The organism is Bacillus sp. B1-b2, from assembly GCF_009183415.1.
Classification (GTDB): domain Bacteria; phylum Bacillota; class Bacilli; order Bacillales; family Cytobacillaceae; genus Niallia.
Map to the genome: position 1 here is coordinate 57,672 of NZ_WEHU01000016.1, position 46,941 is coordinate 104,612.

Below are 46,941 nucleotides of genomic sequence, written 5' to 3' on the forward strand. Positions count from 1 at the left end.
TTCCAGTATGTACATAAAGGGAAAGATACGTTTCAAGAATTAATGCAAGTAGCCTTACCAACTACAGGTAGTCGGATGATTGGAAGTATAGCCTGGTTTATTGAGCCTATTGTGGTTGCTCATAGCTTAGCACTTGCGGGTATTAGTGCTATTAATGCGACCAAACAATATGGAGTGCTAACAGGTTTTGCCTTGCCTCTCCTTATGCTTCCTTCCTTTTTCACTCAATCTATTTCGACATCTCTCGTTCCAGCCATAAGTGAAGCGAGAGCGAATAACCATGTAAAAACAATTGATCATTTACTTCAGCAAGCATTGAAATTTACATTTTTAACTGGCGGACTTGCTATTGTGGTTCTCTATGTATTGGCAGAACCATTAATGAATGTGATGTATGGAAGTCCTAAAGGTACCTCCTTTATTTTAATGATGGCACCGTTTTTTATCTTAAATTACTACCAAGGGCCTTTACAGGCAACCTTACAAGCATTAAATTTAGCTAGAGCAGCGATGATTAATAGCTTTATTGGTGCAGCAGTTAAAACGACCTTAATTTTTGTTCTAGCTTCCCGACCTGAATTTGGTATATACGGAGTGGCGATTGCCCTAATTGTAGGTTTCGTATTAGTTACTATTTTACACTTCGCTACCATTCTCAAGGCAATTAGTTTTTCTGTAAAGATATTGGATTATGTAAAAATGATAATCATTATACTCTTTACAGGTTATCTTGGAATTACTTTAATGAAAGTACTGGCTTTTTCTTCTCTATTATCGAAAATCATCATCATCACGAGTATTGTTACTATTATTTATATCGCCCTTACTTTCCTATTACGATTAGTGTCTAGGAAAGAGCTCAGTAAAATCCCCTGGATCGGTTCTTTCTTTTCCTAAGAAAGACTAAGTAGTTTTTTCATATTATTGATTAATTTTTTTCATCTCAGATTTCTGTAAAACAGCTACAAAGGAAGCCCCCGAACTTATTTATTACTAATAGTTCGGGGGCTTCTTGTTATCTCTGATTGTTTAATTTTGTAAATCAATATAAAAATCCCCGTCTTGATAACTGCAGAAAGAGATATCTTTTATGTTTTCATATCCTCTTTCTTTTAAATTCTGCCTCAACCATAAATTCGTTTTTCCAATGGTGACTAAATTACTTTCTTGAACAATGCCATCCATAATGAGCGGAATAGTGATAGAGGAACTGCCTTTTTCTTTTTCAAAAACGGACAGTTTTCCTGATGTTTCTAATATAGCGAATTCAACATCTGCTACATTACGTATATCTTTTTCTCTTAACTGCACTAACAAATCATCAAAGTTATAACGCTGTTTTTTCATAGCCACTTCGTCAATTTTTCCATTATTAATAATAATGGTTGGCTCACCCTCAATAAAATCTCTTACCTTTTTACTTTTTAAAGAAAGAAATGCTAGCAAAATTTGAATAGATAAAAGTATAAACATCGGAAAAAGTGTTGGCAAAAAGGCCGTTTTATAGTCTTCTATTGCAACTACCCCGATTTCTGCAATCATAATAAATACCACAAGATCTAGAATACTTAACTCTCCAATTTCTCTTTTTCCCATCAATCGAAAAATTAGGACAATCAAAAAGTAAATAACGACAGTCCTAAATAATAGGATGAAGAACTGTTCCAAATTACCTCCTCCGATCTGAAAGAATCTTTCTTAATTTGCACTAAGCTAGTGAAAAAAATACAAAAAACACGACTCGTTACTATCCGTTTTTTTACAAAAAGAAAGCATCTTCATGTTCTTTTCGCTCGTACTTAAATTTTGATTCTAATTTTACAACCACTGAATATGCTTGTACTAGAATAGTTTTATTCATTTTAGGATGAAAAGAAAGGAGATGTTTCCAATCGAAGAAAGTAAGCAAGCTGGCACAGCAGTCTTATATGGTTTAATCGCTATATTTATGATGCTGATAACAAGTAGTTTATTCTTTTCTTTATTATTACGTTTTACTTCTGTACAAGAGTCTTCCTTGCAATACATTATTACGGGGGTTTCTTTTATTACCTTATTTGCAGGAGGATTTATTTCTGGAGGAAAAGGAAAGCAAAAGGGATGGTTTCTTGGTGGAATAACAGGTCTTATTTACTCTGTAGTCATCTTTTTATTTGCTTTTTTAGGTACAGATCAGCTTTTTTCCATGGAGCAAACCATCTATCATGTGTGTTATACATTAATTTGTATGATGGGTGGGATTTTGGGAGTTAATTTATCAAAAGGCAGTGACAGATAACTGACCACATAAAATAAAGCAACCCAATGCTTAGCATCCATCTTGATAAACACTCATTTCCAAGCACGAAAAAGGGCATCCTCTATTTTAGAGACTGCCCTTTTTTCTATCATTTATTCTTCTGTTTTTTCAAGTGTAGTACTTGAAACAGGAGCTGAAGATTCTAATACTTCGCGAATTGCATTGCGGTCAAAAGTTAAACGAGTGTTATCTTTTGATTTTAGAACAATCGTACCCTCATCTATTGCATCAATAGTTGCATGAAGACCACCGATCGTGACAACCTTGTCCCCTTTTTTCAAGCTACTCTGCATATCACGTACAGACTTTTGACGCTTTTGCTGTGGACGAATTAGCAAGAAATAGAATAATACAAACATTAAAATAAATGGTAGTAAACTCATAATTTGTGCCATTTACATTTTCCCCCCTTTCTATATCTATCAGAAGTTTTTAGCGTTCGGTTTATTAAATCCATAACGTTCGAAAAACTCTTCTTTAAAATCTCCTAATCGATCATTTCTGATCGCATTTCGGACATTCTCCATTAAGTTTAACAGAAAATAAAGATTATGGTAAGATGTAAGCCTTATTCCGAATGTTTCGTCACATTTAATAAGATGACGAATGTATGCACGACTGTAATTTTTACACGTATAGCAATCACATTCTGGATCTAACGGACCGAAATCTCTAGCAAATTTTGCATTTTTTACAACAAGACGACCTTCACTTGTCATAACTGTACCGTTTCTAGCTATCCTAGTAGGTAACACGCAGTCAAACATGTCTATTCCGCGAATAGCCCCATCAATTAAAGAATCTGGAGATCCTACTCCCATTAAATAACGCGGCTTGTTATCAGGCATTAATGGCGTTGTAAATTCAAGAACACGATTCATAACATCTTTCGGCTCTCCAACGGATAAACCTCCAACTGCATAACCAGGAAAATCTAAGCTAACAAGATCTCTAGCACTTTGCTTACGTAATTCCTCGTATTCTCCCCCTTGAATGATACCAAATAGACCTTGATCTTCTGGACGACCATGTGCTTTTAAACAACGCTCTGCCCATCGAGAAGTTCTTTCTACTGACTTTTTCATATAATCGTATTCAGCTGGATATGGAGGACACTCATCAAATGCCATCATAATATCAGATCCTAGAGCATTCTGAATTTCCATTGCCTTCTCTGGGGAAAGAAACAACTTATCTCCATTCAAATGATTACGGAAATGAACTCCTTCTTCTTCTATCTTTCTAAAATCACTTAAACTAAAAACCTGGAATCCACCAGAGTCTGTTAGGATTGCTTTATCCCAGTTCATAAATTTATGCAGACCGCCAGCTTCTTTTATAATTTCATGTCCTGGTCTTAACCATAAATGATAGGTATTACTTAGTATAATATTAGCTCCCATCATTTTCAAATCTTCAGGAGCCATTGTCTTAACAGTTGCCAATGTTCCTACTGGCATAAAAGTAGGTGTTTCAAATGAGCCATGAGGTGTATGTACAATTCCTAATCTTGCCCCAGTCTGCTTACATGTTTTAATAAATTCATATCTTATTGCAGTCAACTTCTTTATCTCCTTTTATAGAAAAACACTAATAAATAAGTAATTAATCTTTGTTTTTCAGTCAAATCTTATTTAATCATTCTTACTTTTAACGAATAAACATTGCATCTCCAAAGCTAAAGAAACGATATTTTTCCTTCACAGCCGTTTCATATGCATGAAGAATATGTTCTCTACCAGCAAGTGCACTCACTAACATGATTAGTGTTGACTTTGGTAAATGAAAATTAGTAATCATTCCATCTATTCCTTTAAACTCATATCCAGGATAGATAAAGATGCTTGTCCAACCACTGCTTTCCACAAATGTACCATTATTTTCAGTAGCAATTGTTTCAAGGGTTCTTGTTGATGTAGTTCCCACAGATAATATACGCCCACCGTTAGCTTTCACTTTATTTAGAAGTTCAGCTGTCCCAGCTGTTAGCTGATAAAATTCGGCATGCATCTCATGCTTATCTATCTCATTTACACTAACTGGTCTAAATGTACCTAGACCAACATGTAAAGTTAAAAATGCAATATGAACTCCTTTTTCTTTTAAAGCATCTAATAACTCATTTGTAAAATGTAGACCTGCCGTTGGAGCAGCAGCTGAGCCTCTTTCCTTCGCATAAACAGTTTGATAACGGTCTTGATCGTCGAGCTTTTCCTTAATATAAGGTGGAAGGGGCATTTCCCCAAGGCTATCAAGAATTTCATAAAATATTCCATCATATTGAAACTCTAGGATTCTACCTCCATGCTCTAGCTCTTCTACACAAATTGCCTTTAACGTTCCTTCGCCAAAGGAAATGACTGTTCCTAACTTTACTCTTTTTGCTGGCTTCACAAGTGTTTCCCATCGATCATCTTCTTGTTGTTTTAACAATAGAACTTCAATGTGAGCACCTGTGTCTTCCTTCACTCCATAGAGTCTTGCAGGCAAGACTCTTGTGTCATTAAGAACAAGACAGTCGCCAGGATGAATATATTCTAAAATATCTTTAAAACTACGATGCTCTAGTTCACCAGTTTCCTTATTAATCACCATTAATTTACTACTTGTTCTGTCTTCTAATGGTGTTTGCGCAATTAATTCTTCTGGTAAATGAAAATCAAATAAATCTACCTTCACACTTGTCACCTAACTCTTTCCATTTATATCTTTAAAAACCATTTTATAGTTTCAAAAAAGTATAACCATTTTTGAGCGAACAGCTCCCTATCCTAAAAATGATGTTGGAAAGGAAAAAACTATCTTCTCAATATTACAATCATATTCGCCTAAAGAAGGGCATTATTCATTACAAAGTTACTCCTCTTGCCATTCCTGCAGATTCAAATGATCATAGACTAAAGAAGTTACCATTCGTCCTCTTGGTGTTCGCTGAAGAAAACCAATTTGTAATAAATAAGGCTCATAAACATCTTCAATCGTATGTGCTTCTTCTCCAATAGTTGCTGCAATGGTTTCTAATCCAACAGGACCACCTTTGAATTTTTGAATCATGCCTAGTAATAATTTATGATCAATATGATCTAGTCCTAAACGATCGACTTGAAGAAGCTCTAAAGATGATGAAGCTAATTCCTCTGTAATTAACCCATTTCCTTTTACTTGAGCAAAATCACGAACTCGTCTTAGAAGGCGGTTAGCGATCCTTGGAGTACCCCTTGAACGCCTAGCTATTTCTATTGCAGCTTGTTCTTGTATGCCAACCTGAAGGACCTCTGCTGTTCTTGTAACAATATCTTTTAACTGCTCTTCATTATAATACTCTAATCTACTTAATACACCAAATCGATCTCTTAACGGTGCTGAGACAGAACCTGCCCTTGTTGTAGCTCCAACTAAAGTAAACGGAGGTAAATCTAGTCTCACCGAACGCGCACTAGGTCCTTTCCCAATCACTATATCTAAGCAATAGTCTTCCATTGCAGGATATAAAACTTCTTCTATCGCTCTTGGAAGTCGATGAATTTCATCTATAAATAATACATCGCCTGGCTCTAGCGCAGTTAAAATGGCAGCTAAATCTCCGGGTCTCTCGATGGCAGGTCCAGCAGTAGTACGAACATTTACACCCATTTCATTGGCTATAATGACAGCTAGTGTTGTTTTACCAAGTCCAGGTGGTCCATATAATAATACATGGTCCAGTGCTTCTTCTCTGAATTTTGCGGCATCAATAAATACTTTTAAGTTTTCTTTCACCTTATCTTGACCAATATAATCACCTAAATACAAGGGACGTAAGCTTTTCTCAAAAGAAACATCTTGCGAATCAGCTTCACCAGAAATAATACGTTCCTCCAAAATACTTCACTCCTTTCTATCAAGAAATCTCTTCTTATTAGGAGGTCATCTAAGTGACTTATTTAAGAAGCAACTTTAATGCAAGTTTAATATAACCATCTGTATTAAGTTCTTCTTTCTTGAGTTGTGGAACAACCCTTTTTAGTTCTCTCTCGGAATATCCTAGTGCTGTTAACGCTAATACAGCCTCATCTAATGCTGATTCAGTTTGAGCTTTTTCTATATGCTCTTCCACTGTAAATATAGTTGGAAATGCTTCTGGCATAAAATCAGCAAGCTTCCCTTTTAAATCTAAAATCATTTGTCTGGCTGTCTTCTTTCCTACTCCTGGGAACTTCACTAGAAATGCTTCGTCTTCATTTTCAATCGCTGTAATAACTTGACTTGGCTCTCCAGATGCTAGTATAGCTAATGCTCCCTTTGGTCCTATTCCAGAAACATTTAAAAGCTTCGTAAATAGTTCTCTTTCCTCACGCACCTTAAATCCATATAAACTAATATTATCTTCTCGTACATAATGATAAATATAAATGGTCAATTCTTTTCCTGTATAGGAAGAAAACGAAAATGGATTAGGCGTTTTTATTTGATAACCAATATGTTGGTGATCTAAAACGATGTATTCCGGACTAATAAATGCTACTGTTCCTTTTATATATTCGTACACTGAATTCTCTCCCTCATATATCCTAAAACTTATTTTATCATAGAATTTAATTTAACAGCTATTATAGTTGATTTTCTAAATATTCTATCAAAAAAGTTCCATGCAGCTTAACTTAAGACTAGTTTTTTTACTAAGCAATAATAAAAACCCAGTATAGAGAAAAGCCTGAAGTGGCTTCCTTCTACACTAGGTTATTCTTAGTTAAGTGATTCCAAGTTAGTAAAGCTTTTATACGTTTCTAATACTTTTACATATCGATCCTTCGATTTAATCGGAATTCCCTTTTCTAAATTTTCTTGTTGTTTAGACTCCAATTTCTTTAAATCTAATTGAAAGAAAGATTGTATAATGTTTTCTTTATCTGGTTTACCGTTAAATATAGTTAATACGCCTTGATCAGTAATCCCAAAATATCCATTAGTCTTAAGAAGTGGAGAAATATCATCTACCTTTTGTGTAAAGGTTAATTCCTTACTTGTCATATCTACAAGCTGCCACTTATCATATTTAGACCAGAAATCTTCCATTGACCACACTGTTTCTTCTACATATTCTTCACTTACTTCTCCATCCAAATAGATTCTTTTTAATACAACCTCTATTTTTTTGGGATTATTCTCACTTGCTTCTACTGTAATTCCAGTTATAGGAATAACCGTGAGAAATAGGATAAGAAGAACAGTCGAACATAAAAGGAATCTGGTTTTCATACTAACCACCTCTTTGAATTACTTAAAACTAGCATCTAATATTTCCAAGGAAATATTACAGTTTCTTCTACTTTTCTTGACTATCTATTATTCTCACCATTATTTCTTTTTTCATTCGCCTGATTATAGATATTTATTTTAAGCATTTTCTACCTGATAATTTTTCAGTCTATTAATTAGCTGATTTCTAAAAGAAACCGTAGGGACCCAATTCATTAGCTCCTTAGCCTTTCTTATAGAGACTCTACTCCCACAGTCTCTTATGGGCAATTCTATGCTTCCTATTTTTTTATAAGCTTCTACGAATTGTACTATTTCATTCCTTGTAATAGTTTCTTGAGAGCATATATTTATGATTTCATTATCTGCATGATCAAGACTTAATATCATAGCCTTAACAGCATCTCGAACATGAATAAAATTCATTTCCTTTTCACCATTCTGAGAAGAAACAAACTTGTTTTCTTGTTGATAGCTAGATAGTAGAAAATCTTGTTCCTTCCATGAAAAATGATCTCCAAAAAGACAAGAAAATCTTAAAATACTATATGTTAAGCCATATAGAACATGGTAATTTTGTATATACCTTTCTTCCATTTTTTTTGATAAGCCTTCAAAGAGGATTGGATTTAACGTTGTTTCTTCTGTAATCTGTTCTTTATCTTGATCTCCATAAACAGAGATAGTAGAAGGAAAGATGATTTTTTTTACATTTGCCTTTACACATGCTTCTAATATAGTAGTGGTCCATTCCATATTCTCTTCTGATTCATGAAAGGATTCCTTTATACTGTTTGTCGAAATAGCTGTATTCATGAGATGGATAACATTATCAATGGGATAATTAGAAAATATTGATTCAATATCTTCTTTACTTTTCACCTTATATGTTTGACAACCGAATAATGGATGTTTCGATTCTTCTTGGTATCCGATAACAAATGGAATTTCTTTTCGATTCAATTCTTTTATTAAACAGGTTGTTATCTCATTATTACTTTTACATAGAATTAATACATTCATTATTATCCCTCCAGGAGCATTCCATTACATTTATGTATAAAAGATTTTATTGGGTTATATGATAGTTGTTCTTTATAACGAATATTTATTTCATTATAAAGTATTATTTTAAAAATGAAAAGTAATTCTCGAAAATTTTTTCATTATAAAGAACAAATGAATATTCATAACAAATATTCGTGTTTTATTAAGAATGATTATTCAAAAAAGCTAACTTTACTGAGTATTCATTACTCAGTAAAGCTAGCTTTTAAAGGCACTGTTTATCTTAATGAATCTATCTGTTGTTCCATTTTTTCCAAACTGTTCGTTATAGTACGTTGCGGTTGACCATTTTTTATCGATTTGTTTATATCTTCAATATCTGTAAAGATCCCTCTATCTGTAATAACGGATATATCCTTGTTCTTAAATGTATCAGCTAAAGAATTCTGTACATCTTTTTTCGTTTTATCTATATTTTCTTTATTTGTTACTTCTAATGCGAGTATTACCTTATTTCCATATACTATTGACTGTGCATCTTGGACGTCTTTATTATCCTTTGCTATGGACACAGCCTTTTGGGCCATTTCTGAATCAACAGAATTTTGATCTTGATTTTCATTTTGATTTTGATTATCTTTGGCAGTATCACTACGATAATTAACATTACGGATATTAATTTTATTCGTATTTTCATTACCAAGTGTGTGATCCATCATTTCTGTCATTGGACCGTCGTTATCGCCAGCATGATTGGTTTCATGCTGCTCATTTGAATAATAACCTATAGGTTTTGTTGCCTCTAATCGATTGTTATCTGCTGTTTCATTTTGATTCACACCACATCCAGCTAAAACAATAGCCCCACATATTAGGACAGGACCAAGGATATACTTAGATTTATTCAAAAGCCATCTCTCCTTTACTTCAGAATGATATGCTCGTATCTATCTTTTGCTTTTTTATCAATATCATTCTGTTAAGTAAAGGTAACTTTGACAAACATATTTTATTCCTTAATTAGACGTTTGACTTTATCATAAAATTTCTTGCGTTTTTTATACTGATCTAGTGTTAAATGGATAACCTGCTGAAGTGACTCTGGATTTCTTCCATCCCATTGTCTAAAAAAACGATTCCATTCACGTAAGATATCTGTTGGAAATAGTAAATAAGATAGGAATGTTTCTTCTTGTAAAAGTTCCGAGAAAATAGGCATCCTTTCTAGTTCCTCAAAAGACCAATCCATATGTGGCAATATCCGATTTGCATATTGAAGATAATCGATAACCGCAGGTCCAATGCTAATCAAATCAAAATCAATGAGAAAAAGCTGTCCATTTACATCCCGAAGAAAATTATGATGTGCTACATCACCGTGTAAAACAACTTTTGGTTTCGATTGAAAGAATTCACTACTATTTTGACCATTATTTAAAGATTGTTCTGCAAAAGATACTATTTCTTTAACGATAAATGGATCAATATATTTTTCAATAAGCTCTTTATTCCTTAGAAACTGATCTTTCCTCATCTGCCATTTATCCATAATACGAAATGGTGGTAAGATATATTGATATATATTAACCAGATGCTCTGTAACAGAATAAAAATGGGTTAACAGTAACAAAGCTTCTTTCCTATGCTTTTCATTTTTATATGTAAAGGCTGTCCGATTGGGATATAGGTATTGTATACAACCATATATCATATTATCGATAATGATGGGTTCATCATGTACATAGAATTGATAGGTTTGAATAAAGCCCTCTTGTTCGAGCGCTTTTGTAAAGGTTTCTTGTACTTTTAATTTTCGATAGCTAGAATAACCCTTTAATATAAACCAGAAATCATTTGATTTTATTAAGAATACATTTTTCCTTATACGGCGAATATCGTTAATTTTTATGGAGAATTTCTTTTCTAATAAAGAGAGGAGACGATAATAGAAAGTATCGTCCCCTCTATAAAATCCTTTATAAGTCACTGCTTTCGTCCTCTTGATATCTTGGCATACCAAATGGAGTTCCTTGATTATAACCATAAGGGTTCATAAATGGTGGTTGCCCTACATTTGTGTTGAAAGGCGGTGCATAAACAGGAGCATTACCTCCTGGCCCCATCATTGGTGGCATTTCACCTGAAAATGGTTGTTGCATACTAGCTTCGAATGGTGTATTGCCTCCAACTCCTTGTGGATAGGGTGAAGTCATAGAACCTGCTTCGAAAGGATTCATTGCATAAGGATCCTGCATTGGCATATTATTCATTTCTGGACTCATTCCTGGTTGCATTCCCATTGGCATTTCTGAATTGAATCCTCCTGCCATTGGGTAGCCACCCATCTCTGGGTTCATTCCTGGCTGCATTCCCATTGGCATTCCTTGATTGAATCCTCCTGCCATTGGGTAGCCTCCCATTTCTGGGTTCATTCCTGGCTGCATTCCCATCGGCATTCCTTGATTGAATCCTCCTGCCATTGGATAGCCTCCCATTTCTGGGCTCATTCCTGGCTGCATTCCCATCGGCATTCCTTGATTAAATCCTCCTGCCATTGGGTAGCCTCCCATTTCTGGGCTCATTCCTGGTTGCATTCCCATCGGCATTCCTTGATTGAATCCTCCTGCCATTGGATAGCCTCCCATTTCTGGGCTCATTCCTGGCTGCATTCCCATCGGCATTCCTTGATTAAATCCTCCTGCCATTGGGTAGCCTCCCATTTCTGGGTTCATTCCTGGTTGCATTCCCATCGGCATTCCCTGGCTCAATTCGCCATGTGTTGGAAAACCTCCCATTTCTGGACTCATCCCAGGATAAAAGTTGCCTTCCACTTGAAATGATGATGGTTGAGTATACATTGGTTGTTGCTGAGATGGCCCATTACATCCACAATCTTCCTTAAATGGCATTTGATAAGATTGTTGAGGTGCCATATTTTGCATATAGTTTACTCCCATTACTTGGGAAGATGATTCTACTTGATAATTAGGAATTGGCATTTGACCATGTTGCACTAAAGGTTGTTGATAGTAATCAGCAGGTACTTGTTGGTTCATATGATGTTGGCTATGGCCCGCATGATGCCCCTGGTAAGAAGAGGAGGATTCCTCCCAATGCATATGATTAGTATGTTCTACGCCTGGTAGAGAACCATAGGATGGTGGCATTTGTTCTACTGGCGAAGTTTGTGGATAAACACCTGGTGGGAAACCTGATCCAGGCATCATTGGTGATACCTCATAGCAATAAGGTTGATAAGGGATAATAGGCGGACAAGGATCTTGGTGTACTGGCTCCATAACTGGTTCTTGAACTGGCGGAATAACAACTGGTGCTGGTGCTGGAGGAGTAATGTTTGTTTCCTCCATTTCTACGTCTACATCAATGTTTGTCATGTTCATTGTATAGTAATTATGAACATCTATTTCTGGAATAATAGGCTTAGGCATTTTTGGCGTATATGGTTTTTCCTTTGGCATTTCTTTTTTCGGCATCTCTTTTTTGGGCATTTCTTTCATTGGCGTAGCTATTGGCTGTTCTTTCACAATCGGTTGTTGTGTTGTTTTTGGCATTTCTTTTATTGTTCCCATCTTAGGAGCTTCTTTTTTTATACTACCTCCTGTAGTTGGGACTTTAATTTTCATACCTGGCATAATCATATCTGTATTACTGAGTTGGGAATTTAACATCTTTAACTCTTCAAAATCGACTCCATATTTCTTAGCGATTTTCCAAAGAGTATCCCCTTTCTGTACAATATGGATCTTCACTATAGATTCCCTCCTATGCATATGTCCATATAGTCTATGTTCACGATGCAAAATGGTTATCATTCTACAGAAAAATCTATGCGGTTTTTTTTCTTTTTATGTGCTAAATAATCTTAAACCTTTTGTAACGATGGGAAATTCCTATATAATTTATTATTATTTCTTTCAAAGAAGGTTTGGTAAAATAGAAGTAGAAAGATTTACTTAATCATTCTAAGGAATACTATTGTTTCATTGCTAGAAAGGAGCGATTAGATGACAGAAACAAAAAAATTGCTTGGAGAAGATAGAAGAAATTATATTTTATCCCTGCTAAAGGAAAATAGCCGACCTTTTACCGGTACGGAGCTATCTAAACTTACGAATGTAAGTAGACAAATTATTGTTGGTGATATTACTTTACTCAAGGCAAAAAACGAGCCTATTCTTGCTACAAGCCAAGGATATCTTTATATACAAGATTCGAAGCCTTCTATATATGAAAAGGTGATTGCTTGTATTCATACTCCTGAAAAAACAGAAGAAGAATTAACGATTTTAGTTGATCATGGTGTAACAGTAAAGGATGTAAAAATTGAACATCCGGTTTATGGTGACTTAACAGCCTCCATTCTTGTTTCCAGTCGCAGTGAAGTAAAGCAATTTATGAAAAAAGTAAACAGTACAAAAGCCTCCTATTTATTAGAACTCACGTCTGGCATTCATTTACATACCATTTCAGCACCTACCAGAGAAGCATTATTAGAAGCTGAAGAAGCATTAAGAAAGGCTGATTTCTTAATAGAGGATTGATGAACGAATTATTAGGAGGGTAAATACATTTATGTTGGCTGATTTGTTTTTTAATCATAATGAACAATTAAACGCTAAGTTCACAAGATACTTTTCTTTCTCTTCGGAAGATGTTTGGAACATGCTCACTGATAATAAGAAATTACAGAGCTGGTTTCAGGAGCTAGAAATAGTAGAGCATAAAAAAGATGGTTTAATCCTGTTCGATATGCAAGACGGAACCTTTGAAGAAATGAAAATCCTTGAATACAAACATTTAGAAACACTGGCCTTTACCTGGGGAGAGGATTCAGTGGAGTTTCAAATAAAAAAGGAGCCTAATGGGTGCACCTTAATTTTACTTGAAACCATTAATACAATTTCTCCACATACTCCTAAAGATCTTGCTGGTTGGCATGTTTGTTTAGATGTTATCCAAACAATATTAGCTGGAGAAGAAGTGAAGGATAGAAAACAAACCTGGGAGATTTTATATAATCAATATATAGAAGTTATAGAATCCATTAAGCAATAAGCGAGTATGTCTGATCCTTCATGCTAAAGAGTATTACTATTTGTTGGAGCTTATAGGAACTCACTGAATTCAGTTTACTCTTTGTTTTTCGAGGATTACTGGTCACTTTCCACGGGGTTCATCTGCGAGTGCCAAAGCAGTAAAGCCCCATGGAAAGCGAACCACTGTAACGAAAATCATCTACCTACTCAAAGATGGTTAAATATACTCCTCACAATCTCCTACTACATTATTTAGGACTTTATCGAAAGATTGAGAAAGTCACTATCGACTTTCTCTTTTTCATTCTTATTGTTCAACTTTATAGTAAGGATAGCTTCCTAAGATTTTCACTTCACATCCCAATGCTTCTAATTCTAGAACTGCACCAGGTATAAGAACATCATCCATTTTCTGATCTAAATCAATAAGGAAGAAATAATTCCCAAGGCCTGTTTTAGTTGGCCTAGATTCAATTTTCACTAAATTGAGCTTTCTCCATGCAAATGCCGATAGTACTTGATGTAATGCACCTGATTGATCTGATGGTAAAGTAACCATTAAGCTTGTTTTGTGCCCTGCTAATACACTTTTTGTTACATCATATGTTACTTTTTCTTTCGATAATATGATAAATCTCGTATGATTGTTTATGGAATCATGTATGTTAGTTCTTACTATCGTTAACCCATATTCTTTTGCCGTTAATTCATTCCCTATAGCTACTCCTTGAATTTGTGGGTTTTCTTTTATAAATTTAGCTGCAGCTGCAGTTGATGTCATATTCTCGTATTTGATATTATTTAATTCTGTATGTAGAAATTTATGACATTGAGCGATAGCATGTGAATGACTATACACCATTTCTGCATCTTTCCAGCTTTCTAAATTATTGGGATGTACCATAAGATGTTGTTTAATAGGGACGGTAATCTCCCCTTGTATAGGTAAATTCACTTCATGAATTAAGTAATCTAAGGTTATGTTTACAGATCCTTCTAATGTATTTTCAACTGGAACTAAAGCAACATCTACTTTTCCTTCAATAACTGCATCAAGGCAGTTGGGGATGGTTAGAAATGGAATTGACTCTGCTCCTGGGAATTGATGGTTCACTGCAATATTAGTAAATGTTGCTTTAGGTCCTAAATAGCCAACTTTCAACTGTTTCTCCTCCAAAAACTTTGATTATTCTGATTTTATTCGCCGCAAAAATTTTTTCAGTATTTATATATATAAAAATTATAACGATAAAGAAAAATTTCTTTAATAGATGACCATTTACACTACAAATCCATGCTTTTCACAGAGTTTAGTGTTAAACCTCTATCTACTACTCAATTACTAGTAGAGCCTCCGTCATTAACTTTCTATCATTGTAATAAATGTCCTATAAGTTATTACTCCATACTTATACAAATTATGATAGTTTTTCATATAATGGAAGAGGCTGATTTCCGCTTACTAGGTTAGCTTTCCACGAGGCGAATGCCGTAGAAGTCTCACCACTTTCGCTCCAATCAACCTACAAAATATTCTTTATCCACCAGAGCTTAATACTTCTACTTTTTCTACAAATTCCAGCTTTCTTAGGCTTTCGAGTAGGCTGTCTATGGTGATTTCCATATCTACTGTATTGAGTGACAAAGTTACATTTGCTCTCCCTTGAAGTGGAATGGTTTGATGTATCGTTAATACATTACATCCACCATTTGCAACAACACTGAGAAGCTCGGAAAGTGTCCCTGAACGATCTTCTATATAAAAAAATAGTGTAATAATCCTTTCTTTGACAACGGTGTGAAAAGGAAAGATGGTATCACGGTATTTGTAAAAAGCACTTCTGCTTAAATCTACCTTTTGAACGGCATCATGAACAGATTCAGCTTTCCCTCTCTCTAACAACTCTTTTGCATCCAATGTTTTTCTCATAGCTTCAGGCAAAACATCTTCTCTAACCAGAAAAAATTTGTGATCTTTATTTTGTTGTTTCATATTCTCACCTCTTAAGGCATAAGTGAAACGATTCCCTATGTATGCTTCTTTTATTATGTTACCTTTTTAAAAAAGCAAATACTATTTGCATAAGCATATAGTATTTGCTTTATTTCTATTAGTCAATAAACTCAAACTCATATTCCATAAGCTTAACAATGTCTCCGTCTTTCGCTCCACGTTGACGTAAAGCTTCATCAATACCCATTCCGCGCATTTGACGAGCAAATCTTTGTACAGATTCATCACGAGAGAAATTAGTCATATTAAATAGCTTTTCAATACCCTCACCAGATAGTACAAAGCTGCCATCAGGATCTCTAGTAATATAGAATTGACGTTCGTCTGCTTCATGTTTATAAAGCACACGATGCACTCCTGCCTCTTCTTCTACTTCTTCAAGTGGGAATTCTGGTGTGTGCTCTAGCTTATCAGCAATCGCAAATAATAATTCACGTAAACCAGAACGAGTTATAGCAGAGATAGGGAATATTGGATAATCTTCTTCCAATTTCTCTTTAAAGATATTTAAATTTTCTTCTGCGTCCGGCATATCCATTTTATTGGCTACAATAATTTGAGGTCTTTCTAACAAGCGCATATTATATTCCTGTAACTCTTTATTAATAGTTATATAATCTTCAAAAGGATCTCTTCCTTCTATAGAAGCCATATCAATGACATGAACAATAACCCTTGTACGTTCAATATGACGAAGGAACTGATGACCTAAACCAACACCAGAGTGTGCTCCTTCAATTAATCCTGGAAGATCTGCCATAACAAAGCTTCTGCTATCTTCTGTTTCTACCATTCCTAGATTAGGCGCAATCGTTGTGAAATGGTAATCTGCTATCTTTGGTTTTGCAGCAGAAACTACAGATAATAATGTTGATTTTCCTACACTTGGGAATCCAACTAATCCAACGTCCGCTAGAACTTTTAATTCCAATGTGATGTCACGTTCTATACCTGGTTCACCGTTCTCAGATAGCTCTGGTGCAGGATTGGAAGGACTTGCAAATCTTGAGTTCCCTCTACCTCCACGACCACCTTTTGCAATAACAGCTTGTTGTCCATGCTCTGTAAGATCCGCTATTACTTCGTTCGTATTAGCATCTGAAACAATGGTACCTGGTGGAACTTTTACAATCATGTCTTTAGCATTTCTTCCATGCTGGTTTTTAGACATTCCGTGCTCTCCGCGTGGTGCTTTGAAATGACGTTGATAACGGAAATCCATAAGTGTGCGAAGGCCTTCTTCTACTTCAAAGATTACATCTGCACCTCTCCCACCATCACCGCCTGCTGGTCCACCTTTTGGTACATATTTTTCACGACGAAATGCAACCATTCCATTTCCACCATCGCCGCCTTTAACATAAATCTTGACTTGATCGACAAACATATAACTTCTTCCTCCTATAGCCTACTTCATTCTTCTCTTACACCGTTCTGATGAAAATGTTGGCTACTGATTTCTTCTTGTACTTTAATCACGATGACTCCATTAGAAGCTCAAAAACTAACTCCTGTTCATTCACTTCTAACTGGTCAATCTTTATTTGATTAGAATAAGATTTCTCTAAGAATTCGGTTAAGGAATCTATATTCTCTATTATTCCGCTAAAATCAAAAACAAAACGAATACTATCTAATTTTGAATCGATAGATAGAAACAAATGATTATCAGCAAATGGTTTTACATTTTGGTTTAGTAACTCAAAGAACTTTATTGTCCAATTAGTTAGTGCTGCATCTTCGACTCCCTGACACTTTACCTCTGCCAACACTTCATATTCTACCTGGAAATAATAGTTTTCCCAATTACTCACCAATATTTTCGTTGCAAATTCAGGAATATCTAAATTAGAAAGCTTAGCTTCCTGTTTTGATTCCATTATAATTTCATTAATAATCTCTTTTACTCTATCTGTTTTATTTAAGTCCAAGTTACCTTTTAACAATTGAATTTTATTCAGCCAATCATGCCGTACATGCCTTAAAAACTCTATAGTGTTCCAGTCTTTATTCATTTTTGTACTCCTACAAGGGTTATTAAGTGTCAGAAGACTGCTTTAAGTAAGTATATCAAAAAATGAATCATCAAGTAAAAAATTGTTGTTCTTTTTTAATAATTATTCAGCACTTAGACAAAAAGCAACAAAAGTTAACATATCCCTCTACACCGACTTATTGCTATTTTGTCTAAGTGTTGAAACAAGGATGTAGGCGCTAAACAAATAAAATAAAGGTAAGCAATGATGGCTTGCAAATAAATAGGCTGGCCCAATTCTAGAGCCAGCCTATCTACTATTTATCTTATGCTTCTTGTGCTACTGGGTATACGCTAACTTGTTTGCGATCACGACCAAGACGCTCAAATTTAACGATTCCGTCAACTTTTGCGTATAGTGTATCATCGCCTCCACGACCAACGTTTACTCCTGGATAGATTTTTGTACCGCGTTGACGGTAAAGAATGCTTCCACCAGTTACTAATTGACCATCTGCACGTTTAGCTCCTAAACGTTTAGAAATGGAGTCACGTCCGTTCTTAGTAGAACCTACCCCTTTTTTAGATGCAAAAAACTGAAGATCTAATCTTAACATTTCGTTCCACCTCCTATTTAATTATAAGTGATAGCCACGTATTTTCCATAGTCTCTTTCAATTGTTTCTAGTGAAACAACCATCCCTTCCAGTAGAAGTTGGATTTTCTCTCTTGTCTCTTTCGGAATATTCTCCGGAATCGTACACTTAAGATATCCTCCATCTTTACCTTGCTTAATACTCGGTGTGATACCAGTAAGTGAGATAACAGCATTTATGCTTCCAAAGGAAACGGCTGTAACACCTGCACAAACGATATCATCGCCTCTATTAGCAAATAAGGCATGACCACTAATGGTGAAAGAGTCGATAAGACCTGTGTCTGATTTGTTAATCGTAATATCAATCATCTAAGGACAACCTTAAGCGTTGATTTTTTCGATAACAACTTTAGTGTAAGGTTGACGATGACCTTGTTTTTTATGATAATTTTTCTTCGCTTTGTATTTGAAAACGATGATTTTCTTTTGACGGCCTTGTTTTTCAACTTTAGCTGTAACAGTAGCTCCTTCAACAACAGGGCTTCCTACTTTTACATTTTCTCCGCCAACAAATAGAACTTTGTCAAAAGTAACAGTGTCACCAGCTTCACCGTTTAATTTCTCGATGTAGATAGCTTGACCTTCTTCAACTTTGATTTGTTTTCCACCTGTTTCAATAATTGCGTACATTCAACTGCACCTCCTTATTAGACTAAGACTCGCCAATGACAGGCGCTTTGCATATGCAAAAACTTATGTACCTGTTATGTGCGGTTGTAGAGCACGGGTGCTACAAACAACATTAAAATACTAACATGTTTCAAAACTACTGTCAATTATAATATTTATTAGATAAATTGTTTGAACGTAAGCTTTCCATATTTAATACGTTCCTACATACCTTATTTCATAAAAAGGTTTTGGAGCATGTACTTCGTTAAAAAGAATAGAGTACCCTAATACTTCTTGCAGCCTTTGTTGATGCATTTGCTCTCTTCCACAAAATATAGCTATAACATCTGGGGTGGCGGAAATTTCTATTTGTTCTATATCTTGATTTCGATATTCCCATAATTCTCTTTCTAGTTTAAAAGCAATGCTTTCCGAACTTTTCACAAGGCCTGTTCCCTCACAAGTAGGGCACTTGCAATATATCGTCTCAGAAAGAGAATTCACTGTTTTTTTTCTTGTAATTTCCAGAATGCCTAATGAAGTAAAGTTTAAAACCTTTGTCTGTCTTTCCTCTTTCTGTAGTTCCTTTCTCATGAGTTCCTTTATGATTTTTTGTTCCTCTTGATTCATATCAATAAAATCAATTAAGATCATTCCTGAAATATCTCTTAACCTAATCTGTCTAGCCACTTCCATAGCCGCTAGCTCATTTGTTTGCAACACCGTTTGTTCTAACCGATTTTTTCCTTCAAACTTTCCTGTATTCACATCAATAATCATAGCACCTTCTGCTTGATCAAAAATTAGATATGCGCCATTTTTTAACCATACGATTCTTTTTAACGCTTTTTCTACTTCTCCTTCCATCTGATAGGCGGAGAATATATCTTCTGATCCTTGATGGAGGCTAATTGCTAATTGTGGATATTTCAACTGCACTTCCTTTTGAACAGAAGATTGATCTACCACTATTTGTCCTGCTTCTAAATGATCTAGAACTTTATGTAATTCTTTTAAAAACTCATCATTTTCTTTAATAAGCATTATCTTTTTTTGTAATAGCTTCTTTTGCAATTCTGCAAATTCCGTCCTTACTATCTCTAAATCTATTGCTAATTCTTCTTTTGAACAGGTTGCTGCAGAAGTTCGAAAAATGATGCCTTCTTCCTCTTTTTTTAACTGCTGACCAATTTGTCTTATATCATTCTGTGTTTGTGCCTCTAATTTCTTTGAGACAGCCATATATCTTCCGTATGGCATATAAACAAGATGCTTACCTGCTAATTCAATAATGCCCGTTAGTTTCGGTCCTTTTGTGGCAGTAGCATCCTTTACTACTTGCACCATTATTCTTTCCCCTTGTTTAATGTAACTTGATACACTTTTCATTCTCTTATTCTCTATCGATGCATGATCTGTTACGAAAGAAGCTAGTTTTTCTTTCTGTAAGTAAGCTCCTTTTCCTTCCCCAATTTCAACAAAAACCGCATTCATGCCAGGAATGACCTTTGTTACTTGTCCAATATAAACATTTCCCACAATTGATTTACTTTGGGGTTGTTCAATATGTATCTTTTCCACCGTTTGATCTATTAAATAGGCAAATCTTTTTTCTCTTGTTCTTGTACTAACAATTACTTTTTTCACTAGTTAACATCCTTTTATTTTCTTGAATTATGTAAAATATCTATAAGAAATGCTTAAAGCAGGACTTTCACAAATCTATATTACTAAAAGTATACATTTGTGTGATCACACTGACAAATAGTTCAATAAGCAAGACCTTTAGAATGTATAACAGTATCATCGCACTTTTAAAAGGATATGCCTAAATGGTCATATCCTAACTATGTATTAAACATATGAAATGATGTCTTTTATTGTTGCAGATACTTTCTTTTCCTTAAAATAGGCATGTAAAAGCTCATTTTCATCCATGATACGCTTTTCTAATCCTTTTTTCTGAACAATTATTGGATGTTTACAGCCTCTTCGGAATTTTTCTAATACAGAAAGGATAGGTTCTTCTTCGTTTACTTCAATGGGCAATAGCTTTCGAAGCTCATTTGTTTTTCCGTAATATCTCTCTAATAAGAATCTCATAAATATATATCTTCTTTGTTTCCACTCATAATAGAGGGAGAATAATAAAAAACTAATTACAATCCAAGCATTAAGATTGGAAGGCATCATGACTAGCACAACAACCATAAAAAAAAGAACACTGAATAAAGAAAGAAATAAAGTATAAACATGTGATTTAGGAAATGATTTAATTAAGGAAAAAAGAAGAAAAATGATCTTTCCACCATCAAGTGGCCAAATAGGAAGTAGATTAAAGAGAAATATCATTCCATTAAACTGGATAAATGTTTGGAATAGAGAATCTGTTAATATATTATGCTCATACAAAAAGACACCTATCCCAATGAGCCAAAGATGTTGAAGAGGACCCGAAATAGTAACAATCGCTTCTTCTATTAAGGGTCTGTTTCCATGCTCATCCATCTCTGCCACTCCACCAAAAGGCAAAAGAGATATCTTTTTAATTCTCCATGAAAAAAATGATGCAGCCATCGCGTGTCCTAGCTCATGAATGAGAATAATCATAAATAGCATACAAAGTTCATAAAAATGGGCAGTCATTACACCTATAGCAATAACAACCCATAGTAATGGATGAATGTGAATCTGTTTAAAAACGCGAAGAAACCTATTCAATATCAATCACCTGAAGTGGATCAATAAAATCATTGTTTTCCTTTATAGCAAAATAGAATAATCCAAGTGTTCCATCACTATCATAATTAGCAGCACTTCCCACTTTTGTACCTTTTTCAATCAACTCATATAATTTCACATCTACCTCTTCTAAATTGCCATACCACGATTCGCTGTTGTCACTATGCTGAATTACCACCGTTTTACCAAATCCCTCCTTATTGCCAATAAAGGTAATTTGTCCTTCGTTAAATGCCTGCACCGTAGTATCTGTGCCTGTTTCTATGGCTATTCTCTGTCTGTTCTGATTAAATTCTTCTAATACTTTCCCTGTAGCTGATAAAGCATATTGCTGTAATTGATCGGATTCATCAGCTGTTTTCTCTTGTTCTGGCAAAAAAGCTAGTGGTTTCCCAAAGGTATTTTCATACCAATCAGCAACTACCATAAAATTAAATTCTTCTGACATTGCTTGTCTAATCGTACTTTCTACTTTCACAAGCTTTTCTGATGGGTGATTCATAAGGATGGCAACGGCTAAATATAAAACAGCTGCACCTAATATTTTTAACATAAATAGTTCTTTTCGAAACAATGGGTGAACTTTTTTCGAATGATTGTCTCCTTTTATAGGTACAGGATAATCATAAATGGCATCATTACGACTTATATCATCATCTTCCCAAAGAATTCTACTATCAATATTCTTTTCCATTCGCATTCTTTCTTTTCTTCTTTTTTCCATCTTTTTTCTAATATCATCCGAACGTGACCCCATGTTACTCCTCTCCCTTAAGTAGTACTTGTCCTCTTTACTCCCATATGTATGTTCAAAAAAGAAAAAGTATGACTTATTTCAGCAATTACGTTCTTTTTTAAGCTATTAGAATTCTTGAATGGTTTTCTTGTATATGCACTACCTCTTTAAGAGAAAATTTTAACTTAGGCGTAAAAAAAAGAAAGGGTTTTCATAAATAATCAAGAATCCTTTATTGTCTGAGATTTTTACTTAGATTAGAAAGAGGAAAGGAGTAGAAGTTATACGACCAAAAAAAGTAAGAGAGGGGAAATGTTGTGTGATAAAGAAAAGATTTATTATTACTGCTTTAGTAACTTTTTTGTTTTGTAGTAATTTCGCAACATCTGCATCAGCCAGCTTTTGGAACTTAACAGGAGATACGGAAATTCATGATCCTTCCATCATAAAGGAAGGTAATACTTGGTATACTTTTGGGACTGGTATTGGAAATGGAATAAGAGTATTGCGCTCTGATAACGGAAGTAACTGGTACCCAACTCCTGTTATCTTCCCTAGTCCCTTATCTTGGTGGAAGACATACGTACCAAACCATACGACACATCAGTGGGCACCTGATATTAGTTATTACAATGGAAGGTATTGGCTTTACTATTCTGTTTCCTCTTTTGGATCGAACACATCATTAATTGGATTATTGTCCACAGCTAGTATTTCATCAGGCAATTGGCGGGATGATGGATTAGTAGTAAGAACCACTTCAGCAAACAATTATAATGCGATTGATGGAGATTTGGTAGTAGATAAAGATGGAAATCCTTGGTTATCGTATGGTTCTTTTTGGAGCGGCATTAAATTAACTCGGTTAGATAAAAATACAATGAAACCAACAGGACAAACCTATTCTCTAGCATCTAGACCTAATAATAACGGAGCTGTTGAAGCCCCTCATATTACGTATAGAAACGGATACTATTACTTATTTGTTTCCTTTGATAACTGCTGTCAAGGAGTGAATAGTACGTATAAAATGGCTGTAGGAAGATCGACTAGTATTACTGGACCATATTATGATAAAAACGGTGTTAATATGTTAAATGGTGGCGGAACAATCTTTGATGCAGGCAACAGTCAATGGAAAGGCCCTGGACATTCTGATATATATAACAACAATGTTATTGTAAGACACTCCTATGATACATTAAATAACGGAAGACCAACTATGTTAATAAATGATCTTTATTGGGACTCAGCAGGATGGCCAACCTACTAGACTAAATAAAGTATCCACATAGAAAAAGGTATACTTTCGATTCGAATCAATGATTCTTCGAGAGTATACCTTTTTTAGCTTCTTACTATGTAAAATATAAGTTTTCAGTGGTGTTATTTAGCACCAAAAAATGTCTTAATCTTAGCAAATACACCTTTGGATTCTTCTTCAAGATGCTGTAAAGGTACTGTTTCACCTAAAATTCTTCTTGCAATGTTTCGGTACGCAATAGCTGATTTACTATTTGGATTTAATGCAATCGGCTCTCCATTATTAGAAGCCTTAATAACTGCATCATCATCTGCAACAATACCTAGTAAATCAATAGATAAGTGACTTGTTACTTCATCTATATCCAACATATCACCATTTTTCACCATATGATTTCTAATACGGTTAATAATTAGCATTGGTCGATCGATTTTTTCTTCTTTCTCTAATAAGCCAATTACTCTGTCAGCATCTCTAACAGAGGATACTTCTGGAGTAGTTACTACTATTGCTCTATCCGCTCCTGCAACTGCATTTTTATATCCTTGTTCAATTCCAGCAGGGCAATCAATAATAATATAATCATAGTCTTGCTTTAAGCGTAGAACAAGCTCTTTCATTTGATTAGGGCGTACTGCTGTTTTATCACTAGTTTGAGCAGCTGGAAGTAAGTATAGTAAATCATCAAACCTCTTATCTTTTACAAGCGCTTGATGTATTTTACATCTTTCTTCTACTACATCTACTAAATCATAAATAATTCTATTTTCTAATCCCATAACAACATCTAAGTTTCGTAAACCAATATCTGTATCAACTAAACACACTTTCTTTCCTTGTAGTGCAAGTGCTGTTCCAATATTAGCAGAAGTCGTCGTTTTTCCGACTCCTCCTTTTCCTGATGTGATAACGATTGCTTCTCCCATCTCAAATTCCTCCTCCCATATTCACCAAGTTAGGGCGCAAATGTGGTAAAACTTGTAATCTATCAATCTTTATCGCTTGATCATTTACATATGCACATTCCATTTCTCTAACTGCCTTTGTTGGTCTGTCCACTAAATCCCTGTCAATGTATTGACTAATTCGAATTTGCGTAGGCTTCATTATAGACGCAGCAACGATGGCTTTCTCATCTCCATTATACCCAGCATGAGCAATCCCCTTCAACTGTCCCATAATATAAATATTGCCACCTGCAATCACTTTACCTCCTGGATTTACATCACCTATTAAGAGTAAATCTCCAGGAACCTCTAGTATTTGTCCAGATCGGACAATACTTGTGATAGATTTTACTTCGTTCTTCTTGAGCCAATTCTCGGCTTCTTTCTTTGTTACTAAATTGCTATTAATATCTTGTACAAATAGATTTTGTTTTTCTTGAATTAAAAGCTTTATTTCCTCTTTTTGCGCTTCTGTCACATATCTATTTCCTAGCTCAACTGTTACTTTAATATCCTTTTTTTCATTATGAAGAGTTGAGCTTTCATTTAATTTCACTTGAATTTCTCTTAATAATTCATCATAGGAACAATAGTCATTTAGATGTAGGCTCAAGCCATTTTTTGTTCCTTTAATTGTTACTAGTTGCCTTTTCTTCATTTCAAGTTGTTCACCTCTGTTAGACAATCTTAAGGAATTCCTGATTTATCAATCATAATTCCTCATATAGAATAAAAATTTGCTTATTAAATGACTTATCCTAATCGGAAAATAATAGCTTCATTCACTCATATTCTTACTTTTTATTATAGAATGTTTATGCTCAGTAAACAATTCGACAAACACTTAAAAAAATCCTTTTTCATGCAAAATAGATTTACAAAAAAGGATTACAATCATATAACCGTTATTTATGGATCAAATGATTCGTTTACTAAATATCTCTGGAAAGTTTATCCAAAAACGGATTCGTACAGGCTCTTTCATATGACCTTCAGCCTGTACAAAGGTATAGCCCTACTCATGGAGATTTAATCACGAACAATTTGCGCATATTTTTCAAAAAATCGTTTATATGGGTAGGCAACAATGATGGTAAAGACCAGATTTAATACAAGCGTTGGAATTAATCTTAAATGCAAAAAGCTTGAAAAATCCATCGTTGTCAAATTAATTACTAATATAATTTGATACACAATCAATTCAATGGAAGTAACACCTAGTAAACTTACAACAGAAACAACAAAAATATTGTTATGAAATGCTTTCATAATTTTATTACATACATAAATGATACATGGAAAAGTAAAAAAATAAATTCCTAATATTTCAGTATAAACAATATCAAACAAAATTCCAAATACGAAGCCATAAATAATAGCAATATTTCTACTACCGTAAATAGAAAAGAATAGAATAGTGATAAATAAAAAGTATGGAACAATGATCCAGTTGTTTTCGTGAAAACTTCCAGGCAGTACTTCTAGAAAAACACTTTCTAGAATAAACATGAATGATATTAGGCAACCGACTAGAAATTTCCTCATTCTTCTTCCTCATCGATTGTAATTGCTTCTCGTTCTACTACCATTACATGTTCTATATCATATAAATCTGCCGCTGGTTTAATATACACTTTCTTTTGTAGTCCATTTTCATCTGGTTCCACTTTTTCTACAGTACCAATTGCTAAGCTTTTCGGGAACACTCCACCTTTACCTGAAGTGATTACTAATTGCCCTTTTTCTACTTTTAAACCATTAGGAACCTCTTCCCATGTCATAATAAGCTGCTTGGACTCTTTATCATAATCAGCAATAATCCCAAATACTTCTGAAGTCTGTTCACTATTGGTATTGGTATCTGTTTGTCCTTCTGCTTGTCCCTCTGGTGCCACTTCTGCTTCAATAAAGGCAGAAATACGATTTGTTGGGTTTTCTGAGCTTAAAAGCTGTACAGTTGCAGTGTTAGGAGCAACAGATTTCACTTTCCCTATTAAGCCTGCATAGGTAATGACAGCCATATTCTTTTTAACCCCATCTTTTTCGCCTCTATTAATCGTCACTAATTCATTCCATTGAGAAGGGTTTCGACGAATTACCGTCGCTTTCATTAAATCAAAATCACTCAAAGAGGATTTTTCATCTAGAGTTGCTTGAAGTTCCTCATTATCTTTTTGTAAAACTTGTACTTGGTACTTCAATTGTGCATTCTCTTCTAATTTTGCTTTTAACTCTTTGTTCTCTTTGTATGTATTTTGCAAGTCTCTAACATTATCAACAAAACCCACCACATAATGGGCAGGTCTTGAGAAAAGGGTTTGCACCAAGCCGGTAGTATCTTTTACAAACTTCTCCGGCCAGGTTAGGCTGCTACGCCCACTTAAGGAAAACCCTATCAATGCCACGAGAATAATAATGCTAACAAGCAAAATAATCAAGCGTTTATTCATAAAGAACTGTGGCATGATTTTACACCTCTAACAGATATTATCGTGAATCTTTCGCTTTATTCTTAAATAAGTGAATATGATCTAAAGCTTTTCCTGTTCCTAACGCTACGCAGTCTAATGGTTCTTCTGCAATAACTACTGGCATTTTTGTTTCATCACTAATAATTTTATCTAAATTACGAAGCAATGCGCCACCACCAGTTAAGACAATTCCTCTATCCATGATATCTGCTGCTAATTCAGGAGGAGTTTTCTCTAATGTTACTTTAACAGCATCTACAATAGCAGAAACTGTATCTCTTAATGCTTTAGCAATCTCATCTGCTGTAATTTTAATTGTTTTCGGAAGTCCTGTTAGTAAATCACGACCACGGATATCCATGTTCTCAATTTCTTCTGGGTTGCCTGCACTTCCAATTTCCATTTTAATGCTTTCAGATGTTCTTTCCCCTATCATTAAATTATATGTTTTACGAATATAGTTAACGATAGCATCGTCCATTTCATCTCCAGCGATACGAATGGATTGACTTGTAACAATTCCACCTAATGAAATGATAGCTACTTCTGTTGTACCTCCACCAATATCTACAACCATACTACCTGTTGGTTCCCATACTGGAAGATTGGCACCAATCGCAGCAGCAAACGGTTCTTCAATTGTATAAGCATCTCTTGCACCAGCTTGACGTGTTGCATCAATAACTGCTCTTTCTTCAACTGCTGTAATACCTGAAGGCACACAAACCATTACATATGGTTTACCGGAGAAGTATCCTTTATTTCTTGTTGCTTGTTTAATATAATATTTCATCATCGTTGCAGTTGTTTCATAATCAGCAATAACGCCATCTTTCATCGGACGAAGCGCCACTACATTTCCAGGAGTTCTCCCGATCATATTCTTTGCATCATTACCAACCGCTACGATGGATTTTGTATCTGTTTGTAACGCTACTACAGAGGGCTCTCTTAAAACAATTCCTTTACCCTTTACGTAAACTAGCGTATTAGCTGTTCCTAAATCAATTCCAAGATCTCTTGTTCCTAAACCAAACATAAATGTATCTCCCTTTCTGAAACTAAATACTATTTAAAAGTAGGTAGATTAGTTTTTTCCTCTTTTTTTCTTTTATATATACCTATATTTTGTCAACATTAGACATTATTAGCCAAAAAATCATAAATTATATTATAGCTTATATTACATAAAAAGAACAGTATCATATATAGCCCTTTTCCTTTAAGCTGACAAATTTATTTTCCCCAATAATAATATGATCTAGCATATCTATGCCGATTATTTTTCCACATTCCAGTAGTCTTTTTGTTACTTCAATATCTTCTCTACTTGGAGTAGGGTCTCCTGACGGGTGATTGTGAAGACAAATAATAGAAGCAGCTGATCTCCTAAAGGCTTCTTTAAATACCTCTCTAGGATGTACGATGCTTGCATTCAAGCTTCCAATAAATACCACCTGCTTATGCATCACCTGATTCTTCGTGTTTAAGTATAAACAAACAAAATGCTCTTGTGTTAAAAACCTCATTTCATTCATCATATAATTTGCTGCATCATCAGGAGATTTTATACAATACCTATCTCTATATTGTAGATTGGAAACTCTTCTGCCAAGTTCAATTGCTGCCAGCAACTGAATAGCCTTTGCAGTTCCAATCCCTTTAATAGATTTTAATTCATCAAGACTTGCATCTTTTAAAAGACGTAATCCATCAAAATGGATTAACAGTTTATTTGCGAGTGCTAATACTGATTCACTTTTTGAACCTGTTTGAATTAATAAGGCAATTAATTCATGATTGGCTAAACTTTCCGCACCCTGATTAACAAAGCGCTCTCTCGGACGTTCATCATGCGGAAAATCTCTCATTAACATGTTATCCATTTCTTTTTCCTCCCCTATTAAAATAAATAGGAAGAAACAAGATGGGGAAATACATGCATTAAGTAGGCAAGATAAAACCTTGTGCCTTTAATTCACGTACTGTTCGAGAAATTGGAAGTCCAACAACTGTGAAATAATCTCCATGTATTTCTTTCACTAATATTCTGCCTACTCCTTGAATTCCATACGCACCAGCCTTATCAAAAGGTTCCCCGGTGTCTAAGTAGCTGTTGATTTCTTCATCTGTTAATTCCCAAAAAAGTACGTCTGTTTTCTCAAAAAACGTAGAGCATTGACCATCTGCCACGATAGCAACACCCGTATATACAGAATGGCTAGTACCAGACAACTGTCTTATCATTTGAAATGCCTCTTCTCTTGAAGAAGGCTTGCCTAATATGGCTTCATTGGAATAAACAATAGTGTCTGCTCCAAGAATAAATTCTGTTGGTTTGTTAAGATTAACTGCTTGAGCCTTTCTCTTCGCTAAATCCATCACTACTTCTTCTGGAGATAGACTTTCAAGAAATGTTTCTTCTACATTACTAGTTCTTACTTCAAATGGTATTTGGAGATCTTCAAGGAGCTCTTTTCGTCGTGGAGAGGAAGAGGCTAATATGAGGGTTTGCTTTACCATGTTTACACCTACCTACTTAATTTCATATTGAGAGATACAAATTAATCCTACCAAAGATTACACAGATAAACAATTTAGAACAAAAAATTTTCATTAAAAGGTAAATAAACTGTAATATGACGTAATTTGTAGAAATATATCGAATAGTTTTATAGCAAAAAAAATTAATGAAGTAAAAAACTTCATCAATTTAGAGATTTTCGAAAATAATCATATATTTTTTAGTAGATTGTCTTCATCGAAAATCATTTTGAAGTACAACTGACCAAAGCTAATAGATAGAAATTAGCTATTACGAAATTATTTTTATTTCTCCAAAGTTAAGGAATGATTTCTATTCTATTAATAGACGAGCCTACTGGAGAAAAAGTTTCATTATAAACTATTATATCCTGCTAAATATGCTAATAAGTGCTTTTGAATAGCTTGTATATCGTTTGCGTTACTATTTGCCGTTAATGTTGCTGAAAGAGTGGATGCTTGAAACAATTCATTTGCCATGTTTTTTACTTTTTCATTTGGAAAAGAAGCAATCATTTTCTCAGTCAGTGTTGCATTAAGCTCTTCTACTTGTTTTACGGCAGTTTCTGAAGCATTTTTACTAAATTGTACCTCTGTAGCTAAAGTTAATGTAGCTTGGAAAAGGTTAGTAGATCCTTCTATAAATGCTTTTTCTGCTTCTGTTACATTATTCACTTCTCCACTAGCAAATACCATCTCTTTTGCGTAACTTTTATCTATTTGAGACTGCCAAGTTTTAGCATCGGTTAAATTACTTGCTATGCCTAATAGTACTACATAGTTTTCTCCTGTCTTGACAATTTCACTACTAATGTTTGCAGCCGTTAATTCTTGCTGATCCTGTTTTGCTTTTTCTTCGGTTGAAAAAATGTTATGTTGAAGAATAAACGTCTTAATTTCTTTCTTAGCAGCTGTACTTGTGCCTTTTGCTTGTTCCGAGTTAGAGCCAGTAGTTGTCCCTGTAGTAGAATGATTTGCTACTACCTGCTCTGAATTTACCATTTTAAGCAATATAAACCCAAAGCTTGTCCCAAGAACGATTGCAAAAAAAACAGCAAAGAAAATAGATGCTACCATTCCTTTTGGTACACTCTTATTACTCTCTTTATTTTCTTTTGTTTTAGCTTTCTTTCCAAAAGGAGATTTACTTTTATTTGGAGGAAAGGTATGAAAGGAGATAGATTTTTTTTCTGAATCTATCGGTTCTTCATTACTAGGCAGAATCCAGTCAAAACTCTCATCCTCTAGTGAAGATTCGCTACCAGCTGCTGTTTCTTCCTTATAAAAACTTCTATTTTCCGTTGTTTTTTTTGGATGGAGGATGGTAGACTCTTTTGCTTCTTCCTTCTCTTCTAATTCCTTATTCTGGAATGGACGGTCTTTTCCGTTGATTTTAATCGTTATGGTTTTGCGATTCTCCGGTTTTTCATTCACTCGTCCTACCCCCAATTTCTATTGTTTTGTCTATCCTATCATATTCAAAAAAAAAAATAACAAGACTTTTGTCGTCTTGTTATAGAATGATTTCGTCAAATTTAGTTTTAGTTAGACACAATCTGAGTCGGAGTTAAATCTTTATATTGTATGGCTTGTTCTGCACCATTTTCATCTGTACAAAGCTTTCTCTCCGACCCCTTTAGACAAACGGCAATAGCAACGTTATTCTGAATAGTAACATAGCTATTTTCTGATGGAGTTAGTTCCTCATCTGTGTCAGGATCACTAAATGTTCCCAAATAGCCACTTTCGACAAGTTCTAGATAGGTTATTCTTTCTTTTGCTCCATTCCCACTAGTAGTTGCCTCTTTAATATAGAAATCAGTAGCTTCCTTCATATTCCAAGCATTAGCAACAAACGCTCGATCTCGCATATCATTAATAACCTTAAGCACAGAAGGAATAGCTATTGCAGCAATGATTCCAAGAATAACAATAACTGCAAGCAACTCCATTAAGGTTAACCCTCTATTATTTAGTCTAGTTTTCAGCATTTGCTAGACCTACTTTCCTACGGTTGTTCTTCTTCTTTCTTTTCAAGCGTCCCAGTATCAAATGGATTTTTTCTATCCGATACTTCTGGTGTTTCTAATGGAGGCAAATCTCCTATTAAATCATTTAGTGTTGGATAATAGTAAATAGATAAAGATACATCAAAGTCTATTACTTGGTCACTATCGTCTACATTTGTAATTTCTTTCGGACCTGTCAAATTAAACGTATCTATTGTCATAATTCGATCTGATGACCCAAGCTTTTCAAGAAATTTTTCTAATTCGAAATAGTTGTTAGCTTCTCCTACAATAGAAATCTTCGTTTGATGAATACCACTTGGTAATACAACTTCTTCTGTTGCTTCCTCTTCTGTGTCATTTCCACTATCCTGCTTATTAGCATCCTCTATTGCCTTATCAGCAGTTGTTAACTCTTCGTCTGATACTGCTTCATCAGCATCTGTACCATTAATAGTTATTTCGATAATATTAGTGCCTGAGATAATTTCTGCTTTTTCTATTTCCAATAGAGCTTGATCTAATAGACGTTTAACAGGGACTTTTTTCTGTAATGCAACGGTATTAGTACTAGTCTTTGACCCAGTAGAGTCTATTTTAGATTCTAAGATTTTCACTTGCTGTTCTGCCATATCTAGCTCTGTTTTTTTCTGATCTACTTGATTATATAATGGCATTAAATAGAGATAGTAACTAAAGACTCCTACGAGCAATAAAAGAATAATACTTATGAATATAAACAGAAATGGTTTATTAACATTTAATCTCATGGGGAATCCTCCCCTTCTTCTTCAGCTTGTTTCTCTTTCATCTCTGCTTGAAATCTCGCTTTATTAATAACAAACGCATAGTTAGCGAAATAGCGGGGCTCTATATCTGCTTTCTTTAGAGAATCAATTGCTTCATCCATTCGCTCACTAACTTGATCTTCCAATACATCAGTAGATTTTGCCTCTGTTAAAACAGCTTCCTCTACCCAGTCTATTTCTTGTATAGAGTTAAGGTAATAAGCAGCATCTGCCTTTGTATCAAATTGAACAATAACATTAACGACTAGGCCGTCAGATAAGCTTAACTCTTGAATAAATCCTCGATCGGGAAGATTTTTTGTTAAGCCCTGTAGCAATACAACATAATCTAATGATTGACTATCAGCCCATTCTATGGCTATTTCTAAATCCTTTACAGAGCTAGAATCATTATAACTCGTAAGATTTTGAGTATACGTATTCACAAGATTAGTCGTGGATTCTAATGTACTCTCTGTAGCCTTTAGTTCTGTTTTCTTAGAAGTATACTGCCAGATAAATAATCCTGCTAATAATAACGTTAAGAATAAAACCACAAGTATCCATACTATTTTCGATTTTCTTTTTGGCTCTTTTTTAGGAAGGAGGTTTATTTCTACTAACATATCTACACCTCTTTTAATCCTAGACCAATATTAAGAAGTAAACTTGATGGAATAGGCTCATTATTTGCTGTTTGATTCACTTTCATTTCTTGCACAGAAACCTCAAAACGATCTTTCATATGTTCTACAATGGAAGGAAGCCATGGATGGTCTCCTGCTACTACTAACTTTGTTACTTGTTTATTGCCTTTATTTAAGGTATATCGATAAAAGCTCATTACTTTTTCTAGCTCTTTATAAATATCTTCTAAGCTATCCCAAACCTCTGCTTTATCACCTGTAAAGGTTAAATATTCTCTTTCAGTCGCTTCATCTGTTGAAATAGTCCAGTTTTGCTCATCTACTTCCATCATTAGATGTCTCATTAATAATGGATAATGTTCTTCAAAGATGCTGGCATTTACTGTTTTTGTATCTATTTCTACTAGCATAACTGGTTCGGTGTTTTCTACTGCATTTTGGTGGTAGTAATAGCGATATAATGCTAGTGCTGAGATATCTGCTGATACTGGATCTAGTTTTGCTTCATCTAATATATCTGCATATTGGGATACATTACTTTCTGGTGAAGCAAATAAAATGATTTGCTTTTTGTTTTTATCTTTTTCTTTTAATAGAAAATAGTCAAATACAGGATCTTCAAATGGTAAATGGATGGATGTACCGAGTTCCATATATAGGTATCCCTTGATTTCATCTTCGCTCGCATCTTCTGGAATGGAGAGTTTTCGTATGACTATGGATGAATCTGGAACTAGGAAGCGTACTTGTTTTTTGAGAATTTTCCATTCATCTATGCATTCTTCAAGGATCCATGTAAAGTTTTCTAAATCCTGAATGATGCCTTCATGTATTAATCCTGTTGGCAAATAGCGCTCTCCCCAATTTTGGACAGTGCTATCTTGGGAATTTTTTAATTCCGCGTAACGGATAACATGATCTTTTATGGTTAAGTTGACTACTTTCTTTTTGCCAAGGTTTAAATTGAGTGCCATGTTGAAAAAACTCCTTATTCTTTCTGGATGGAGGAAGGGTTGTGTCATTATTTGCATAATTGTCATATGATTCTGAACCATTTCTTCCAAGAAAAGTTCTCATAGAATCTTATAGAATTTTATAGAATCTTATAGAATAGAAATCCAATTAGTATGATGAAATTTCCCCCTCTAATTGAGTAGGTTGATTTGCGCTACAGGGGTTCGCTTTCCACGGGGCGAGCGTCGAGCCGCTTTGGCTGCGCCTGCAGGGTCTCGACTGTCTCGCTAATCCCGTAGGAGTCTCTCCCCTTTCGCTCCAATCAACCTGGGAAATATTTTGTTTATCTACATAATCCTAATTCATTTAGTGTAATTCTATTAAGGCAAGATTTTTATTATATTTTAATTCTTCTCTTCCATTTGAAATGGATGTACTATTATTCTCTCCTAGGTTTCTTAATCTATTTATAGTAGTAGATTTAGGTACCATTGGATGATTTGGTTACCGTAGTAGTAGGCTATTAGGGTTCCTAGAGCGATGTAGGGGCCGAATGGGATTGGTTTGGCTTTTTTTACTTTGCCTGTTAGTATTCCGGCTATGCCTCCTAATGTTCCTAGGAGTGTTGATAGGAAGAAGGCTACTAGTAGTAGCTTGGTTCCTAGTACGAAGCCTATGACTGCAAAGAGTTTAATGTCTCCTCCGCCCATTCCGCCTTTTGAGACTATGGCTATAACTAGTAATAATGTGAAGCCTACAGCTGCTCCTAATAGGGAGTCCCACCATGGATTCAGTGGAATCAAGAACCTTTCAATGATAAATAGTACTGAGAAAAAGAGTAGTACTTTATCAGGTATAATCATGTATTTTAAATCGGACACGGTAATAATAATAAATAGGGAAATTAGTGTCCAGGACACGAACAGCTCTGAACTCCAGCCAAGTATATGTGGACTAACTACAAATAGAACTCCTGTTAAAAGCTCGAATATAGGATAGAAGGGGGAAATCGATGCCTTGCAGCATTTTGATTTCCCCCTTAATAGTACATAGCTTAAAACTGGTATAAGCTCCATTGCAGACAATGTGTGTCCACAGCTTGAGCAATGAGATCTCGGCCTAACAATCGACTCTTTCATTGGAACCCTTAGCCCAACTACGTTGTAGAACGAGCCAAGGGTGATGCCGTATAGGAAGATTAGTAGGTAGATCATAGTTACCTCAATAGTTTATTTAGTAATTAATTAGATATTGTAGTATCACCCTCAGCAGCTTTGGTTGCTTGGTTAATACCAGTAATTGTTGCAGCTGTAAAAGTTACATTAACATTACCTTTAGTTGCTGAACCTGTTAATTGGATTTGTCCATTTACAACGTCTAAAGTGTAACCATCAGCAAGCGTAGTTTCATTATCTAGATAGTCTGCTAAATCAGTTGCATCAATATTTGTATCTTCAGTACCGTTACCAGCGATATATAATTTAGTAGCATTTATTACTTGTATACCATCTGCCTTAATAGCATCAAATCTAGACTTCTCAATAATATTAGCAATACTCGGAATCGCAATAGCCGCAATAATACCTAAAATAACAATAACTGCTAGTAACTCTATTAGTGTTAAACCTTTTTCATTTTTAATACGTTGTTTAATTAACTGACGCATATATATTCTCCTTTTTCATTGTAATTTTTTTCTCACTCGGTGAATCTAAAACTATTATACTAGATAGAAAGTAACATTTATATCATTTTTTTGTAAATTTCATTGGAAATTATTGTACATGATTAAAGATCTCAAACATTGGAACTAGGATAGCAGTCACGATTGTCCCGACAATTCCTGCTAAAAAAACAATCATGATTGGTTCTATTAATGACTTTAGCTGATCTGTTGCGGTATCTACTTCTTTTTCATAGAAATCCGCTACTTTTCCTAGCATTTCATCTAATGAACCTGTTTCTTCTCCTATTGAAATCATCTGGGTAACAAGTGGTGGGAATACCCAGTGACCTTTCATAGGGACTGTTAATGATTGACCTTGTTCTAAGGCATTTCTTGATTTAATAAGGACTTTTGCCATTACTTCATTCTCAATGATACTCTCTACTATAGAGATAGCTTGCAGAATAGGAACAGAACTAGTAAATAACGAACTAAGTGTTCTTGTCATTCTAGCAATTGCTGCTTTTTGTAGAATTTTCCCAAAAATAGGAACTCTTAATAAAAAATAGTCCATGTAGTATTTAGAAGACTTATTATTACGAATCATCACAATTGCTACCACAATTGCAATAACTATTAACGCTACTACCCACCAAAAACTCTGCATGAATTCACTTGCAGAAAGGACAAATTTTGTTATAGCTGGCAATTCGCTATCAAAATCAGCAAACATGTCAACAAAAGTTGGTACAACACTTACTAGTAAGAAAATAACAACAATAAACGCAATAATAGCAATAGCAATCGGATAGGTAAGTGCTGAAATAATTTTTTGCTTTGTATAATGCTGTTTCTCAAAATGAGTCGCAAGTCTTTCTAGTGTTTCGTCCATACTCCCAGTTGCTTCTCCTGCACGAATCATATTAACAAACATACTGGAAAAGACTTTTTTATGCTTTGCTGCAGCAGTAGATAGTGGGTTTCCGTCTTTTAGATCTTGTTCAACAGAAAGTAAAGCCTTTTTTAAAGCTTTACTTTCTGTTTGCTCTGCTAGGATAGCCGTCGCATCTACTACAGAGATTCCTGCTTTAATTAGGGTCGCAAACTGGCGTAGATAAATAACGAAATCTTGTAATTTAACTGCGCTACCAAAAGAAATTTCTTTCGTTAAAAGCGTTTCAGGAAGTTCAGTCACCTCTGTAACCTTTATCCCTTTTTCTTTTAACTGTAGCATTGCCTCTCTTTTAGATTGTGCCGTTACAATACCTTCTTTTCTACCTTTTCGGTCTCTTCCTAAATATTTATAACGAGCCATATTATTGCTCCCCTTCTTGCAAGTAAGGAAGTGCAGCCTCTTTAAGAATGGAGCCTGCTTGTACTAATTCCCTTACATTGCTTTCCAACGTATGCATACCTGCTGCTTTTGACGTTTGCATAATATTTAAGATTTGGTGAATCTTCTCATTACGAATCAAGTTAGCAACAGCAGAATTATTAACCAAGATTTCTGTGGCAGAAGTTCTGCCCGATTTATCAGGTGTAGGGAAAAGTCGCTGTGACACAATACTGACAAGAACAGAAGCCAATTGAATACGAATTTGATCTTGCTGAGCTGGTGGAAATACATCAATAATACGATTGATCGTAGCAGGTGCACTAGAAGTATGAAGAGTCCCTAAAACTAAATGCCCTGTTTCTGCAGCTGTAATAGCTGTTTGAATGGTTTCAAGATCTCGCATCTCTCCAACTAAAATGACATCTGGATCTTGACGTAGAGATGCTCTTAAGCCATTGGCAAAATTATTTGTATCAAAGCCTACTTCACGTTGATCAATAATACACTTTCCATGCTTATGCAAATATTCTATCGGGTCCTCTAGTGTAATAATATGTTTTCTCATTGTTTCATTCATATAAGCAATCATTGCAGCTAATGTGGTCGATTTTCCACTACCAGTAGGTCCTGTAATTAAAATAAGGCCTTGTGGTTTTTCTGCAATTTTCTTTAGAATAGCAGGAAGCTTTAAATCATCTAAACTAGGAACAGAGGTAGGCACTACTCGAATAGCTAATGCTATGCATGCTCTTTGCTTGTAGACATTTACCCTAAATCTTGAAATACCTTTCACACTATAAGATAGATCTAGCTCTCCTCGTTCCTCAAATACTTCCCATAATTTTTCGGGAATAATGGTTCTTGCCATTGTTTCTGTATCTTTTGGTGCTAAATTTTCTTTTCCGTATCGTTTTAAATCTCCGTTAATCCTCATAACAGGAGGAACACCAACCGTTAAGTGAATATCGGAAGCTTTTAATTCAAAGCCAACTCTTAATAAGTAATCAATATTGTTAAGCAATGATGTTCCTCCTAATCAGGGATTGCTACACGCAATACTTCTTCTGTTGTTGTAACCCCTTGTTTAACCTTTAACAGTCCATCATCAATCAAGAATATGGTTTTTGCTTTAATGGCTAATTCTCTTAAATTAGAAAAAGATTGGCCATTCATAATCACTTTTCGCATTTCATCATTCATGACTAACACTTCGTGGATGGCTACACGTCCTTTATAGCCTGTCATATTACAAGAGGCACAGCCTTTGCCTCTCATTACTTTTTCTATAGACAATCCTCTTTTAGCGAAGATTTCTTTCTCTCTTAGTGTTGCCTCCTGAACTTGTCCACAATCTCTACATACTCTGCGAACAAGACGTTGTGCGACAATTCCAGTTACAGAAGAAGCAACAAGGAATGGTTCTACTCCCATGTCTAATAATCTTGTAACAGAACCTAATGAGTCATTTGTATGAAGTGTACTTAATACAAGATGACCAGTTAACGATGCACGAACTGCTATTTCTGCGGTTTCTTTATCGCGAATCTCTCCGACCATAATTACGTTTGGATCTTGACGAAGTATGGCACGTAAACCAGTTGCGAATGTCATCCCGACATTTGCGTTCACTTGTATTTGATTTATTCCCTCTAACTGATACTCTACTGGATCTTCAACAGTAATAATGTTTACTTCTTCACTGTTCAAACGGTTCAATGCTGCATAAAGAGTAGAGGATTTACCAGAACCAGTAGGACCCGTAATGAGTACTATTCCAGTTGGTTTTTCAATCAAATCTGTAAATCTAGATAAATTCACTTTATTAAAACCTAGTTTATTTAGATCGTTCAATGCACTTCCCAAATCCAATATACGCATAACTACTTTTTCCCCATAAACGGTAGGTAGAGTAGAAACACGTAAATCAATTGGATGGAAATCTAAATTAAATTTCATTCTTCCATCCTGTGGAATACGATGCTCTGTTATATCTAAGTTTGCCATGATTTTCAAACGAGCAATGAGTACACTTTGCATATGCTTTGGTAATACACGTTCTACACGAAGAACCCCATCAATTCGGTAGCGTATGACTACTTTTGTTTCTTGAGGATCTACGTGAATATCACTTGCTTTTAGTGTCGCTGCATTTGATAGAACTTGGTTAACTAAACGTACAATCGGAGTATCTTGCTCGACCATGCTTTCATCTATTACTTCACCTAAAGCACCATTATCTGATAATAACTCTTCAAATCCTTCGTCCATATCATAGTACTTATTGATTGCTCTTAGAATATCATCTTTTGTTGCAATGGCAGTCTCAATTTGAAAGCCTGTAGACAAACGAAGGTCATCAATGGTATAAAAATCCATTGGATCAGCCATCGCTACATATAATTTTTCCCCCTCTTTTTTAAGAGGAATAATTAATTGTCTTTTAGCTGTATCTTTTGGCACGATGGAAAATAGCTTAGGATCAAAAGGATAACGATACAAACTGACGTGTGGAATACCTAATTGAAACTCTAGGACTTCAATCAGCTGTTGTTCAGTTATATAACCTTTTTGAAGTAAACTATCTCCAAGTCTCTGATCTGGGTGCTTATCCTTTAATGCTTGCTGTAGTTGTTCTTCTGTCAGCAAGCCAGCTTCTACTAATAAGTCTCCTAAACGTTTTCTCATTTGTTTCATTTGTTATCCCCTGATTTCTATGCTTATTTTTGCATATTTGTATTACTAGATGGATTTGTCTCTACTTTTGTATTCGTTGAATTAGTTGTACTATTAGATGAATTTGTTGTGTTTTCTGATGTTCCACTATCCGCATTTTGCTCACCAGAATTTTCAGTTTCAGTTTCTGAATCTGTATTATTCTCTGTGTTTTCTGTTTCTTCTACAGTATCAGAATCAATTATTGTTTCATCTTCTTCTACTAATCCTGTAGCAAAGACTCTGTAAACGGGTGGATAAAAATCTTCACTGATCAGCTCTTTTTTTACTGTTGCTCCTTCTGTATCCAACGCATTTCGATATACTTTAATGAGTAATCCGTCGGCACCATTAGAAATCAATTTATACTCATTAAATCCTAATAATGCATCAAATTGCAGAACTGTTTTGGGTTTAAATGATTCTTTATCAGAAAGCTCTACATTATATTGATAGATAAAAGGAACACCTGTTATGGATACATATAGCTTGTCCTCTACCATTTTAAATTGAATTTTATAAGCAGTATCATTTGGGTTATAGAAGCGATAATCCATTTTTTTAGATTGATTTATTCTTGCTTCATATCCTAAGGTTGCAAAGGCAGGTAGCTCATTGCTAGTAAATCTTTCAGCAATCGTAAAGTTTGTTGAAAGGACAGCTTGATGAAGAGCTGTAGCAACCATACTTAGCGTCCTATCAGCATATATCCCTTCCTGTTCACCAAGAATATCTAACATAGAGAAGGTTTGTTCTTTACCAACTTCTATTAATGGAAAGTGCTGTACCCAATTTGCAACATTATCCTTATCCTCTTTAACATCTAACGTAGTATCTGAAAGAATTACTTCTTCTTCCATATTATTCACTACAAAATTCTGAAGATCTATTTCATGATTACCATGTTCTAATTGAGATGCAATAGCTAGTAAACTATCATTCCATTTGGTTAAATAAAATGCCCCTTCTTGTACTAAATCAGAAGCTATGGAGTTTAATATGCTCCTTAGTTCATCCTGGTTTAGAGAAACGGTTAACCCATTTTTAGTACCTGTACTTACAGATTGCAGGCTATCCTGAAAGCGAAAAACAAACAAATTAGTATCAAAATCCACTGTTTTTTCTTTATATTTTAATGAAATAGTGGTTGATTTTAGCCATTCACCTTGCGCATCTCCTATCGCCTGCAATGCTTTGTCAAATGACATTCCCGAAATATCTACACCAGCAATACTAGTACCATCCTCATACCCATTACTTGATAAGAAGAGATTTTCATAAGCTTTTGCCCCAAAATGTGAAAAGCTAAATATAAACGCAGTGGTTACCATGATAGCAATAAAGACTTTTGCACCTTGAACGTTTTTCATGAAGTGTTAGCTCCTTTTATTTATGCATTAACACTCATAGATAAGTCGATAACAACACTCGGTCCTGCTTCTTGTGCTTTTTCAATATCTTCTAGTGTTAAAATAGTTCCTGCCATAATGATTAGTTCTCCGTCATTTGAAAATATATCTTTTCTTACTTGTTTATTCAAAAGTAATTCTATTTGTTTTTCTTTTAGAGCATGAAGACTTTTTTCTTCTCCATTAACTTCAATCGTTTCTAATTCGTCTTCTGCTACTTCTATATCTTCTACTATATTTACTTCTTCTAAAATAGTTTCTACTACATCTATCACTTTATCCTCTGAAGCTGCTGTTTCGTCTTTCATAGTGGGTTTGTAGTTGTTATTTGCATCTTCAGTTACCACAATAATATCTTTTCCATAAGTAATAACATACTCTGACAAGATAACAGTTTCTTTATCTTGGATTTTCGTCACTAAACCAATGATTTCTCCTGTTTCTTCATTGATTTGATATTCTGTTACTTTACCAACTAATTCCCCTTTTCTTGTAATAACATTTGTATCAATAATAGCGATTTTTTTGCTTGCTAATTCACTTGCAATGGGAATTTGAGTTAAATCAATAATAGAGTTGGCACTTTCTATCGTTACAGCATATTCACCGACACCTATAACTTTTTTAAAAGGAATGGCTTGAATGCTTTCTTGCCAATCTTCTTGATCTAAAGTAAGAAAATCTACATAGCCTTTTTCTGGATTAATAATTAACGATTTTACATTTCCCTCTTGATGTCCATTCGATATACTAATAATTGGTAAACCCTTTAATTGTGCACTGATTTTCATAAGTTAAACTCACCTATTCTTTCTAATTTTAGTTCAAGTACTTTTCTTCCATAAAAATAATTTGCTCTAGTACCAGTGGTTGTTGACAGTATTTATCCTTTAATGCTAATAAAAGACTTTGTAATTTTCCCATATCATTATTGTTCCTATAAAGATCAACAAGCATAGTAGAAAAAGCAAAATATTCATTTAAAGGCATAGATTCTTTCATACATTGTAAAAGTAGCATCTCGAATTCTTGTTTGTCTAATGTATCTTTCATGACATCTAATTGGGATAAAGTATTATTAATAATTTTGTGTGCCAAAATACTTAGTTCTTCCTTCGGCAATTCTATTAGCGTATCTTCTATTGATTCTAACGAATTTTCTTCCTCTTCTTCAATAGTAAATCCTGCTAACTCATCCAACATCTCAATATCGGAAAGGTTCTCTGCTTCTGCGATTGCTTCTTCCTCTATTTCTATATCAGGAATCTCTTCCTTTAAATCTAGCATTGGTAATTCTTCTAATTCGTCCACATCTAAATACAGCTCTTCATTAAGATGTTTATCTTCTGGTTGGTTATCCTTTTCACTAGATACAGCAACCTCTAAATCATCAAAGATAGGTAATGGAGGTGTTTGTTCTTTTAATTCATACTTCTCGACTTCACCAGAGAATGACTCCTGTTCTAATAATTTTTCAATTTCTGCCATATAGCTGATATCTACATCCTCTATCTCTTTTTCTGGATCTAAATAGTGACTATCTTCTATCTCTTCTTTTTCCTTAAGCAGTAATTCATCCTCTTGTATTGGTGATGTCTGTTCTAGTAATTCTAGATCAACATCCAAGTCAAAAGATTCAAGTTCTAGTTCTTCCTTACTTTCACTTTTTGTAAAGCTATTCACTTGTGGTTCTAATTCCGTTATTTCTATTTCATCTTCTTCTTGCTTGCTTACAGAAACAGTCTTTTGTTCCACCATTACAGAGTCTTCATACAAGGAAGTGGATGGAGCTTCCATATCTTCTTCCTCCTCTTTACTAAATAGGAGATTTGTACCCTTTTTCATCATAAAATAAGTGGCAACAATAATAAATAACAACATTATTAATGCACTTTGCCAAATAGGAAATAAGCTTCTAGACATAATACCTAATAAAGAAATAATAAAGCCAAAACCAACTATAATCATTTTTCCACGATTCGAAAGTCCTATAGGTAGTAAGAACAAGATAGGAATAACTAAAATTAAGGAAAAAAGAGCTAAAATGTATAAAATCATTCTAACACCTCCTCATGTATATTATATTACCTAAAATTACGACATTTTTTGTCAATTTCCATAAACTTTTGTAATACTTTTTGACATTTTTCTTCTTATAATAACTAATTAGTATTGTATAATAAGATTAGCATTTTTGAAAGCAGGGGAATATATGAAATTTATTAAGATGATATCTAGTTCAAAAGGATTAACATTAATTGAAGTATTAGTATCCCTGACCATTCTTAGTATTATCTTATTAGGTATAATGAACTTTTTTAGCCAAGCTTATTCGTATACAAATCTTAATCAGAAAAAGACTGCTGGAATTAACGTTGCGAGGAACGCTTTATCTTATATGGAACAAAGTGCTGGTGAGGATTCATTTATTAGTATTCAAAATTTAATAAATAATAATCCTGATACAACTGGTCACTTGTTAGTGTGTAATAATCAATATAAAATACTTTGGAACAATGCTACTGATGCAGCTTGTTCTCCAATTAGAATTAATAATGTAGATTATGACGTTGTAGTTACTCCAACCATTAACGAGGAATATAGTAATTTTCTTATACCAATTGAAGTAACTGTTACTTGGAATGTTAGAAATAATCCATATAGTACGTCTGTAGAGGGGGCTATTAAAAGTGAAGATCTTCGATGAAAAAGGAGTAACTTTATATGAGCTCTTGGCTACAATGACTATCCTCGCTATTGTACTTCCTGTTATTTATGGCGTATTTCAGACCGGTCTTTCTTTGTACAATAAAATTCAAATAGAAGGACAACTTCGCGATGATGCAGATTATGCTGTTTCTATGATGATGAATGCTTTTAATAGTATTCCTTTTAATTACGTAGAAATAGACGGAAATAATCAAGTAAGTTTATTTGATTCAGAGCAAACGGTTTTTGAGGAAACAGAAAAAGAGAATTCTTCTTTTTATACGTTTGAGAAAAGCGCAAAGAACATTACAAATATTAGAAGTATCGAGTTTGTAGAGGAAACTAAAAATAACAAAACCAATACATCTGTATCTATTAATGATCAAGTTATAGAAAGCATGGGTGATTTCACAGATTCTAGTATTCAATTAGCATGTAGTGAATACTCAAATAATAGTACTAGTGAATGTCTCCATGGTCTCATTTCCGTCACTTTTATAATTGATCATGCTAGATTAAACAAACCTTTAACATTAGAAAGTCAGTTTGGTTTCTAAGGAGAATGTACTCTATGATAAAAAGTAATGAAAAAGGAAATGCACTTATTACCGTACTTTTAATTTCTCTTGTTTTCACAACCATAGGACTTGCTATTGTTGCATCTACTATTAGTGGAACAAAACGAGTAGAAACAAGAGAATCCGATATTAATGTCACGTATCAAAGTAAAAAGGTTTTGGATGAAATTACTTCAAATATGGCTAATCTATTGGATCAAGTGCCTTTAGACTATGTTAAGCAAGGAACAAAATATCAAGTTAAAACTACTTTTGAAGATGATCTCAAATCCCTTGTTATTACACCTACTCTCACAGATATACTAGATAATGAAGACTACCGAGAATCTATTCAGTGTCTTAGTGTTGTAGATATAAGTAATAAAGCTTCAAATCCAACTGTATATGATTCGACTAGAGGTTGTGCAGAAAGTACTTATTCGACTAATACTCCTTACACTATCAATAAACAACTAGATTTCACCCGTGTATTGGAAGTAATTCTAGTTACAAATAATCCTAATGAAACAGAAGGTGCTGTAACTAGAACGTTAAAACAAAGAATTATACTATCTCCATTACCTAGCTTCTTAAAATATGCAGTTGGTTCTTATTCAGAGGAGCAAGAGGAAGGGCTATTTTTAAACGGGTCTTCTAATATTAACGGAAATATTTATGCGAACCAGCTCACAATAAGTGATCGAGCAAACTATCAATTACGAGATGGTACAAAGCAAACAGTCAGGTCTCTGCCTCCTTCTATTACAGGAAATATATACAGTACTTCGGCAAATTTATTACCTGTATTAATAGCCGATAATTTCTATAAAAGCGATATTCCTTCTTTATATCATGATAGTCAGTTTATAAATATTGAGTATGACCAAACCATCATTCAGCGAATTAATACGATGCTAGATTCTAATCCTACAGTAAGTGGTTTCCAGGTTACTAACATGGAAGATGTGTCTAACTTTACTAACAAGTTTAAAAATAAACTAACCAGCATCGTATCAAGCTCTGTAACGAAAGCCGATACAGTTAAAAGTGTAACAACTCAGGAAGCACCAACTTCTGTTAATGGAAATGCTATAGAGCAATTAACAAATAGTTTTAAAATCGAAAGTGATAAAGAAGCATTAAGCTTTAATAATCCTGTTTATATTAATGGAGATACAGTAATTAATAGTAGTAATTATGCTATCAGCTTCAATAAGGAGTTAGTAGTAGATGGAGATTTATATCTGGTTAGTAACAACAACTTAACCCTTCAGGATAATATTTATGTCTCTGGCGATATACATCTTGTTAACTTTGATGGAGAGATGAATATAACTGGTGATATAATCGCTGCTGGCGATATGAATATAGAATCTAGTGCGGATAATGCTGGTCAGTTAAGTAAAGGAGTCACTCTGAAAGGAGATATTCTAACTGGGAAATCTATTAATATACGACCATTAAATACGACTATCTCTCTTAACAGCAATATGATTAGTTTAGGCTCATTTACGATAAATGGTGATGAAACAGGGGAGAATTCTGGGGAGAATGACATTGTAAGAATTAATTCTGTTGTATACTCTTTAGAAGATACATTTGTCTCTAATACTAATATTTTAGGTCTTACTTATACAAATTCATCTACAAATAAACAAGAAACAGGGCAGCTAATCTTACTAGCAAAGGAGAATTTAACCATTACAAGAATGAATGAATTCAATCATTTTGATCCAAAAACGGAGTCTGGTTTCCCATATCTTCCTGAGGAAGAAGAGATTATTCAGCCACTTCAAGCATTTTTCTATACGGAAAAAAACGCTGAACTATATGGAGTTGGTTCACTATTTTATATTAAAGGTGGAATATTTGCTAAAAATTCATTAGAAATAAATGCTATACGAGCAAATAGAGACTTTTCAAAAATAGAAGACGTTCCAGGGTCTGGGGATGGAATGTTATCTAGATTTATTGTTGATTATGATCAAAATGTATTATTTAAAGGAATTGACGCACTTCCTTTAGTAGACAGATTGCAAATTATCCCTGATGATTTCGTCATTGAATAAATTATTAATAGGAAAAAGAGCTTTCTCGACAAGGAAGCTCTTTTTCCTATTAAATGGAACTATTTCGAATTATACCCCAAAAATGATGGTACCTAATATCATATACACTAAGGGAAATAAAAATAAAACGGAATTTGCAATAAAGGAGATATAAGATAAAGCATCTTTCTTCCTTTTATGTACCTTCCATGCGACATAAAGTCCTATAGGACAGAATATAATAGGAAAAAACACAGGTAATCCTTGTATTTTTTCTAATGGAATGATTTGAAAAATAAAAGATACGATATCATTAGTAAGTTTGTTCGCATATTATACTCCCTCATTATCTAATTACCATATTATAACACTTTCACCCATTACTAAGTAGATTTATTTTTGTATAGTTGTAAAATATCACTAATGTCGCATAAATAAGTTTTGAATTTTCTGTTTTTGTTTTTCCCTCAAAAAGAGAAAGAACGAAAACATTAAAACGAAGGTAGTAAACATCCATTTTTTTACTATAACTTTTGACGAG

Annotated in this window: 49 protein-coding genes and 1 other annotated feature (1 of these 50 cut by a window edge); of the genes, 8 read left to right on the top strand and 41 right to left on the bottom strand. The window is 34.4% G+C overall.

The features are described 5' to 3' along the window. Positions 1 to 897, top strand: partial view of a stage V sporulation protein B gene (gene spoVB, locus F9279_RS15675; RefSeq protein WP_152114703.1) — the 3' portion only. Its footprint begins 648 nt before the window's first position; only the last 897 of its 1,545 coding nucleotides appear in the window; its start codon lies off the left edge, out of view; its stop codon occupies positions 895 to 897. A gap of 132 nt (positions 898 to 1,029) precedes the next feature. Here the strand turns inward: spoVB and F9279_RS15680 are convergent, their stop codons facing one another. Continuing rightward, entirely contained in the window at positions 1,030 to 1,668 is a 639-nt protein-coding gene (locus F9279_RS15680) for a DUF421 domain-containing protein (RefSeq protein WP_152114705.1), read from the bottom strand. Positions 1,669 to 1,882: 214 nt separating this feature from the next. On the opposite strand from F9279_RS15680, the gene F9279_RS15685 reads away from it, so the two are divergent. Further along, positions 1,883 to 2,278, top strand: a complete 396-nt coding sequence (locus F9279_RS15685) for a TIGR04086 family membrane protein (protein WP_152114707.1) — start codon at positions 1,883 to 1,885, stop codon at positions 2,276 to 2,278. A 113-nt stretch (positions 2,279 to 2,391) separates the two neighbouring features. Here the strand turns inward: F9279_RS15685 and yajC are convergent, their stop codons facing one another. From yajC to safA, 10 genes are all read right to left on the bottom strand, one after another. Beyond that, positions 2,392 to 2,694 carry a preprotein translocase subunit YajC gene (yajC, locus tag F9279_RS15690; protein ID WP_152114708.1) on the bottom strand — a complete coding sequence of 101 codons (303 nt, stop codon included), beginning with the start codon at positions 2,692 to 2,694 and terminating at the stop codon, positions 2,392 to 2,394. A gap of 27 nt (positions 2,695 to 2,721) precedes the next feature. After that, positions 2,722 to 3,861: a tRNA guanosine(34) transglycosylase Tgt gene (gene tgt / locus F9279_RS15695; protein WP_152114710.1), complete on the bottom strand. Its 1,140-nt coding sequence runs from the start codon at positions 3,859 to 3,861 to the stop codon at positions 2,722 to 2,724. An 88-nt stretch (positions 3,862 to 3,949) separates the two neighbouring features. Further along, positions 3,950 to 4,978: a tRNA preQ1(34) S-adenosylmethionine ribosyltransferase-isomerase QueA gene (gene queA, locus F9279_RS15700; protein WP_152114712.1), complete on the bottom strand. Its 1,029-nt coding sequence runs from the start codon at positions 4,976 to 4,978 to the stop codon at positions 3,950 to 3,952. A gap of 177 nt (positions 4,979 to 5,155) precedes the next feature. Next, positions 5,156 to 6,160: a Holliday junction branch migration DNA helicase RuvB gene (ruvB, locus tag F9279_RS15705; RefSeq protein ID WP_152114714.1), complete on the bottom strand. Its 1,005-nt coding sequence runs from the start codon at positions 6,158 to 6,160 to the stop codon at positions 5,156 to 5,158. Positions 6,161 to 6,218: 58 nt separating this feature from the next. Next, a complete protein-coding gene (gene ruvA / locus F9279_RS15710) occupies positions 6,219 to 6,827 on the bottom strand; it encodes a Holliday junction branch migration protein RuvA (protein ID WP_152114716.1) in 609 nt (202 codons plus the stop codon). 197 nt (positions 6,828 to 7,024) lie between these two features. Further along, entirely contained in the window at positions 7,025 to 7,537 is a 513-nt protein-coding gene (locus F9279_RS15715) for an intercompartmental signaling factor BofC (RefSeq protein WP_152114718.1), read from the bottom strand. A 138-nt stretch (positions 7,538 to 7,675) separates the two neighbouring features. Beyond that, entirely contained in the window at positions 7,676 to 8,560 is an 885-nt protein-coding gene (locus tag F9279_RS15720) for an NAD-dependent epimerase/dehydratase family protein (RefSeq protein WP_152114720.1), read from the bottom strand. A gap of 263 nt (positions 8,561 to 8,823) precedes the next feature. After that, positions 8,824 to 9,453, bottom strand: coding sequence for a YhcN/YlaJ family sporulation lipoprotein (locus F9279_RS15725; RefSeq protein ID WP_193224596.1), 630 nt, complete (start codon positions 9,451 to 9,453; stop codon positions 8,824 to 8,826). A gap of 101 nt (positions 9,454 to 9,554) precedes the next feature. Beyond that, entirely contained in the window at positions 9,555 to 10,532 is a 978-nt protein-coding gene (locus tag F9279_RS15730) for a phosphotransferase (protein ID WP_193224597.1), read from the bottom strand. Continuing rightward, positions 10,522 to 12,315 carry a SafA/ExsA family spore coat assembly protein gene (gene safA, locus F9279_RS15735; protein WP_152114726.1) on the bottom strand — a complete coding sequence of 598 codons (1,794 nt, stop codon included), beginning with the start codon at positions 12,313 to 12,315 and terminating at the stop codon, positions 10,522 to 10,524. The genes F9279_RS15730 and safA overlap by 11 nt, the downstream gene beginning before the upstream one ends. A 255-nt stretch (positions 12,316 to 12,570) precedes the next feature. Here safA and F9279_RS15740 point away from each other — a divergent pair, with 255 nt between their 5' ends. Then, positions 12,571 to 13,107 (top strand): transcription repressor NadR, encoded by a 537-nt coding sequence (locus tag F9279_RS15740; RefSeq protein ID WP_152114728.1) that lies wholly within the window; start codon positions 12,571 to 12,573, stop codon positions 13,105 to 13,107. A gap of 31 nt (positions 13,108 to 13,138) precedes the next feature. Continuing rightward, positions 13,139 to 13,621 carry an SRPBCC domain-containing protein gene (locus tag F9279_RS15745; protein WP_152114730.1) on the top strand — a complete coding sequence of 161 codons (483 nt, stop codon included), beginning with the start codon at positions 13,139 to 13,141 and terminating at the stop codon, positions 13,619 to 13,621. A 288-nt stretch (positions 13,622 to 13,909) separates the two neighbouring features. Here F9279_RS15745 and pheA read toward each other — a convergent pair whose 3' ends face one another. The 10 genes from pheA to F9279_RS15795 form a co-directional block, all read right to left on the bottom strand. Beyond that, positions 13,910 to 14,764 (bottom strand): prephenate dehydratase, encoded by an 855-nt coding sequence (pheA, locus tag F9279_RS15750; protein WP_152114733.1) that lies wholly within the window; start codon positions 14,762 to 14,764, stop codon positions 13,910 to 13,912. 375 nt (positions 14,765 to 15,139) lie between these two features. Continuing rightward, positions 15,140 to 15,595: an ACT domain-containing protein gene (locus tag F9279_RS15755; RefSeq protein WP_152114735.1), complete on the bottom strand. Its 456-nt coding sequence runs from the start codon at positions 15,593 to 15,595 to the stop codon at positions 15,140 to 15,142. 118 nt (positions 15,596 to 15,713) lie between these two features. After that, positions 15,714 to 17,003: a GTPase ObgE gene (gene obgE, locus F9279_RS15760; RefSeq protein ID WP_152114736.1), complete on the bottom strand. Its 1,290-nt coding sequence runs from the start codon at positions 17,001 to 17,003 to the stop codon at positions 15,714 to 15,716. A gap of 88 nt (positions 17,004 to 17,091) precedes the next feature. Next, entirely contained in the window at positions 17,092 to 17,631 is a 540-nt protein-coding gene (locus F9279_RS15765) for a Spo0B C-terminal domain-containing protein (RefSeq protein ID WP_152114739.1), read from the bottom strand. A gap of 286 nt (positions 17,632 to 17,917) precedes the next feature. Continuing rightward, on the bottom strand, positions 17,918 to 18,208 hold the full coding sequence (rpmA, locus tag F9279_RS15770; protein WP_141433634.1) for a 50S ribosomal protein L27: 291 nt from the start codon (positions 18,206 to 18,208) through the stop codon (positions 17,918 to 17,920). A gap of 17 nt (positions 18,209 to 18,225) precedes the next feature. After that, positions 18,226 to 18,558 carry a ribosomal-processing cysteine protease Prp gene (locus tag F9279_RS15775; protein ID WP_152114741.1) on the bottom strand — a complete coding sequence of 111 codons (333 nt, stop codon included), beginning with the start codon at positions 18,556 to 18,558 and terminating at the stop codon, positions 18,226 to 18,228. 12 nt (positions 18,559 to 18,570) lie between these two features. Then, positions 18,571 to 18,879, bottom strand: coding sequence for a 50S ribosomal protein L21 (rplU, locus tag F9279_RS15780; RefSeq protein ID WP_016201698.1), 309 nt, complete (start codon positions 18,877 to 18,879; stop codon positions 18,571 to 18,573). A 15-nt stretch (positions 18,880 to 18,894) separates the two neighbouring features. Then, positions 18,895 to 18,975: a sequence feature (ribosomal protein L21 leader region), on the bottom strand. A 96-nt stretch (positions 18,976 to 19,071) separates the two neighbouring features. Beyond that, on the bottom strand, positions 19,072 to 20,508 hold the full coding sequence (locus F9279_RS15785) for an Rne/Rng family ribonuclease (RefSeq protein WP_152114745.1): 1,437 nt from the start codon (positions 20,506 to 20,508) through the stop codon (positions 19,072 to 19,074). A gap of 207 nt (positions 20,509 to 20,715) precedes the next feature. Beyond that, a complete protein-coding gene (locus tag F9279_RS15790; RefSeq protein WP_152114751.1) occupies positions 20,716 to 21,582 on the bottom strand; it encodes a M50 family metallopeptidase in 867 nt (288 codons plus the stop codon). Further along, complete coding sequence (locus tag F9279_RS15795) at positions 21,575 to 22,360, bottom strand: M23 family metallopeptidase (protein ID WP_152114752.1); 786 nt, start codon at positions 22,358 to 22,360, stop codon at positions 21,575 to 21,577. Before F9279_RS15795 ends, F9279_RS15790 begins: the two co-directional genes overlap by 8 nt. A 316-nt stretch (positions 22,361 to 22,676) precedes the next feature. On the opposite strand from F9279_RS15795, the gene F9279_RS15800 reads away from it, so the two are divergent. Beyond that, positions 22,677 to 23,612: a glycoside hydrolase family 43 protein gene (locus F9279_RS15800; RefSeq protein WP_226793586.1), complete on the top strand. Its 936-nt coding sequence runs from the start codon at positions 22,677 to 22,679 to the stop codon at positions 23,610 to 23,612. Positions 23,613 to 23,725: 113 nt separating this feature from the next. Here F9279_RS15800 and minD read toward each other — a convergent pair whose 3' ends face one another. From minD to F9279_RS15900, 20 genes are all read right to left on the bottom strand, one after another. Continuing rightward, positions 23,726 to 24,529 (bottom strand): septum site-determining protein MinD, encoded by an 804-nt coding sequence (gene minD / locus F9279_RS15805; protein WP_152114755.1) that lies wholly within the window; start codon positions 24,527 to 24,529, stop codon positions 23,726 to 23,728. Position 24,530: 1 nt separating this feature from the next. After that, positions 24,531 to 25,208 (bottom strand): septum site-determining protein MinC, encoded by a 678-nt coding sequence (gene minC / locus F9279_RS15810; protein WP_152114757.1) that lies wholly within the window; start codon positions 25,206 to 25,208, stop codon positions 24,531 to 24,533. A 371-nt stretch (positions 25,209 to 25,579) separates the two neighbouring features. Then, positions 25,580 to 26,095, bottom strand: coding sequence for a rod shape-determining protein MreD (mreD, locus tag F9279_RS15815; protein WP_152114759.1), 516 nt, complete (start codon positions 26,093 to 26,095; stop codon positions 25,580 to 25,582). Then, the gene (gene mreC, locus F9279_RS15820) at positions 26,092 to 27,015 is read right to left on the bottom strand and encodes a rod shape-determining protein MreC (RefSeq protein ID WP_152114761.1); all 924 of its coding nucleotides are present in this window, start codon (positions 27,013 to 27,015) and stop codon (positions 26,092 to 26,094) included. The genes mreD and mreC overlap by 4 nt, the downstream gene beginning before the upstream one ends. 22 nt (positions 27,016 to 27,037) lie before the next feature. Next, positions 27,038 to 28,060: a rod shape-determining protein gene (locus F9279_RS15825; protein WP_152114763.1), complete on the bottom strand. Its 1,023-nt coding sequence runs from the start codon at positions 28,058 to 28,060 to the stop codon at positions 27,038 to 27,040. 163 nt (positions 28,061 to 28,223) lie between these two features. Beyond that, positions 28,224 to 28,898 carry a RadC family protein gene (radC, locus tag F9279_RS15830; protein WP_319020773.1) on the bottom strand — a complete coding sequence of 225 codons (675 nt, stop codon included), beginning with the start codon at positions 28,896 to 28,898 and terminating at the stop codon, positions 28,224 to 28,226. A 67-nt stretch (positions 28,899 to 28,965) separates the two neighbouring features. Further along, positions 28,966 to 29,544, bottom strand: coding sequence for a Maf family protein (locus F9279_RS15835; protein WP_152114767.1), 579 nt, complete (start codon positions 29,542 to 29,544; stop codon positions 28,966 to 28,968). A gap of 375 nt (positions 29,545 to 29,919) precedes the next feature. Beyond that, positions 29,920 to 30,999 (bottom strand): SPOR domain-containing protein, encoded by a 1,080-nt coding sequence (locus F9279_RS15840; RefSeq protein ID WP_152114769.1) that lies wholly within the window; start codon positions 30,997 to 30,999, stop codon positions 29,920 to 29,922. 107 nt (positions 31,000 to 31,106) lie between these two features. Beyond that, entirely contained in the window at positions 31,107 to 31,556 is a 450-nt protein-coding gene (locus tag F9279_RS15845) for a prepilin-type N-terminal cleavage/methylation domain-containing protein (protein WP_152114771.1), read from the bottom strand. Positions 31,557 to 31,573: 17 nt separating this feature from the next. Further along, on the bottom strand, positions 31,574 to 32,344 hold the full coding sequence (locus F9279_RS15850; RefSeq protein ID WP_152114773.1) for a pilus assembly protein PilO: 771 nt from the start codon (positions 32,342 to 32,344) through the stop codon (positions 31,574 to 31,576). After that, positions 32,341 to 32,988, bottom strand: coding sequence for a fimbrial assembly protein (locus tag F9279_RS15855; protein ID WP_152114775.1), 648 nt, complete (start codon positions 32,986 to 32,988; stop codon positions 32,341 to 32,343). The genes F9279_RS15850 and F9279_RS15855 overlap by 4 nt, the downstream gene beginning before the upstream one ends. Before the next feature lie 2 nt (positions 32,989 to 32,990). Then, on the bottom strand, positions 32,991 to 33,983 hold the full coding sequence (pilM, locus tag F9279_RS15860; RefSeq protein ID WP_152114777.1) for a type IV pilus biogenesis protein PilM: 993 nt from the start codon (positions 33,981 to 33,983) through the stop codon (positions 32,991 to 32,993). Between the two features lie 447 nt (positions 33,984 to 34,430). Further along, positions 34,431 to 35,177 carry a prepilin peptidase gene (locus F9279_RS15865; RefSeq protein ID WP_152114779.1) on the bottom strand — a complete coding sequence of 249 codons (747 nt, stop codon included), beginning with the start codon at positions 35,175 to 35,177 and terminating at the stop codon, positions 34,431 to 34,433. 26 nt (positions 35,178 to 35,203) lie between these two features. Next, on the bottom strand, positions 35,204 to 35,629 hold the full coding sequence (locus tag F9279_RS15870; protein WP_152114781.1) for a prepilin-type N-terminal cleavage/methylation domain-containing protein: 426 nt from the start codon (positions 35,627 to 35,629) through the stop codon (positions 35,204 to 35,206). A gap of 109 nt (positions 35,630 to 35,738) precedes the next feature. Beyond that, positions 35,739 to 36,944 (bottom strand): type II secretion system F family protein, encoded by a 1,206-nt coding sequence (locus tag F9279_RS15875; RefSeq protein ID WP_152114783.1) that lies wholly within the window; start codon positions 36,942 to 36,944, stop codon positions 35,739 to 35,741. Position 36,945: 1 nt separating this feature from the next. Further along, entirely contained in the window at positions 36,946 to 37,986 is a 1,041-nt protein-coding gene (locus F9279_RS15880) for a type IV pilus twitching motility protein PilT (protein WP_152114785.1), read from the bottom strand. A gap of 11 nt (positions 37,987 to 37,997) precedes the next feature. Further along, on the bottom strand, positions 37,998 to 39,659 hold the full coding sequence (locus F9279_RS15885; RefSeq protein WP_152114787.1) for a GspE/PulE family protein: 1,662 nt from the start codon (positions 39,657 to 39,659) through the stop codon (positions 37,998 to 38,000). A gap of 23 nt (positions 39,660 to 39,682) precedes the next feature. Next, complete coding sequence (locus tag F9279_RS15890; RefSeq protein WP_152114789.1) at positions 39,683 to 41,047, bottom strand: VanW family protein; 1,365 nt, start codon at positions 41,045 to 41,047, stop codon at positions 39,683 to 39,685. 20 nt (positions 41,048 to 41,067) lie between these two features. After that, the gene (locus tag F9279_RS15895; RefSeq protein WP_152114791.1) at positions 41,068 to 41,877 is read right to left on the bottom strand and encodes a PRC-barrel domain-containing protein; all 810 of its coding nucleotides are present in this window, start codon (positions 41,875 to 41,877) and stop codon (positions 41,068 to 41,070) included. A gap of 28 nt (positions 41,878 to 41,905) precedes the next feature. After that, positions 41,906 to 43,144 (bottom strand): hypothetical protein, encoded by a 1,239-nt coding sequence (locus F9279_RS15900; protein WP_152114793.1) that lies wholly within the window; start codon positions 43,142 to 43,144, stop codon positions 41,906 to 41,908. 154 nt (positions 43,145 to 43,298) lie between these two features. Between F9279_RS15900 and F9279_RS15905 the strand changes: the two genes are divergently transcribed. The 3 genes from F9279_RS15905 to F9279_RS15915 are packed head-to-tail and all read left to right on the top strand — an operon-like array spanning position 43,299 to position 46,421. Further along, positions 43,299 to 43,793: a type II secretion system protein gene (locus tag F9279_RS15905; RefSeq protein ID WP_152114795.1), complete on the top strand. Its 495-nt coding sequence runs from the start codon at positions 43,299 to 43,301 to the stop codon at positions 43,791 to 43,793. Then, positions 43,777 to 44,352, top strand: a complete 576-nt coding sequence (locus F9279_RS15910) for a PilW family protein (RefSeq protein WP_152114797.1) — start codon at positions 43,777 to 43,779, stop codon at positions 44,350 to 44,352. Before F9279_RS15905 ends, F9279_RS15910 begins: the two co-directional genes overlap by 17 nt. 14 nt (positions 44,353 to 44,366) lie before the next feature. Further along, positions 44,367 to 46,421: a hypothetical protein gene (locus F9279_RS15915; RefSeq protein WP_152114799.1), complete on the top strand. Its 2,055-nt coding sequence runs from the start codon at positions 44,367 to 44,369 to the stop codon at positions 46,419 to 46,421. The last annotated feature ends 520 nt before the right edge of the window (positions 46,422 to 46,941 follow it).

Bases quoted from the DNA above. Each gene is read 5' to 3' on its own strand.
- F9279_RS15685 (WP_152114707.1), top strand. From the start codon at position 1,883: ATGTTTCCAATCGAAGAAAGTAAGCAAGCTGGCACAGCAGTCTTATAT.
- yajC (WP_152114708.1), bottom strand. From the start codon at position 2,694: ATGGCACAAATTATGAGTTTACTACCATTTATTTTAATGTTTGTATTA.
- F9279_RS15715 (WP_152114718.1), bottom strand. From the start codon at position 7,537: ATGAAAACCAGATTCCTTTTATGTTCGACTGTTCTTCTTATCCTATTT.
- F9279_RS15720 (WP_152114720.1), bottom strand. From the start codon at position 8,560: ATGAATGTATTAATTCTATGTAAAAGTAATAATGAGATAACAACCTGT.
- F9279_RS15740 (WP_152114728.1), top strand. From the start codon at position 12,571: ATGACAGAAACAAAAAAATTGCTTGGAGAAGATAGAAGAAATTATATT.
- F9279_RS15745 (WP_152114730.1), top strand. From the start codon at position 13,139: ATGTTGGCTGATTTGTTTTTTAATCATAATGAACAATTAAACGCTAAG.
- F9279_RS15755 (WP_152114735.1), bottom strand. From the start codon at position 15,595: ATGAAACAACAAAATAAAGATCACAAATTTTTTCTGGTTAGAGAAGAT.
- obgE (WP_152114736.1), bottom strand. From the start codon at position 17,003: ATGTTTGTCGATCAAGTCAAGATTTATGTTAAAGGCGGCGATGGTGGA.
- F9279_RS15765 (WP_152114739.1), bottom strand. From the start codon at position 17,631: ATGAATAAAGACTGGAACACTATAGAGTTTTTAAGGCATGTACGGCAT.
- rpmA (WP_141433634.1), bottom strand. From the start codon at position 18,208: ATGTTAAGATTAGATCTTCAGTTTTTTGCATCTAAAAAAGGGGTAGGT.
- F9279_RS15775 (WP_152114741.1), bottom strand. From the start codon at position 18,558: ATGATTGATATTACGATTAACAAATCAGACACAGGTCTTATCGACTCT.
- rplU (WP_016201698.1), bottom strand. From the start codon at position 18,879: ATGTACGCAATTATTGAAACAGGTGGAAAACAAATCAAAGTTGAAGAA.
- F9279_RS15795 (WP_152114752.1), bottom strand. From the start codon at position 22,360: ATGGGGTCACGTTCGGATGATATTAGAAAAAAGATGGAAAAAAGAAGA.
- minD (WP_152114755.1), bottom strand. From the start codon at position 24,529: ATGGGAGAAGCAATCGTTATCACATCAGGAAAAGGAGGAGTCGGAAAA.
- minC (WP_152114757.1), bottom strand. From the start codon at position 25,208: ATGAAGAAAAGGCAACTAGTAACAATTAAAGGAACAAAAAATGGCTTG.
- mreD (WP_152114759.1), bottom strand. From the start codon at position 26,095: ATGAGGAAATTTCTAGTCGGTTGCCTAATATCATTCATGTTTATTCTA.
- mreC (WP_152114761.1), bottom strand. From the start codon at position 27,015: ATGCCACAGTTCTTTATGAATAAACGCTTGATTATTTTGCTTGTTAGC.
- F9279_RS15825 (WP_152114763.1), bottom strand. From the start codon at position 28,060: ATGTTTGGTTTAGGAACAAGAGATCTTGGAATTGATTTAGGAACAGCT.
- radC (WP_319020773.1), bottom strand. From the start codon at position 28,898: ATGTTAATGAGAGATTTTCCGCATGATGAACGTCCGAGAGAGCGCTTT.
- F9279_RS15835 (WP_152114767.1), bottom strand. From the start codon at position 29,544: ATGGTAAAGCAAACCCTCATATTAGCCTCTTCCTCTCCACGACGAAAA.
- F9279_RS15845 (WP_152114771.1), bottom strand. From the start codon at position 31,556: ATGCTGAAAACTAGACTAAATAATAGAGGGTTAACCTTAATGGAGTTG.
- F9279_RS15850 (WP_152114773.1), bottom strand. From the start codon at position 32,344: ATGAGATTAAATGTTAATAAACCATTTCTGTTTATATTCATAAGTATT.
- F9279_RS15855 (WP_152114775.1), bottom strand. From the start codon at position 32,988: ATGTTAGTAGAAATAAACCTCCTTCCTAAAAAAGAGCCAAAAAGAAAA.
- pilM (WP_152114777.1), bottom strand. From the start codon at position 33,983: ATGGCACTCAATTTAAACCTTGGCAAAAAGAAAGTAGTCAACTTAACC.
- F9279_RS15865 (WP_152114779.1), bottom strand. From the start codon at position 35,177: ATGATCTACCTACTAATCTTCCTATACGGCATCACCCTTGGCTCGTTC.
- F9279_RS15870 (WP_152114781.1), bottom strand. From the start codon at position 35,629: ATGCGTCAGTTAATTAAACAACGTATTAAAAATGAAAAAGGTTTAACA.
- F9279_RS15875 (WP_152114783.1), bottom strand. From the start codon at position 36,944: ATGGCTCGTTATAAATATTTAGGAAGAGACCGAAAAGGTAGAAAAGAA.
- F9279_RS15885 (WP_152114787.1), bottom strand. From the start codon at position 39,659: ATGAAACAAATGAGAAAACGTTTAGGAGACTTATTAGTAGAAGCTGGC.
- F9279_RS15890 (WP_152114789.1), bottom strand. From the start codon at position 41,047: ATGAAAAACGTTCAAGGTGCAAAAGTCTTTATTGCTATCATGGTAACC.
- F9279_RS15895 (WP_152114791.1), bottom strand. From the start codon at position 41,877: ATGAAAATCAGTGCACAATTAAAGGGTTTACCAATTATTAGTATATCG.
- F9279_RS15900 (WP_152114793.1), bottom strand. From the start codon at position 43,144: ATGATTTTATACATTTTAGCTCTTTTTTCCTTAATTTTAGTTATTCCT.
- F9279_RS15905 (WP_152114795.1), top strand. From the start codon at position 43,299: ATGAAATTTATTAAGATGATATCTAGTTCAAAAGGATTAACATTAATT.
- F9279_RS15915 (WP_152114799.1), top strand. From the start codon at position 44,367: ATGATAAAAAGTAATGAAAAAGGAAATGCACTTATTACCGTACTTTTA.